Source organism: Bradyrhizobium sp. AZCC 1610, assembly GCF_036924515.1.
Lineage (GTDB): Bacteria > Pseudomonadota > Alphaproteobacteria > Rhizobiales > Xanthobacteraceae > Bradyrhizobium.
Genome location: NZ_JAZHRR010000001.1, coordinates 2009134 through 2066804, shown reverse-complemented (window position 1 = coordinate 2066804; position 57671 = coordinate 2009134). Strand labels below are relative to the sequence as shown.

The window sequence follows — 57671 nt, the reverse complement described above, 5'->3', positions numbered from 1 at the left end:
GCAACTCGCCGATCTCGCGTGCATCCACCACTCGTCCCTGGAACGCGATAGTCGAGTGTCGCGAGATGACCGAAAGCCACCGGTTACGGGCGAGAAGGCGAATAATGTCCTCCGTCAACCCGTAGCTGAAGTAGTCGTTCTCGGGGTCATCAGACATGTTTCCAAACGGCATCACGGCGATGGACGATCGCGTGACGGCCTCCGCCTTTACAGATTCCGAGACGACATCATCAAGGCGGGACACTTCGGCAGAAACCGAGACGCGGCCTGGGACGCTGCCCGGCGCGTCGGGAACAAGTCGAGCGGCCTCCGCATCCGTTTTCGGCGCGTCAATGGCCTGAACATCGCCGACGAAGCGGAAGCCACGCTTGTGCAACGTCCGAATGAGGGCCTGGTCGTTTCCATTGTCGCCAAGCGCGCGCCGGGCGCCATTAATGCGGCTGGAGAGCGCCGCCTCGGAGATGATCCGGCCGTTCCAGATCGTCTCGATAAGCTCATCCTTGCTGACAATGCGGTCGTGGTTGCGCACCAGATGCACGATGAGATCGAATACCTGGGGCTCAATATGTACCGCTTCCCCAAGCCGGCGCAGTTCCTGCTGGCTGAGGTCGATCTCGAAGTCGGCAAATCGGTACTTTAATACCACTTCCGCTGATCCGACACGAGGCTCCGCCCTGCCAGGCGGTTCACGCTACAAAACGAAGCAAAAACAGTCGCTTCCGGAGGAAAAACAAAGGTCTTCTCAAGAATTCCGCCAAGCTGGAACGATCATCTCAATCTAACGACGGATCAATCATCGATCAATCGGAGGAGATGACCATGATCGGTCTGTTGCTCAATCCCACCAGCCCGAATGTTTCGCCAGAAGGTTTGTTGCCGCACAAAGGCGGCATTCGACCCGAGTGGATCGAGGCAAGCCGCGTCGCCAGCCCTCTTATCCTGCCCGCGCGCCTGAAGCGCCTTCTCAACGGCTGGATGGCCGCCGCCATCGCCTACCGCGAACGGCAAGCCGCGTGGCTCGCGTTGCACCGGGCTGGAGATCGCGACCTGCACAACAAGCGCATCTATCGCGGCCCGATCGATGACGCCCTCGAAAGAGCCGCGCAGCTGCACAAGCGGAGACGCCTCAAGCGGTCCTGAACAAAGCCATTGCCCAACGTGCAAACCGAGGAGATTAAGATGTCGATTACAATGCAAACCGGACCGAATGCGGCGCCTCCCGCCAGCGCCTCTCTCGCAACGAGGTTGCTCGCGCTTTGCTATGGCGGCCTCGCCTACCTGATTTTCTTCGGCACGTTTCTCTACGCGGTCGGCTTCGTCTCGGGATATGTCGTGCCCAAGACAGTCGATACCGGTTCGACGTCCTCGCTGACGACGGCCTTGCTGATCAACCTGGTGCTGATGTCGATCTTCGCCGTGCAGCACAGCGGCATGGCGCGGCAGGGCTTCAAGAAGCTGTTCACGCGCTTCGCCTCACCGGCGATCGAACGCTCTACCTATGTGTTGCTGGCAAGCCTGACGCTGATACTGCTGTTCTGGCAATGGCAGCCGATGCCAACGGTGGTCTGGAACATCGAAAATCCCGCCCTCGCCGGCGTCGTGACCGCGGGCGGCTTCCTGGGCTGGCTCATCGTGCTCTACAGCACATTCCTGATCAGCCATTTCGAACTGTTCGGATTGACGCAAGTGGTCGCGCATTTTGCCGGGCGCGCGGCTGAACCCGTCAAGTTCAAGACGCCGGGCCTGTATCGCCTGATCCGGCACCCGATCTATCTCGGCTTCATCATTGCCTTCTGGTCGACGCCGACGATGACGCTCGGTCATTTGCTGTTCGCTGCGGTGACGACGGCCTACATCTTCGTCGGCATCTATCTCGAAGAGCGCGATCTGGTGGCGATGTTCGGCGATGAATACCGGCGCTATCGCGAACGGGTGGCGATGCTGGTGCCCCGTCTGTTCTCGCGCCGCTGAAGAAGGCGCAGGCACCGGGCTGAGCCCGAATTCACCGCAAGTTCTGCCGGTCGCGCAAGCAACCGGCAGAATCCAGCCGTCCGGAGATTGCAGCGGTCGGCTACATTCCCATGATGGCGATGTCCTTGACCGTGCCGCTGACGCCGGCGATCTTTGCAGCCTCGGTCGCCTTTCCGGTGGCGAGGTCGATGCTGTAGAGCGTGCCGCCCGCCATCAGCCAGGCTTCGTTCTTGCCGGCGCCGTCGGACAAGATGTCGAATGCGACGCTATCCGCCTTGATGCCGAGTTTGCCGATCGCGCCGAGCACGCCATCATTCGGCGGCGCCTGTTTGATCAATCCACCGATGGTGCCGTCGATATTGAACAGCGCCGTCTCCTTTGCGCCCTTCACCGAATTGGTATAGGCCCCGGCGACGATGTTCGGCTTTTCGCCCTTGTGCATGTCGCCGTCGGCAAATTTGTGGTCGCCGTCCTTGGTCACCTTGCCGTCATCGACGTTCGCACGCAGGTTCATCCCGTCCGCGCCCATCACGCGCAGGCGGTCCGCGACCGGATTGAAATCCACCGTCGCAGCCACGCCCTTGGCAAGCATGGTGTCGAGCTTCGACTTCATCGTGGCCTTGCCGTCCATCGCAATGGTCACAATGCTGCCATCGTCGACCAATCCATAGAGCATGCCGTCGGCCGGACGGACGTCGATGCCGACCAGCGCACCGGAAATGCCGGTGACCTTGACGGACCCGGTCGCCTTCTTCTGCGCGGTATCGACCATTGCAATTGTGTCGCCGCCGATCAGGGCTGCGACCTGCGCGGCATTGGCGGCTGCGGATGACAGCAACAGTGCGGCCGAAGCGGCGAAAATTGAGCGAAAATTCATCGTAAAGCTCCCTGTGTTCCTTGATCCTCTCGGGACCAACACAGCGGGTACCGGCGGCGCGGCGAAACGGATGCAGCACACTGAAAATAATTTTCGGCACATGCATCCAAATGCCGCATCTCAAGGTAGAACAACTATGCAAGGGCATAGACATGACCGGAAATGGGACCATCGCCGCCAGCCTGCAGGCTCCCGCCCTGCTCGATCAGGAGCGCGAGGCGCAGCTTGCCGCGGCCCTGGCGCGTTGCGCGGCCGGCGACCGCACCGCATTGCGCGTGATCTACGACAGCGAGGCGCCACGCATGACCGGCATCGCCCGCCGCATCCTGTTCCGGCAGGACCTTGCGGAAGAGGCCGTGCACGACGCCTTTATCCGGATATGGCGGGGCGCGGCCGGCTTCGATCCGCGCCGCGGCAGCGCGCGCGGCTGGCTTTATGCGGTGGTGCGCAACCGCGCCCTCAGCATCCATCGCGATGAGCACCGCTATGAAGCATCCGATGAAGCCGTCCAGGATGTCGACTGCGAGGCCACCCTGTCGCGGATGCCGGAGAGCAGCGCGCTGCGCCGGTGTCTCGAGCAGATCGACCGCCCCCGCCGCGACGTGGTGGTGCTGGCTTATGTTCACGGCATGAGCCACGGCGAATTGGCGGGGAGGCTCAAGGTTCCGCTCGGCACGGTCAAAAGCTGGGTACGGCGCAGCCTCTTTGCGTTGCAGGAGTGCATGGGATGAACCCGCACGACGCCGATAACGCCATGGCCGCCGACTACGTGATGGGCCTCCTGGACAGTGCCAAACACGCCGCCGCCGAACAGCGCATCGCAACCGACCAATCGTTTGCTCAGGCTGTCAGCGCGTGGCGGGAACGGCTTGCGGACTTCGATCTCACGGCCGAGGAAACCACACCGAGCCCGGCGCTTTGGCAGCGCATCGCGGATGCAACCAAAATCGCGCCGATCGACGCCTTGCCCTCCGCACGCGCCGCGCTGCGTGGCGCCACACTGTGGGACAACATCCGGTTCTGGCGCGGTCTCGGTATCGGCGGCGCCTTCGCCGCGCTGTTTTTTGCGACGATCATGATCGGCGCGCTGGCGACGTCGCGCCAGCTTCGTCACGACATGATCGCCCTCGCCCAGCGCAAGCCGATTTACGTCGCCGTGCTGGTGAACGACACGACGAAAGAGGCCGGGGCCATCGTCAACGCGTTTTCGAACGGCCGTGTCGAGCTGATACCGCTACGGCCGATCGAGGTGCCTGCCGGCCGCACGCTGCAGGTTTGGACCTTGTGGGATCGCGCGATCGGCCCGAAATCGATCGGCGTCACCGGTCAGTCGCGCACGCTGCAGCTCGACCTGGAGTCGTTGCCGGAGACCGTGCAAGATCAACTATTCGAAATCACGCTGGAGCCGGAAGGCGGCTCGCCCATCGGACGACCGACCGGCCCGATTCTGTTCAAGGGCAACGCGGCACGGGCGTTGTAATGGTCGAGCCGTGCTGCTCGTACGTGACGGCAGCCGGTTTCAATTCTCAGCACCAACCCTTCTTCCAGTGACCGGGCGGGCAGCCACGGCCCCGCCAGCCGACCTTGCGGCCGCGGCTCCAACCAAACGGTCGATAGCCGTGTCCTCGGCCCCAACCATGGCCGTGGCCGCGTCCGCCCTTTACTTCGATCAGATCGGCGCTGACCCGGGCATCGTGCAACAATGGATGAGCCAAAGGCAGCGCTGTTGCTGGAGAAAGCAAGGCGATTGGCATTGTGAGCGCCATTCCCAAAAGTAGTTTACGCATGGACCATCCATCCCGGTTGAGTTGCGCAGATGTCAGAACAGGAAAAAATGGCAAGAGTTCCGCGCTTTTGAGACGGACCTTCAAAGCGCACCGAAATCTTTCGAAAAGCTGAAAACGAAACCAACCGGCCATTCGACGCCTATCGCGCGTGCTTGTTTTATCGTGCCTGCTTGACGAAGATCAGGCCGCTCACGGTCAGCCGCTCCTCACTGGTTTCCCCTTCGGCCACGAGCCCTTCAAGATAGGTTTCGAGTGCCGGCAGCTTGCGGTCGAAATCGGCGCCGAGACCCATGAGCTCGCACGTCTTCCTGATACGCTCAATGGGCTTGTCGAAAATGTCGATTTCGGTATGCATCCCGGCCTCCTGTTCCCGCAACAATCCAACGCGGCCATAGGAGTTCCGTCCTGATCCGGGAGGAGCCTGGAACTCTTCAGGCGGAAGAACCGCCGCCCACCAATGCCCGGAATACCCGCCTCACCTCGCCTTGCGTCTCGCGCACGCGCGCTTCCAGCGTCGAGAAGTCAGGCGTGTCGCCGGCGCGCGCCATCACGCGCAAGAGATTCTCGCCCGAGGTCTCCGGATTGAATTTTCCGGTGACGCAAAGCCGCAAAATCTGCGTCAGGTCGTGATAGAGCCGCGCTGCTGAGCGCAAAATCTCGGCGTCGGACTGCGGCAGCACGCCGAGGCGCGCGGCGTTGTCGAGCACCTGCAGCGTGGAGACGCTGAGGATTTCGGGTTTTTCCGAGGCATGAACGAGTTGCAGATACTGGGCGATGAAATCGATATCAACGAGCCCGCCGGCGGCGAGCTTGAGGTCCCAGATGTCGCCCTCGCCCTTTTCCAGCGCAATCGCCCGGCGCATGTCGGCGACGTCGCCGGCGGTGGAGACTGCGTCGCGCGGCCGCGTCAGCACGCTGCGGATGATATCCTCGATCTTCCGGCGAAACGCCGGTGAAGCCGAAATCGCCCGCGCGCGTGTCAGCGCCATGTGCTCCCAGGTCCAGGCTTCGCGCTCCTGGTAGTCGGCGAATGAATCGATCCGCGATGCCAGCGGCCCCGCACGGCCCGACGGGCGCAGCCGCATGTCGACGTCATAGAGCACGCCGTAATTGGTCCGCGTCGTGAACGCCGAGATCAGCCGCTGGGTCAGACGCGCGAAATATTGCGCGCCGTGCAGCGGTCGTTCGCCGTCGGAATCGGGATTGTCCGCGTCGAAATCGTACAGCAGGATCAGGTCGAGGTCGGAGGATGCCGTCATCTCGCGGCTGCCGAGCCGGCCCATCGCGAGGATCGCGGTCTCCTGCCCCTTGATGCGGCCGTACTGGGTGGCGAACTGATCCCTGACCAGGCCGTGCACAGTGTGCACGATGCCTTCGGCGACGTCGGCAAAGGCGACGCTGGCCTGCTGGGCCGATACCGTGCCGGACAGGATGCGCGTGCCGATCAGAAACAGGCTCTCCTGGCCGAACAGCCGCAGGCGGTCGAGGAAGTCTTCATAGGAGTCCGCGTCCTTTAGCGTCGCCGCCAGCCGCGCCGACAATTCCTTCTGGTCCGGCATCGCGCCGAAGAAACGCGGATCGATCAGGCCGTCCATGATCTGCGGCTGGCGCGCCAGCATGTCGCCGAGCCGCGGCGCCGCGCCGAGGATCAAGGCCACCAGCGCGACCAGCTCGCGGTTCTCTCTCAAGAGTGAAATCAGCCGGCCGCCGCGCTGCAAGGCGCCGAGAAAGCGATCGAACGCGGTCACGGCGTCGTCGGGATCTTCGGCGTGTGCCAGCCCGTCGATCAGGCCGGGGACGAATTCGATGAAGGCGGCCTTGGTCGCTTCGTTGCGGAGCGCGCGATAATTGCCCTGCATCCAGAGTTGCAGGGTGCCAGCCACCGCGACCGGCTTCTTGAAGCCGATCGTCGTCAGATGGTCGAGCAGGCGCGCATCCTCAGGACCTGCGGCGTAGTTGATCTGCGGCAGCTTCACCGTGCCGGTCGGATCGCCCTCGAACAGCTTGCCGTAATGCCCCTGCACGATGTTGAGATGGCCGAGCAGATCTTTCGCAAAGGCTGCCCGGCTCTCATAGCCGAAGAAGTTTGCAAAACGCTCCACGGCCTCGGCATCTTCGGGCAGCGCATGGGTCTGCTCGTCGCAGATCATCTGCAGCCGGTGCTCGACACGGCGCAGGAACTCGTAAGCATCAGTCAATTCGTCACAGGCCTGAAAGGTGATCCAGTTGCTGGTGGCCAAGACCTGCAACGCGTGCAGCGTGGGGCGCACCCGCAATTCTGGATGGCGACCGCCGGCAATGAGCTGTTGCGTCTGCGCGAAAAACTCGATCTCGCGGATGCCGCCGCGGCCGACCTTGACGTTGTGGCCTTCGACCGAAATCTCGCTCTGGCCGCGATAGGTCTGCATCTGCCGCTTCATGTCGTGGACATCGGCGAGCGCGGCAAAATCCAGATGCTTGCGCCAGACGAACGGCGAAAGCTCTGCGATCAACGCCTCGCCGGCCCTGGCGTCGCCAGCGCAAACGCGCGCCTTGATCATCGCGGCGCGTTCCCAGGTCCGCCCTTCCCGCTCGTAATAATGCAGCGCCGCCTCGGTCGAAATCGCCACCTGCGTCGAGGCCGGATCGGGCCGCAGGCGCAGATCGACGCGGAACACGTAGCCGTCGCCGGAGCGCTGCTGTAGCAGGCGGGCCAGCGCCTGCGTCACGCGCACGAAGAACGGCGCCGGCTCGATGTCGGCTACCAGCGACGTCGCGGCGGAATCGAAAAACACGATCAGGTCGATGTCGCTCGAATAATTCAGTTCGCCCGCGCCCATCTTGCCCATGGCGAGCACGATCAGGCCAGAGCCCTCCTCCGGCCGGTCGTGATTGACGGCCGTCATGCGGTCGCGCGTGACCTCCTGGCGCAGCAGGAAACGCAAGCCCGCCTGCACGGAGGTTACCGCAAGATCGGTTAGCGCCGCCGTCACCCGCATCACCGGCCAGACCCCGCCGATGTCGCACAGCGCGATCAACAGCGCGGCCTCCGACTTCATGCGGCGAAGCAGATGCATCACGTCGGCCTCGCCCGTGGCGGCGAGCACGTCGCGCGAGGTTTTCTCGATCAGCGAGGTGAGATGCTGTTCCGGGTCGCACGCCAGGAGGCGGATCAGCCGCGCGGCATCCGTGCGGATCAGGTCGAACAGGTATGGCGAGAACTCGACCATGCCGAGCAGGATGGTCCTGGCGAACGGACGATCGAGCCACGCGCCGATCTCGGCCGATTGCGCCGGCTCCAGTTCGGCGAACCAGTCTCCCAGGCGTTGTTCGGCGTTGCTGCTGGCGGTGATGCGCGGCCCGCTCACGAACCGCGCGGCCAAGGCGGAGGAATTCATGCCACCTTCTGTGGCACATCCGGCGTTTGGGCCGCAAGCCTGTCACCCGCGGCGGATAGCGCCGGGATGACCAGCGTAGCGGTCAGGCCGGGATGCGAATCGCCGAGCCGGAGTTCACCGCCGTGCAAGGTCGCCACCGCGGACGCCAGGCTGAGGCCGAGGCCGGAACCCGGCAGCGTCCGGCTCGCCTCCAGCCGCACGAACCGCTCGACCGCGTGCTTGCGATCGCCTTCGGGAATGCCGGGCCCATGATCGGTGACGCTGAACAGCACGTGGTCGCCCTCGCGCCGCGCCTCGATCAGGATCTCCCGGGTGCGCGCGGCGGCCGCAGGATCCAGCGGCTGCACCACCGGCGACGGCTTGCCGTATTTGATGGCGTTCTCGACCAGGTTGGCGAGCGCCTGGCTGATCAGCTCACGGTTGCCATGCAGCCGCGCGGTAGCAGCCTTGACGCGCAGCGTCATGCCGTCGTCTTCGGCCAGCGGCTCGTACAATTCGTGGATGCCCTTGGCGACGTCGGCCGCATCGAAATCATCCATGTTGCCGCGCGCCTGCCCGGACTCGGCGCGCGCGATCATCAAGAGCGCGTTAAAGGTGCGGATCAGGCCGTCGGATTCCTCGATGGTCCGTTCCAGCGCCGCGCGGTATTCGGCCTCGCTGCCGGAACTCGCCAGCGCCTCCTCGGCGCGGTTGCGCAGGCGCGTCAGCGGCGTTTTCAGGTCGTGGGCGATGTTGTCGGAGACTTCCTTCAGCCCCATCATCAGCGCCTCGATGCGCTCCAGCATGGCGTTGAGGTTTTCCGCGAGGCGATCGAGCTCGTCGCCGCTGCGTCCGACCGGCAGACGCCCGGAAAGGTCGCCGGCCATGATGCGCCTTGTGGTGCCGGTCATGGCGTCGATCCGCTGCAGCACCCGCCGCGCCACGAAGATGCCGCCGCCGATGCCGAGCACGATGACGACCAGCAGCGACCATTGCGCGGCGTTGGCGACGATGCCGAACAGCCGGCGGCGCTCTTCGAGGTCGCGGCCGACCAGCAGGCGGAAACCGTTGGTGAGTTCGGTGACGCGCACCAGCGCGCGATGATGCGCCGTATCCTGCTCGTCGAGCCGGCGATAGGCGGTCTCCGACCAGCCGAGCGAGGCCATCACGCCCGGCGCCAGCGAGCCGACATTGCCGGCGACCGCCACCCCTTCCGGCGTCGTGACGAGATAGAGGTTGGCGCCCGGCCGCAGCGCGCGGTTGGCGACTGTGAGGGCAACGCCGCGCAAACCGCGGCGCGTGTAGATGTCGTTGATCTCGGCGGTTTCGGCGTTCACCGTGGTGGTAATCTGTTCGTTGATCAACCTTCGCGTATTCCAGGCGAAATAGCCGACCAGCGACGCCGCAAACAGCGCAAACAGGAATAGATAGACCAGCGTCAGGCGAAACGCCGTGGTGCGGATCAGTTTACCGAAGGCCGTCACGGATCATGTATCCATTCTGAGCGTTGCGTCTGGTATCACTGACCGTCTCACGCTTTTTATTTCCTTTTATTTTCAGTATGTTACCTGCATGTGCTGTCGTCTTACTTCACTGAAGATCGCCGAACGCCGGCCGATTCTGGCGAAAAACTGGTAAGCTGACGCGGCTCTCCCTTCCAAAGCATCCGTGATGGTCACACATCCAAAGCAGCTCGATTTTGGAACAACTGACCATCACGACCGAGCATCCGTGACGGTAAGTGGTAAGCGGAAGGGGAACGTTAAAGTGGCACTCAATTCGAACCAAGTTAAATCCCTGCAAGCTGGCGTTCATGCGGACGGTGGGGGGCTTTATCTGGTGGTGCGCGAAAGCGGTGATCGGATGTGGGCCTTCCGCTTCACCGACCTCGAGGGCAAGCGGGCGCAGATGGAGTTCGCCAGGGCTGGCGACCGCGACAGCGCAAGCGGCGACGTTCTGACCCTCAGCAGCGCGCGCGAAAAGGCGCGCGACTATAAGGTCGCGTTGAAGCGCGAGAGCATCGATCCGCGCGTCAAGAAGCGGGCCACCGCTCAGGGCAGCAAGACGTTCAAGGAGTTTGCCGAGGAGCAGTACCCCGTTTGGTGCCAAGGGCTGTCCGAAGAGGAGTTGAAGCAGTGGCGGCGCTCCGTCCGGGACGTGCCGAGCCTGCACGACAAGAAGCTCCAGGAGATCACCACCGAGCACGTGTTGGAGGCGCTCAAGGCGATCTGGACCGTGAAGCCGGTTACAGCGTCACGGACGCGCCAGCGGATCGAGCGGCTGATGGACGCGGCCAAAGCATTGAGACTGCGCACGGGCGAGAACCCGGCGGCATGGCGCGGCAACCTCAAACACCTGCTGCCGTCGCCCCGCAAGCTGAATCGTAAGAAGGGGCATCGGTCCGCGCCATACACGAAGATGCCGGGAATGATGACAGGGCTGCGCTATGATCTCGGCAACGCCGCGCGTTGCACAGAGGTCGGCATCCTCACCGTGTCGCGGAGCCAAGAAATCCGGCTGATGGAGTGGACGGAGCTCGACTTCGAAGCAAGGACGTGGATGGTTCCGGCTGAGAAGATGAAGATTAAGGGCGAGCTAGAGCCGAAGCCGCATCTCGTCCCGCTGGCAGATCAGGCCATCGAGATCATCCAATCGATGCCGCGAACGGATAAGTACGTGTTCCCCTCCGACCACGCCGAGCAACATCAGCCGTTCCGGGCGAACGCGCTTGTGGGGGCCATCGAGCGCACTGCCGTCAAATCTACCATGCATGGCTGCCGCACGAGCTTCCGAAATTGGGGCGCTGACAACAAGGAACACAATTTCCGCCGCGAAGTGCTTGAGTTCTGCCTGTCGCACCGCGTCGGCGATGAGGCTGAACTGTCGTATTGGGACAGCGAGATGATCAAGCGACGCCGCGAGGCGCTGCAGGCGTGGGCTGATTTCATTAAGCCGCGCAAGAATGCGTCGGGCGAGCAGCCACCCGAAAGAAAGCGGCAAAAGCTCAAGCTGGTCGCCTAACCAAGCAAGCCGCCCTCCGGGGCGGCTTTTTATTTCCACACTGCAGATTTCGCCCCAGCCCTTCTTCGTTGAACCGCGCGCCAAGTGACCCGTGGCCTGTGCCTCGGTGGTTCTTAGCCCAGTCCAACGTCTCACGAAGATCAACTACAACTCGTGTAACTTCAACGATGGCCTGCCCGTCACCGTCCGGTTTGCGCGGATGGTTGGGATGTCCTCACCATGGGGTCGGCGAAGGGAGAGGAACGGCAGCCGTTCAAGTTTTATGTGTGAACGCGCGTCAGGATCCTGCGAGCGGCGCAGTGCATTGGTAGTTCGTCATGATCCGTTTTGATGAAGGCAAGCGAAGCTGCTCCTCGAATACGATGTCGTTTACCCTCTTCGAAGCGCGCAGTATCAATTTTGTAACTATGGTGTATCCTGAATCTATGCACGTCGATTGTCGACTTGCATCGAGCCAACTTTTGGGATCACGGAGGGCAACATGGCCAAGAAAGCGAAGAAGGCAAAGAAGGCAAAGAAGACAGCCAAGAAGAAAAAGAAGTAGCCGTTCAGCGAAGCCTCTTACTATCCGGATAGCATCTGAGGTCCGTTACGCCCTTTGCGCCACGGACAGGCCGCAGCTTTCGCCGACAGAATATCCGCGCAACGACCAGTCAGGCCGGACCATTATGCAGATGGCTGCTGCATAACGGTCCGGCTTTTCTTTAGGCTTGATCGAGCTGTCGCGTTATTGCTCGCGCCGGATACTGGACGACTGTAGCTCAGGTTTGCTTCGAGCAAACGATTGGCGGCCATAGGCGATGCTCGCCTGTCGGAATGGCGTTGCACGTCAGCTAGGTAATCGATGGGACGGTAGGCGCACCAAGGCTCGAACCTTGGGACCCGATGATTAAGAGGCATCCTATTCGCATTGATATCTCAAGGGAATTTTTCCAACTGAGCCAAAATCCGTTCATTGCAGATCAATGGCTTACAGTGAAGAAGCCAACCGTTAGAGCGCGTAACGGTGGGCGGATCGACGCGTCCGAGTCGCCGGGCTATATCGCGAGACCCACTATCGTAGCACACCTGGGAATGGGAACAGCGCTTTCCAAACGCGCCTAAAAATTCGGCCCCGAACAGCGCCTTCTGTATAACGGACTCAGTGCTTTCAGTCCTGACCGCGGCCGGACGAATCGGGCGTCTGAATGGCGGAATCAAAATCAGTTTGATTATTCAATGATTTCAAGGCGCGTTTGGAAGAAAACCGAAAAATGCGCAGTAGCAATTTCAATAGCTTGGCTGCCGTTTCCAAATGAAAGCAGCCGTTTCAGGCAACTTGAAACGATCGATTCGGCAAAGCGGCTGCTGTCGAAGTTCGTGCCCTATTCAACTATGCTTACGCTGTTGCCAAGCCGATGTAGCGCAGAGGCACAATACCCACGCGCAGCAAAACCTGCTTCTAGAGGTTTTGCGCGGGAGCCGAGCCGCTATCGAATGCTGCGCGAACGAACCAACGAGAGTGGCATGGTTCGATTCGATATCATGCGGGCTCCATCGAAGAAACCGCGGTCGCCTATAGCTGAATGGCTAACTGGGATTCTATAAATCAGGTGTATTTCGAGGGCCGAGATTTCATTGCAGTGCGCCGCCAGGCAAACGCCCTGCAAGAGTGGTTTACCCGCGAAACCGGCTGATTATTCAACGAATTCAACGCGCATTTGGAAAAATGCCAAAAATTCCCTCCAGCAATTTCAATGAAGTAGGGACGCAAGGCATTCCGCGGTAGGCCCTCGGCACCCCTCGTGCCCGCCGTTGACAGCTCGCTGGCGCGTCCGACTCGTGGGAACGCCTGAAGCGATCCTTCGGCTAATCCAGAATGGCTACCTAACCATCGCGCTTCCAATGCGGCGGGGCTTCGCCGAAGCTCCAACCATGCGGGCCGAGTTCGCTTCAGCTATTTCGCGTCGCGCCGCTATCATGAGCGGCTCGGGAAGGCCGAACTGGCCAGATATTTTCGGGATTCCCCCGTGAACACCGCTATCGTCGTCGCCTCCTCTCCGATGGCGTGGCGGCCGGCTGTCGCGAAGCGCTTTTCCGGGGTCACTTCGATGGCCTGGCGAGAGTTGGAGCTATCATTTCGGGCCTCGGTTGCGCGTTTGCCGGCTTCTCCTTGGGCGCGCTGACGGGGGCGCTGTCGTAATCCGCAAATCGCTCCTTCCCGCCGGCGATGGAACAGCAATAGACATGAGGCGATTACTTTGCGCGTCTTGATGGCGACGTCTCGGTTTCATCCGGATATGGGCGGGATCGAGAACCATGTGCAAGAAGTTTCGAAACGCCTCGTCGAGGACGGCGTTAACGTCACGGTCGTGACGACCGATGTGTCGCAGCGCTATCCTGCACGGGAATTCGTCGGCGGCGTCGAAGTTCTGCGCACTCCCGCTCGGCCGCGGAGCAAAGATTGGCTGTTCTCGCCGGAGCTATATCGCATCGTCCCAGATGGACGTTGGGATCTCGTCCATGTCCAAAGTTACCACACCTGCGTTGCTCCGCTTGCGATGCCCGGCGCCCTGACATCCGGGCGCCCCTATATTCTCACATTCCACGGCGGCGGGCACCCTTCGGTCCTGCGGAATAGCCTGCGGTCCTTCCAGTGGCGTGCGTTACGTCCGCTCGTCCGGGAAGCCGAGCGACTGGTGACGCTCGCGAAATTTGAGGTCGAGCTCTATGGTCGGGCTTTCGGTTTGGGCCCAGAGGCTTTCGCGGTCATACTGAACGGTCCAGACTTTCCGGAAGGTCCCAGAGACGACCCCGTCGAAACCGAGCGCGATCTTGTCGTCTCGATAGGTCCGCTTGAGAAGTACAAGGGCCACCATCGAGTTATCGGCGCTCTCCCAGCTCTCCTCTCGGTGCGGCCGCACGCTCGGGTGCTGATTCTGGATTCTGGCCCGAGGCTGACGGTCTGGGGCGGCGACTACCCCACTCCGGACGGCACCGGGATCCGCGACTTCATCCACGTCTCCGACCTCGCCGAGGGCCCTCTGAGCGTGCTGCGACCAGACACGCCCGGGCGTGTTCACGGTCAATCTCGGCACCGGCGAGGGCAGCAGTGTCCTGGAAGTGATCCGGACGTTCGAGGCGGTAAGCGGCAGGACGATCCCCTACGAGATCGGCGAACGGCGCACGGGCGACGTTGCCGTCTGCTACGCCGATCCGACCCTCGCCGAGGAATCCATGGGCTGGAAGGCGACACGGTCGCTGACGCAGATGTGCGCCGATCATTGGCGCTGGCAATCGAAGAATCCCGGCGGCTACCTGGCGCCTGGCGTTCCGCCGCCGCCCATTGCTCGCCCAGCCCCGACCGGAGGTTACGCCAGGGATCATGCCGCGAATGGGTGACGTTGAAATGGAGCCCAACATAGAGGCGAAACCGATACGTCGCCTCAAGGAAGCGAGAAAATCACGGGATGAAGCAGAGCCGCCGATCGTGAAGTTGCGATGAATTCAACCGAGTACGCCTTATCAATCCATATAGAGGGCAATGGCCACCATACTCGACATCAACTGCCGGAACATCACGGCGGACCGGCCGCCGGTTCTGCTTGCGGCTGGCCCCGTCTTGCTCCGCCCGCTCGGGATGGCGGGCATTCCGGCGATCGTTGCTTCAAGTGAGGGCGCCCCGGCATTCGCCTCCCGCTATTGCAGCGGGCGCTGCATCCTTCCGCCCCGGAACGAGCCAGACGCGCTGATCGAGGCGCTTCTCGATACCGGGGACCGGCTTTTCCGCGCGCTGGGCCGCCGGGTTCCCTTGATGTATGGCGAGGACTATTTCCTCGAACTCATCTACATGCATCGCGCCCGCTTCGAGGAGAAGTTTCTGCTGCTCCTGAACGACCCGGAAGTTGCGCTCGATCTGCTGACGAAGGACCGCTTCGAGGCGCTGGCGCGCGCCAAAGATCTTCCGGCGCCGCGCAGCCTCCCATGGGATTTGCTTTCCGAGATCGAGAACCCGGTGCTTGCCAAACCCCGCTCGAAATTCAGCTGGTACCATTCGCAGCTGCAGGTCCAGCTTTTCAGCGACCACAGCAAGGCGCTCATTTTCGAGAACGGCCGCGCAGCAGCTGCCGATCCGCGCGTCGGGCGCTTTCGCGATCATCTCACATTTCAGGAGTACGTTCGGGGAGATGATCGCCAGCTCTGGTCATTCCACGGTGTCGGCGACGAGCATGGAAAGGTCCTCGCCTCGTTCGTCGGCCGGAAGTTGCGCACGTCGCCGCCACTCACCGGCGAGAGTTCGTTCATCGAGTTGATCCACGACGACGCTCTCGCGACGTTCGGGCGCCGGATGGCCGAGCAGGTGCCTCTGAAAGGCGCGTTCAAAATGGACTTCAAGACGGATGTGGAATCCGGCGAGCACTTTCTTCTTGAGGTGAACGCGCGCTTCAATCTCTGGCATTACCTCGGCGCGGCGAATGGCCTCAACCTCATGGAGGTAGCGTATGACTACCTTGTCGTGGGCAAGCGGCCACCGCGGCTGTCCTATCGCACGGACACGCGCTGGCTTTGCATGCCGCTCGATTGGCGCGCCTATCGCCAGCTCGCCGCGCGTCGGCAGCTGAGCCTGATTGGCTGGCTGTCCTCGATCGTCTTTACGCGCACCGTCTACAACATCTTCGCCTGGAGCGATCCGACGCCCCTGGCGATGGACTTCATTCGCAAGTTTCGTAAACTGCTCGGGCTGATGAAGGTATGGTCGCGACGATGGCTCTCTATGGCGTGTTAGGCGATATCCACGGCAACCGCGAAGCTCTTGTCGCGACGCTCGCGGCGCTGGAAGATCACCGCCCCGAACAACTCCTGTGCATCGGCGACATCATCGGCTACAATGCCGATTCTGACGATTGCGCCGCCATTTTGCGGGAGCGCGGCGTCGTCTCCGTTGCGGGAAACCACGACCTTATCGGCATCAGGCGCCTCGGCTTCGAACGCTGCTCGAACAAGGCGATGCATGCGCTCAAACGCACGCGCCGAATGCTCCAGCCCGACACCGTGGAATATCTGCGCTCGCTGCCGAGAACCGTCCTGATCGAGGACAGCGTGGTGCTCGTTCACGGCGGCGTGCGCGATGTGCAACAGTACATGACCACGCCGCTTCATATCGAAGAGAACGTCCGTTATCTGCGCGCAGACTTTCCCGGCCGTCACGTCTGCTTCTATGGTCACGTGCATGAGCAGAAGATCTTTGAGGTCGCAGACGATGGAAGCGTTCGCGACCTTCTCGCGGACGGTGTCGTGAAACTGCGCTCGGATCGGGAATACTTCGTCAATCCGGGATCACTGGACGCTTCGCGCAAGCAAGCGCCAAAATTCGCAGAATTTGCGCTTTTCGATAGCGGTCCAATGACCGTAGAATTCTTCCGCCTGCCATATGACGATATGCTCACTGAAGCGAAGGCGGCTGGCGCCGGTTATCGCATCGGTCCTTGGCGGGACCGCTTCTACGCCCTGCAGCGTAAGGTTCCTGGTTTTCGATGAGCACCGGGGTTCGACAGCGTCTGCGCACGATCGCAGCGGCGGATCGGGCCGTGATCAGGCTCAGCCCGACAGACCTGTAGCCTCGACCCTGGGCGGCGGAACGCACGGCATGCGTCTGCGCTATTCGAGACCGGTTACATCACTGGATACGGCCGAAACCGCCTGCTACTCCCCCGGCATCCGTAACATTGAAGCTTACTTCGAAACTGATTTCGTTCCCGCTTTCGCTATCAGCTGGGCATTGCCGACACAAGAAGCTTGGGATTTACCACCCGGGCCCTTGGGGCCTGTATTGCAGTACTCGGTCGAGCTCAACATGAGAATGAGCCCGGCGAAAAAATCTGTTCGTGAGCCAATAGTGTCCGCAAACCTCATGTCAGTATGCCGACGGTCCTCGTGACCGAGGCCTATTGAGCCGCTCGCGGGAGTCGCGCCTTGCGGGAAGCCATGTAGCAGCTGACGCTCGTCAGGGCGTCTGCGCTTCAGCTGCGCTTCCGGATTATTCGTTTCTAACCTCGACGAATCCGCGGCGGTTCACTTTCTGGGTAGACATCCGCACCGTCATCCTGCGAGATCGCAATGGCCGCGAGTACTGTCCGGTTGCTGATTTCAAGCTTTTGAAAGATGTGATGAAGATGCACTTTGATGGTGCCATTGCTAATCTTCAGGCGTCGGCCGATTTCCTTGTTCGACAGCCCCTCGGACACCAACCGCATGATCTGGCGCTCGCGGTCTGTCAGCACAGCGAGTGCGTTCTCCGTGATCGCGCTTTGCTCCCGAAATGCGGCCTGATCGGCTGTGGGCAGTGGCAGCAGCCGTCGGCCTCCCGCAACCTGGCGTAAGGACTGCACGAGAATCTCGGGCGCCACATCCTTTGAGATGAAGCTGAAACCGTCGACCGTGGCGGACATGACCAGCTCACGTTCCACTTCAGACGAGGTGAAAAAGACGAACCGCGTGGACGGATTCTCGGTATTTGCGATGGAGAGAATCTCCGGCCCGCTCACGCCAGGCATCGAGCCGTCGAGAATAGCTATGTCCGGCGCTAGGTTCCGAATTGCTTCGACGCAGCCCGGACCATCCGTGAAAGATGCAACAATCTTGAAATCGGAGTGTGCCCCAAGCACGTTGCTCAAGCCCTTCAAAACTACGGGATACCGATCCGCAATCACCACCCTGATACTACGCATTGGGCAGTCCTCAGTCCCGAATGTTAACCCCGCCCCCAGCCCTTATTCATCTCCCCCTGCTCGATGCCAGAATATATAATCGACCATGACGGTATGGCTAAACCTCCTCCGAATGAGTGGACACTTGTAGTAGGCTCGGAGAGCCAGGAGGTGTCGAATGGAAGAACGTCCGTCAACGTCAGTTGTTCACGGAGGATTACAAGCGTCAAGCCGTCGAGTCGGCGGTGTCGAGCCGTCGTTCGGTCACGTCGGCGGCCAAGGAACTCGGTCTGCGCGACTCGGTACCGCGGCGCTGGGTGGACAAGTTCCGGCAGGAGCCAACATCGGTGGCGTGGCGCCCCACCACGCAGGCGACGCCGATGTCGGCGGACCAGGCTGGGGAGATCGCCCGGCTGCGCCAGGAGAACGAACGGCTGCGCATGGAGCGCGACATCTTAAAAAAGTCGATCGCGATCTTTGCCGGAACGCGGACATGAGCTTCCGCTTCATTGAGGACTACCGCGACACCTATCTGGTACGGCTGATGTGTGCCGTGCTCGAGGTCTCGCTGACCGGCTATTATGCCTGGCCCGAGCGTCCGGTCAGCACCATGGCAGTCCACGGGTCCATGCCACTCTGCGGACGCAGGGACGTGGCGCCAGCTGCGGCCGGATCGAACGGCTGATGCGTCGATATGGCATTCGGGTGATCATCGCGCCGCCCCGCCGGGTTCGCACCACCGATAGCCGTCACACTCTGCCGATCGCGCCGAACCTGATCGCGCGTGACTTCACCGCCGCCGCTCATAACCAGGTCTGGCTGGCCGATATCACTTACATTCCAACCGCGGAGCCTGGCTGTGTCTGGCTGCCAGCAGCGGCCGGGTGCCGGATTGATCCATCATTCCGATCGCGGCGTGCAGTACGCTTCACATGAATATCGGTCGGTCCTCGCCGCCGCCAACATCACCGCATCGATCTTCGCCTTCATTGAGGGCTTCTACAATCGACCCGACTCCATTCCGCGATCAGATATCTCCCCCGATCGAGATGGAACTAAAAGCCGCTTGAACCTGTCCACTTTTTCGGGGGAAGACTAATGCCGAGGGCTTATACCCAAAGGTATATTTGGATAGCGGGAATTCGAATCTAACATTCACAAACGCTTACCAATTTTGAGGCATCCAACCCGACGTTGTGAAAGGAGAATCGTTCCACCCCGACAGGCTGCCACACTCTAGAAAGACGAAGGCGAAGAAGACTCAATCGATCGGAAAAGCGCTAATTCAAGGCCGAAAAATTACGGTGTCTTCGGAATTGTCGAAATTGTCAGATTGCATAATGGCTGGGAGGGTGAAATGCGGAGACGGCGATCTTTTGCAACGTTTATCGTCGGGAAAAGCGTTCTAATCAGAGAGGGAATTGCTAGAATTCTAAGCGCGGCAAATTTTCGCACCCTTGCGTCGGTGTCATGCGCTGATGATTTGTCGCCGAATAAACTCCAATCGCACCCATCGCTGATTCTCATGGTCCATGCGGGCGATGATTTCGAATCCGCAGTTGAACATATCGAGCTCTTGCGGGAGCGGCATCCGAAAGCACGCCTTGCGGTCGTGGCCGATCACTACCGGCTAGACGAGATGGTTTCGGCCTTTCGGGCGGGCGCCAGCGGCTATTTCATCGACGTCATGACGTGTGATGTATTCGTCAAATCCATTGAACTGGTGATGATGGGCGAAATAATCTTCCCGCCGGCATTCATGTCATCCATTCTTCAGCCTGAAAGCGACCACTTCGCCAGGCCGGAGCCGCGCAACGATAATGCTCGGGCGGTCGCCTTCACCGCGGAGCGCGGCATGACGCAACAACTGTCCCCCCGGGAACAATCAATCATGCAATGCCTGATCGCGGGCGATTCCAACAAGTCCATAGCGCGCAAGATCGATATCGCGGAGGCGACCGTTAAGGTCCACGTCAAGGCGATCCTTCGCAAGATCCGGGTCCAGAACCGGACCCAAGCGGCAATTTGGGGGATGAACAATGGTTCAGTGGTGCGACCGATAATAGACGGCTCGAGTACAAGCGAGCAATTTCCGGACTCGCTCCCGATTGTTCCCGATCTCAAGCAGATCGAGGGATTAGTAGTACGACCAGAGTTGATCAATCAACACACAAATCGTGTGAAGACTCCGAATGTTGGCCGCCTGATACGCAACGGAACAGCGCGGCTCGGAAAATAGGCCGGGCAACTGTCGGGACTCTCGCGTCCCCTGCTTTTTGAGCGAAATTACAGCGACGTTGTCGATCGGGCCTGAGCCAGTCGTACGCGATCTTGTGTAGGACAGGATCGAGGCCGGCCGGCTTCAGCATGACTGCGCAAGTACCGAACAGAAAGCTCCGACATGATCTTACTGACCGGAGGCGCTGGCTACATCGGGTCCCATGTCGCTGTCGCGTTACTTGGCGCTGGGCTCGATCTCGTCGCAGTCGACAACCTCTCCAACAGCAACGAAGCGTCTCTCGAACGTGTGCAAACCATTTGCGGACGATCGCTCGTCTTTCGGCATGCCGACATCTGTAATGAAGAGGCGATCTACGAGATATTGCGCGCTTACGAAGTGACCGCCGTCATTCACCTCGCGGGGTTCAAGGCGGTAGGCGATTCCAGCGTTCGGCCCATGAGCTATTACGAGAACAACGTCTTGGGAACGATGCGGCTAGTGTCAGCCATGACGAGAGCGAGCGTGAAGACGCTCGTTTTTAGTTCGTCCGCAACCGTTTATGGAACTCCCACGTATCTGCCGCTGGACGAGAAGCATCCCGTCGGACCGACAAATCCGTACGGCCGTACAAAGCTTTTCATCGAAGAAATACTAAAGGATCTTTATAGGTCCGACGAAAGTTGGCGGATTGGCATTCTACGCTACTTCAATCCGGTTGGTGCGCATGAAAGCGGGCTCATCGGTGAAGACCCCTTGGGCGTTCCGAGCAACCTGTTGCCGTTTGTGGCGCAAGTGGCAATCGGAACGCGTGAGAAGCTACACATCTGGGGAAACGACTACGATACTTCGGATGGCACGGGAATCCGCGACTTCATTCATGTCGTAGATCTTGCATCCGGGCATCTAAGTGCTCTGAGCCACCTGAAACAGCCCGGCGTACTGACCGTCAATCTCGGAACAGGAAGCGGGAGCAGCGTCTTGGAGGTGGTTCGGACATTCGAGGTCGTGAGCGGCAGGCCAATTCCCTATGTGATCGACGAACGCAGGGTCGGTGATGTTGCAATCTCTTATGCTGATCCGACGCTCGCGAACAGACTATTGGGTTGGACATCCAGGCGATCATTAACGCAGATGTGCGCCGACCATTGGCGTTGGCAGATCAAAAACCCAAACGGCTATCGTGGCACCCAGCTCGTGAAGGTTCGCGAACAGTCGCAGCCCATTCATTGAAGTCGTCCACGTATTGCGCGGCTGGACCAGCCACCGCGTGTTGAGCTTCCGCAAGGTGTCGCGCTTGGTCCGAGGACGCCTGAGTTTCCCAACGCCCATGTCATCGCGAGCATCACTGCGCCTATCCACCTAGGCGAGGATCGTCCCAGCGCGCGCAAGCGCCTCATTGTCTTCTGAAAGAAGTCCCCGTCCGAATTGTTTCGCGACGCGCCCCCGATACCGCGGGCAGCATTCATTTGCTTGTTGAGAATGACCGCGCGACCCATCTGCAATCACCTCTCGCGCGACCCTAAACTGCTTGGCTGCCTGACCGCGGGACATGCCGCCCTCAATCCCTGCCACAACACGCTTGCGAAAATCCAGAGAGTAAGCTGCCCCATCCATGCTGGCCTCATCCGAGCGAGCAAACTCCTGCCCGCTGGCCCGTTTCTCAAACATTGCCGACAGGAGCGATGCGAGAGGAGATCGCATTTTCAGCGACATTGACGTCGATGATACGGATCCCATGGCGGCTCTCCCTCTCGATCAGGCCGCAATCGCAGAACCTCATCACCGCGTGGCTCAACGTGTCGCAGTTGATCACGAGATAGTTGGCGATGTCGGTATACCTAGCGATGTTGGTGCACGACATCGGAAGTTCGACCGATACGCAGCGCGCGTCCGAGTGCAAAGCGCGAGGCTCAGGATGAACGAGGCGGCGTGCTGCTCCGTCTCGATACGACCGATCAGGAACTGGTGAATGTTGGCGCGAGCTAGTAGGCTAAGGGGCGTTGAATTCAGGCCATTAAGTAACGCGCAGTCAAGTCCATCTGCTGAAGCCGGGAAATCCTCGCCGACAAACTGCGGCAGAAGACTTATTTCGCACGATTTACGTTCCGAAGTCGTAGCAGCCTCGTCACCTCCTCCCGACACGCAGTGAATTGTCCGCGGTCGCTTCGGTCCGCCCTATCGCTGACGGGATATTTGAACCGCTCAGCTTTCCGTGAGGCGCGTCGGGACCGTCCTGGTACCGCAGGGTGACCTCGACGGCGTCTCCTGGATACAACTCGGTATCTTCGTTCGCGATAACTCGTTCCTGCCCCTTCTCGCCTTTCCTGGTGATCGCAATCTCCGGCTTACTGCCGGCTCCTCGTACGAGTTGTGATCGAACCATAGCAGTGTACTGAAGCTTCTCGCCGACGCTCTGCAGCTTTTCGCGAATTTGATTGAGCTTTACGCTGGTGTCCTGCAGCTCGCGGAGCAGGTCGAGCCGTCGCTGGTCGTCGAGCTTTACCAGCCTTCTGGCGACCTCGTCCTGGTGCTGCTTGATCAGCAATAGTTGCGCAGAGGTCTGCAGCTTCCGAGTCGATGACAGCAGCACCGCGCGCCGGGCATCCGTAACGCGAGGGCTGGTCAAGGAACCCTTGCCGTAGAGATCGGACGCTTTCTGCAGTTCTTCGAGGTCTGACTGAAATCCCTCTTCCTCTTTCTTCTGCTGCTCCGAGAGCACGTGGACCTGATGCTCTCCCTGTCGGACGCTGCGCTGAAGGAACTCCTTTTCCCGCTGATAATCACTCTGCTTCGTCTTCAGATATTCCGTTTCTGCATTGACGATTTCAGAAATCGCCGATCGAGCCACGGGCACGTCCGCCAGAGCGCTTGGACTGATCCGGGGCCCTTCTCCGAGTTCGGTCTTGATGCGCCACATACGCGCCTGTTCCTTGGCAAACTCTGTCCAAAGCGATCCATACTCGCTCCTCAAGTCTGCTGACTCGAGATAGGGGTTGCTCATTCTGATGCGCATGATCTCGTAGCCACCTGCCACGGCGACGAGCTGGCCTGCGGTGATAGACGGACGATAAGGGTACTCACCCGGCTTCGACACGTCTCCATTTACGTAAATCGGCCTGTATTCCGCGACGGTCGTCGAGACCTCATCTGCGGCTATCACGATGACGACCTCGCGGCCATCCGTAGTCCTCTGGCGAAATACCCTGCTGGCCAGCGTGGCCCCGATTCGGGCTCGGATCTGCGGTAAGGGCAGTCCGGCTACTGTAAGCGTTCCAACCAGCGGCAACGAAATGTTTCCGTCAATTTGGACAACAGCACGATACCGTAGCTCCGGTACGCCCGCCACGGCAACCTCCAGCGTATCTCCAATGTTTACTCGATATTCGGCCTTCGCGTGAGTGACGGACATCGTCAAGCCAACAGCCACCAAGCCCCACTTGATGCAGCGACCCCGGTTACTGCCAAAGAATTCGACATCGAAAAAATGGCAGAGGCTGGAGTTCGGCATGGCGGCAACTCCCTGTACGGACGTGGTCACCGGGTGAAATCCTTCATACCTATCCGCGGAAGGCAGTGCATCGACATCGCTACGGATCGAGCAATCATCACAACAGGGATCCGCAAAGCCAATGTTTCCTCTTTAGCGCGGGCCGCTCACTGCCTCTTCGCTATGTTCGATTGATCTGTCCTCTATCGTTGTCGACAATCTAATCCGGCAGGGCCCTGGCTCAACCGGCCATCGTGGTTACTCCTCTCTACCCATTTATAGCCAATTTCCGCCCAATGACCCGAATGCTACTGATGTGGCTGAGAGGCGGAATGACTGGGAATGAGTGGGCGGGAGTGGCCAGTGAGTTATGCGTCCTTCACCAATTCGCCGGCCTCTACCCAGTTTCCGGCCCGTTCGAAGGCTGGCAGCAGGGCGGTCCCAGCGGGCAAGAGGGGCCGATTGGCTGCCCTGTTGGTATTGGCAGCAAGCACCGAATTCCTGCTGGTAGCCGTCGCGGCCTATACCGCCGCCGTCCTCTATCATCGGCTGATCCTGCTGGACTCGCCGAACGTCGCGTACATCCAGGAATCCCTTCTGATTGCCACATTGCAGCTGCTCGCTTCCATAGGGCTCCAGCAATATTCCCGGATCCAGACACAGCCCCGGCACGTGTTCCTATGGAGCGGCGCCAGCAGCGTCTTCTTCGTATTCTCCTTCTTCATATCGACGATATTTCTTCTGAAAATCTCGGAAGGTTACTCGCGCGCGACTGTCATCGCACAGGCTGTGAGTGTCCTCTTTACGGTGCTCTGCACACGGGCAATATGGTTCTCAATACTTCAGCCTGCCATTGCATCAGGGTTGATCGAGGCCAGGCGCATCATACTCATAGGGAACCCGAGTCACTGCCTCCAATTTTCCGCTCGAGCACTCGCCACCGGAATTAGGACGATCCGCTCGTTCGACTTTCCGACGGCTCGCACCGACATCTCAGTAGCGCCCCGACCCGGCGCGACCCAAGCGCTACCTGATACCCGGCAACTAGTCGCAAATTGCCGGCCTCTCCGCGCGGATGACATTGTCATCTTGACTTCGGAGTCGGACGTTCCGTCTGCACTCACGCTTGCCGGCGCCCTATCAGATCTGCCCGTCGACGTTCACGTCGTCCCTGTTGGATCCATGGATCTCATGGCCGTGTCGCGGATCACTCAGTTCGGCAACATGGTGACAATGCGGATCTTCCAATGTCCCCTCACTCCTTTCAACAGAGCAATCAAGCGAATGTTCGACATTGCCGCTGCAATCGCTGCCCTTATTATGGTTAGTCCGCTTTTCGTCATCATTCCGCTTGCAATCAAGCTCGAGTCCCGAGGGCCCGTGCTATTCCGCCAGACGCGGCACGGCTACAATAACGAGCCCATTCGCGTCCTGAAATTCCGAACGATGACAGTGATGGAGGATGGCGACGATTTCAGACCTGTCGTCAGACACGATCCACGAGTGACTCGTCTGGGATCCTTATTGCGTCATACGAACATCGATGAGCTTCCGCAGTTGTTCAATGTCCTGGCGGGCACCATGTCGCTCGTCGGTCCACGTCCACACGCGACCTCGCAAAACGAGGTGTTCGCTGAGGTGATTTCGTCATTTTCCCGTCGCCACAATGTCAAGCCTGGCATTACCGGCTGGGCTCAAGTCAACGGCTACCGTGGCGACACCGACACCCTCGAGAAGATGCAGCGGCGTGTAGAGCACGATCTCTACTATATCGACAACTGGTCGCTCTTGTTCGATCTCAAAATCATGCTCATGACCCTCTTTTCCAGAAAGGTGTATTGGAATGCTTATTGACGCGACTCCGCCTGTAGCACGTTCAGACCTTTCCTTGGCAAATCGCCGAGCGCATTGGAGTTGCGCATCCCTCGCGTCCGGCACGGCGCTTCGTTTCATCTCATGTGCGAAGCCTTGGAGGTGCCACTTCTAGCGCTGGTAACAGACAATGCTGCAGAATGCCTACAGAAGAGATGGTTCGATAAATCAGGACGCTATGTCGCCTGATCTTCGTCTTCCGGTCGTGTCTTTAACAGATATGGTGGACTTCCTACGGCGGAGTCTCTCGATCATATCGTTGAAGTGTTTGATAACGCTGGGCATTGCTTTCCTCTACCTCATTAACGCGGTGCCGACGTTTACCGCCGACGCGCAAATCGTCGTAGATTCGAAAGCCGCTCCGGGAGACCCTGCCTCCGTGTCGACGATCGTGGAAAGCCAGATCGAAATCATAAAGTCCGAGACCATCGCTCGCGCCGTGATTGGGAAACTAGGTCTGGCAGAGGAGAATCCGGAATCTGCCCGGCGAGATGGCGTCGTGCGCGGCATGATCAAGTCGGTATCCGGCCTGCTCGGCTGGAGAAGACCAGCAACGGAATTTAACGCGACGCAACGTGCCCTGGAATCGTTCCAGCGCAAGCTTTCGGCCAAGCGCGTTGGCCTTACATACATTATCAAGATTACCTTCGAATCCACCGATCCTGGGCGCGCGGCGCAGATTTTGAACACTGTTACTGAAACATATATTGCGGCTCAATTGGACGCAAAATACAACTGGTCTTTGCGAAGTGAGAAATGGGTCAAGGATCGGACAAGCGAGTTAAGCAGCCGAGCGTCAGCTGCCCAAAACGCACTTGCGAATTATCGTAAGGGCAGGAACAGCGTCGCCGATTCCGCAGAGCCCGTCGATCCAGGAGCACCCCCATCGCAATTGACGACGAAAACACAAGGTGAGCTCCGCGAGCTCGAAGCGGCCGCGGAGTCTACCGCAAGGACTTATGATAATTTTCTTCGTGTGCTGCGCTACATGGAGGCGCAACAGCAATCCTCGCCAGCGTTAGAAGCGCGCGTGCTCGCTGAAGCGACCCCTCCCTTGCGGGCCAGTTCGCCGAAAGTCGGAATCGTGCTCGGAATATCGACCGTTGGGGGTGTGCTTCTTGGCGTCGCTATCGCGATGCTGCGCGATCTGTCGGCTCGAGGCTTCCGCACCGGCGGGCAGGTCTGGCGCGAGCTTCAAATGGCCTGCATCGCAGTTGTTCCAAGGGTCAAGTCCGGCGGCGTTTGGAGAAATTTGACCAAGGTTTTCTTTGGCCCTACCGAAAAGATGGCGACGAACTTGGCGAGCGTCGAGAGCCCGGCCGCTTCAATGCGAAATAGGCCCGCGTCCATTGCCATGCCATCGACAGATGGCGACCGCTTATCGAAGCGCGCTTTGTCCAATTCCGCGTCAAGATCGCGAAGCATCGTACGTGCCAAGAGTCCAATCTGGACCATTACAAATGCACCACAGTCCCGATTTGCCGAGTCGTTTCTTGAGATCAAGCTAGCCATAGATTCGATGAACCGTAACGGCAAGCGTAACCAGGCTATTGGAATTACCTCAACGCAACCCCGTGAGGGAAAGTCCACCGTTGCAGCGGCGCTGGCGTTACTCATAGCGCATACTGGGGCTCGAGTTGTTCTGGTAGACTGCAATTTGCGGAATCAATCACTCTCAGCCGAATTGGCTCCGGGCGCCGCATTTGGCATTTTGGATATCATGACAGGGACGGCTTCGGTGTCTGAAACGACGTGGATTGAATCAGTATCGCAATTGGCCTTTCTACCAGTTGGCAACAACTCTCGACCAATTTATGCGAGCAATCTTCTGGCATCGGACAAGCTCGCTAAATTGTTTCAGACTCTTCGCGAGGCCTACGAATACGTCATTGTCGATCTGCCAACCGTGGCGCCATTTGTGGATGCTCGCGCCATGGCGCGCTCGTTGGATTCCTTCATCCTTGTTGTCGAATGGGGGCGCACTGACATCGATGTCGCCGAGCGTTCGCTTAAAGTCTGTAGCGGCATAGACGAAATTGTGCTCGGGGTCATCTTGAACAAGGCAGACAGGAAATCGATGAAGAGGTACGAGCAACGATCTTGATGCATGCTGCGCAACCATAATGCGCGAGGTGCTTATTGCGAATAAGCGAGCACCAGCCTCTTACTCGATCACGGTCCGCGGATGCGGGCAGTGCAGGTTGGGAGCGCGTTAGGGAGCTTCACCTCCGCGAGAAGGCATTCCAGGGATCGGGCTAGTCGCCTCAATGATTGAATGATTATGTGCGTTGCACTGATACGAGGCCATGGACAGATCGGGACGGCGTTGGCCGGCTTCCTTTCCTTGTCGACGATCAACGTGTCTTGCTACGCTGTTGTACAGTGCCTGTTCGGCTCAGTGCACATTATGAGCGTTGCGGCCAAACCAATCGCATTGGTGGAGATCACTGCAGGTCTGACCTATCTTCTGCTTAAGCCTATCGACCCCTGTACCTTAGCATCTATCGTCGTTGCAGTATTTGCTTTCTCGGCTCTTTTCGCCGGATCGACATGGTTTCTGCTAACGACGGACTATGATCGCGAGAACATTTCGTTGGTATTCGCCCCCAACCCGCCGATCGAGGGGAGCTGCGAGTGAGGGTGGCTCTCGTATCGTTCCATTACGCGGAGTATGCGTCGCGCCTCGCCTTGGCGCTTGATAGATACCACGAGGTGTTGCTGATCCTGGACTCTTCCAATGCCCAGTATGATCTTTCCAAGTCTTTGCGGAATGCGCTGGTCAGACGCGGGAATGCTCTGTGGTTTGGACAGCAAAGACGTCGCAGTGCGCTGTTCCACGTGATCAGGCTGACGCATGAGATGCGACGATTTCGGCCCGACGTAATTCACGTTCAGGAGGTGGCGAGTCGCGTTCCAACGTGGGCGAACGACGTTCTGAGATATTCAATTCCGCTCGTCGTCACCGTGCACGATCCAGTCCCGCACAGCGGAGCTGATCGGCGCTGGGCCGAGAAGTCTGAGGGTTATCGGGCACGTTTGCGCACCCGCGCAGATCGTTTGATAGTACATGGTGAAAGAGTGCGAGAGGAATGGCGAGGGAGAGAGCCGGAGCTGACTTTTCGGCTTGCTTCAGTTCCACACGGTGTGCTTGGTGATGATCAAGGCTGGGTGGAAACGATTCCCGAGAAGCCGCCGGTGTTTTTGTTTTTTGGGCGAATCGAGGTCTACAAGGGCCTCGAATACGCATTGCAGGCTGCAGAATTGTTGGCTTTGAGAGGCTTACAATTTCGTTTGGTAGTTGCGGGGACGGGAACCGAACTAGATCGGCATCGCGCCAAAATCGACCAAATGCCTTGGGTCGAGTTGATGGATCGTCGTTTTCTCGCTGACGAAATTCCGCAGCTATTCCGCCGAGCGAGTGCCGTTGTGCTTCCGTATACGGATGCCACCCAGAGCGGGGTCGCCGCGATGGCCTTCGGGTTTGGGCGGCCCGTCATCGCAACCTGCGTCGGGGGGCTGCCTGACGTAGTCACGAATGAGCACAATGGTTTGTTGGTTGCGCCGAAAAGCGTGGGTGCACTGGCTGATGCAATGGGGCGTTTTATTCTGAGCGAGAAGCTGGATGAGAGACTGCGGCGTGGGGCAACGGAGCGTGCTCGCGGAGAATTGAGCTGGGAGGTCATCGCGCGAGAAACTTCAGCGGTCTACGAAGATGCTATACGATTTCATGGTTAGGCCAGGGCGATCACGCGGTGGCTTTGCCAAAGCTGACGCGACAGCACGATCGGCAGCACCTGCACCACGCGGCTTCGCCGATGCCAGAACGCTTCCAGCAAGTACCGCAGCGTCGCGTCGGATGAGCGCCGCGCTAACCTACGCCGCTCGTTGCTGCATAGGACTGCCGCTCGTTGCCAGGGCTCACCTTGCGAGCGTACATCCGCACCATATCCTTCACATTAAGGTAAATGTAGTATTTTTCCAGATCGAGCCGAATCGCGAGAGCCGCAAGCCGATCCTGGACTTTGCTATTTTTCGCCATGACGCCAACGTTGAACAACAGCCGAGCAAGCGACATTGTCCGTCCTACCAGCTGCGTTTTAACGATTTCGAACCCATGCTGCTGCAACAAGGCGGAAAGAGTCTCTTGAGTGTAAAAGAAAATGTGTCCGTCGCAGCTGAGACTGCGTTCTCGCCGCCCAAGAATCTTGAAGGTCCAGGAATCGTAAGTCGGCGTCTCGACTACAAAAATTCCGCCGGTCTTGAGAGCGCGATGCACTTGAACGACCGCGCGCGCTGGGTCATCCAAATGTTCGATCACATGCAGCATGATCGCCGCATCGATGGACTCGGGATTAAGCGAAGCGGTGTCCAACGTGCCGTGATGGACATCAAGTCCGAAAACGCGCCGGGCGTACGCCACAGCACGGCCGTCGGGCTCGATCCCTGAAACTGTCCAGCCGCGCGAACGCAAGTAATTCAAAAGCACTCCCGAGTAGATACCGATCTCGCAGAGCACGCCTTTTCGAGGCAGAAACTCCTCGAGGCGGCCTGCCATACGTCGATAATCCGGCATCTTGTCCGCGGTGTGTTTGACCGTATCGCTCTGATCCGTCAGGGTCGCCGGCGAGTTGTTGAGATATTCCGACAAATTGCTTCTTTTCAAAGGGAACGCGTACATCAACCCACAATTTACACATTTGACGATTTGATTGACCTGCGCTCTTCCGGCCTCAAAAACGATGCCGTATTCTAGCGATCCGCAATTGTTGCACTTGGCCACCGGTACAGCGTCGATGGTCTGTCGCGCTTTGGTTAGCATGGCAAGCGAGCTCCAAAGTAGATGTTGGATGCGCCGACGACATTTTCGAGCAAGGCGCCGTTAGGGTCAAATCGATGCAGGCCTGCGCTCGAGTTGCCGACTTTGCCATGATCCTGTGTGCGCCCGTGCGAAGTATAGTTGTACGCGGCCCCGCAGGATGAGTTGCCAAAACGACGTGTCGCGACAACGACCACCCACATTCCAAGGACAAACATCAAGCCCATAACTGCTGTTGGCCCATACGGCCTCGTATGTGGAGAGAACTAATCCAAAACTCGCGCTCCGTGCAGGCTCTTTGGGATTACCCACATCGGCTTCCCTGCTTCTCGCAGGGCGGACGTCGGCCGCGCTCGAGGCAATTGGCGGCCCCGAAGCTCCTCGTTCCTGACAAGACCAAGGTGGCGGTGATCAAGGCCTGCCACTTCGATCCTGTGGTCAATCGCTAGAGGTGGCGGCCCATTCCGACATGGCGGTTCTCCCGCGAAATGCCGTACCGCCGCGCCGTCGCTGCGACCTGGCGCGGCGCCTGTAAGCTCTCCAGTACGATCTTGAGCTTCTCGTCCTCGGACCAGCGTTGCCGCCGACTGATAGCAACCCTTGACGCAGCCAAGTGCTTTGCGGATTGCGCCTGGGGAGGAGGAGATCACGCGCTACGCGGCGCCTCCGTAACGTTTGCCAGCGTCGCTGGCGAGCTGCTTGGAGCGAGAACACAAGATATCATTTACGACGGTGAGCACATACATTGGTATTATCGGTCGAATTTCTTTCGCTTCTCCCAACAGCAGCGACACCGAATTCAGCAGCAACGGCAGGCACATGCCGTAGGTGCCACAGGTGGGCCGTGCGGTTCGCATTATCGCCATGTTAGCTTATTTTTTTCGCCATACTCACTGATTAACCAACCGGCTCAGCAGTCGGGGGGCCAATCCCACTGCATTGGAATGTGCTCGCAGCCAGAGCCTGCGATGCATTGGAATGTGCTCGCGGTCTGAGACTGCGGTGCATTGGAATCTGCTCGCAGCCAGAGATGCGAAGCATTGGAATCCGTTTGCGGCGCGATGCGCTGTGAGCGTGTGGTATGCCGCGCGCCTTCACGATGCGCGGTAGCGGAATTCCCTTGTCAAAGACAAACAACTCTGTAATTCGATGGAGGCCTGAATTGAATACGACCGGCACGATCACGAACTTTGCGCCTACGGCAACCGGCGAGGGTTCCGTTACAATTGGCGGCGACCGCTACTGGGTGGAGACGTCGGGCGAGAGCTATGCCCTGACCAATCCTGACCCACAAACCCTGCGGTTCGAACTTCAACCGGGTGATCATGCCTGGTTCGACTCCTCTGGATCTGTTGATCGCTCCCAAATTGACGGTTCCGCCGGTGGAAAGATTCCGGTCGGTACTCCTACCAACATAAACTATCAGTTTATGTTGGAACCCAATGGGCCCAATGGCTCATTTACAAACACGGCATCATGGTTTGTCACCGGAGAAATGCAAAGCACCGCGTACGGGGCATCGCCTCCATTCGCGATCGAGCTTCATGGCGACCATCTGGCGGTTGTCGCTCGCTATGTCCTGCCCGGTGGAAATCCCAGCAACGGGTCCAGCGATCTTAAAATGCTCACGCTCTGGACCGACCCCAATCCAATTCAAACCGGCCAGTATCATAATATTCAAATACAGACCAATGTGTCGAACAATAGCAGCGGGTATCTGCAGGTTTCGGTCGATGGTACTCAAGTTGTGAACTATCAAGGCCCCTTAGGATATGGGGCCCCCACCTATTGGATGTACGGACTCTATCGGTCGCCGACATCCGAGACTGTTGAGGCCAATTTTCGAAACTTGACGCTAACGACCGGGTCGGCAGCGACGGCACCCGACCCGACGACGCCAACCACGCCCACGACGCCAACGACCCCGCCAAACCTGGCGCCGACCGTGACGCAAGCGTCCGCTTCACCGGGGACGGGAATCGCAGATAACGGCGATACCATCACAATGACGCTCGGCTTCAGCGAGGCCGTGACCGTCACCGGCACGCCTACCCTGGCGCTCAACAATGGCGACACCGCCACTTATGTCGGTGGCTCGGGCACGAGCTCGCTCACCTTTAAAACGACCGTCGCACCGACTGACAAGGACACCTCGGCGGTCGCGATCACCGGAGTCAATCTTCCGAGCGGAGCCAGCATCAAGGATCTTTCCGGTCTTGCGGCGAACCTCTCGGGTGCGGTGAAGACGTTCACCGGTCTGCAGATCGATGCGACGCCGACCTCGCCAACGACGCCAACCAGCCCAACCACGCCAACGACGCCAACCACGCCAACCACCCCTACGTCATCCGTCACGAGGCCAGTCCTCACCGTCGCGGATAACACGCTCTCGGTGCGCGGCAGAGGCGGTACAGTCGACCTGGGAACCAACGTGACAACGACCGATCCCAACGATGTCGTGACCGTGAACATCACGGGCCTGTCGAGGTACGATACGATCACCGACAAGCTCGATGGTCAGACGTTCAGGGGAAATAACATCACCCTGACGGCTGCGCAGGTCGCCAGCGGACTGGAGCTGCACTCGTACTACCGTCGCGGGGGTCATCCTGAAGCTACGCTCACGCTGACCGCAAATGCGAAGGACCCGGTCACCGGCGCGGTGACGTCAGCCGCGCCGCAGACCATCACCGTGACGGATACGCGATCTGCGACTACGACGCCCACGACGTCGCTGCAGACTCCCACCGTGACGGATACGCCATCTGCGACTACGACGCCGACGACGTCGCCGCAGACCCCCACCGTGACGAATCCTCCGGCTTCGACCTCGACGGGTTCAGGCCTCCTGGGCCGGGACTCTGCGCGGCAGCAGGTGGACCCCGTCACCGGCACCGCGGCGCCGACCGCGCCGCAGCCGGTCACCGTGACGGATCGGCTTGCGACCGCCGCAGGCGCAGGGTTCCTGGCGAACCAGGGCTTTACGCTGCTGCAGCAGCAGATGGAGCCAGCCACCAGCACGCTGGCGACCACGACGCCGCAGGCGACCGTGACGGATTCTCAGGTCGCGACAGGTACGACCACGTCGTCCGTGGCAAGCCAGAGCTTCGCGCTGCTGAACCAGTATCTGGCCGGTAACCTCGGCCGGGCCGATTCCGGACAGATCGTGGCGGCCGTGTCGCAACCGGCCGGTCTTGGGCAGGAAGCTATCCTGGCCAGACCGCAACATTGATCAGCTACCGCACCCAGGCGCATCAGCACCTGGGTGCGGCACCATCAAAGTTTGGGAATGCGGAGAAGGAACATCAAACGCGGCCGGTAGCCGCGAAGGGTTGAGTTAAAACATTATGGCGATCCAGAATGGGAATGCCCACGCCGCAGACCACGGGCTTCGAGCCTTGGCTCTGTTTCTGCGCCTTCATGGCGTCCAAGCCGAGCCGGACCAGCTCCGCGAAAGCTGTGGAAGCAGTACAATAGGTATCCGCGCCCTGCTTCGTTGCGCGCGGCGGTTCGGAGTCGAGGTCCGTTCGCGAACAACGCATTGGACGCGACTTGCGAGTCTCCAGCTGCCTGGAATCGCATCGCTGCGTGATGGCGGATTTCTGCTTCTCGGCAAGGTCGACGACAACGGGGCACTCGTGCTGCATCCGACCGCGTCGCGCCCAGAGCTGATGACGCGCACGGAATTCGAGGAGATCTGGGACGGCCGTTTGATCCTCACTGGATCGCAAAACGTCGCCAATCGGGTTCTTCGTGCCGTTGCCGACGTGACTGTCCTCGGACGTGAGCTGGTTGGACACGCCAGCGAAACCTTGATGCACGTCCGCGATACCATGATGCGTGCCCGCGATACATTGATGGGTGCGCGCTTCGGCGAACGAAACAATACGGCGGCCCAGCCGGCCATATCCGACTCCGAGATTGTGAGCACCGAACCTGAGAGCGGCGACGAGTCCGGGCTCGTGGCGGTGGCGATTCTGTTGCGCTGCCATGGCATTGCCGCCGACCCGGGCCAGATCCGACATCGCATGGGCGCGGCGCGGGTCGGTGTTACCGAGATCCTGCGCGTTGCCAAGGAATTCGGGCTCAAGGCGCGGGCACAGAAGACAAGTTGGAGCAGACTTGCAGTTACTCCGCTGCCGGGAATCGCCCTGCTGCGCGACGGCGGCTTCCTGATCCTGGGCAAGGTCGTCGACGACAAGCTTCTGGTTCAGCGTCCATTGTCTCCCCAGCCCGAAGCAATGACGCGGGCCGAGCTCGAGGCGATCTGGGACGGCGACATCATCCTGATGGCGCGACGCGCGTCCCTGACCGATCTCTCCCGCCGGTTCGATATCGGCTGGTTTGTCGGCGCGGTCCACAAGTATCGCCGTCTTCTCGGCGAGGTTCTGGTCGCGTCGTTCTTCCTGCAGATCTTCGCCCTCATCTCACCGCTGTTTTTCCAGGTGGTCATCGACAAGGTGCTTGTGCATCGAAGCATGAGTACGCTCGACGTCCTGATCATAGGTCTTGTAGCGCTGACGGTGTTTGAGGCCGTTCTCGAAACGCTCCGGGTCTATCTGTTTGCGCACACCACGAACCGCATCGACGTCGAGCTCGGCGCCCGGCTGTTTCGTCACCTGATGGCGTTGCCGATCGCATATTTCCAGGCTCGCCGGGTCGGCGATTCGGTCGCACGCGTCCGCGAGCTGGAGAATATCCGTCAGTTCCTGACGAGCTCGGCGCTTACGCTCGTCATCGATCTGTTGTTCACCGTCGTCTTCCTTGTGGTGATGTTCTACTACTCGACGACGTTGACGCTGATCGTTCTGGCCTCATTCCCGTTCTACATCGGCATTTCCGTGGGCGCTGCGCCGTTGTTTCGCCGGCGCCTCGACGAGAAATTCAACCGGGGATCCGAGAACCAGGCGTTCCTGGTCGAGAGCGTCACCGGCGTTGAGACGCTGAAGGCCATGGCGGTCGAACCGCAGATGCAGCGCCGGTGGGAGGAGCAACTCGCCGGCTATGTGGCCGCGAGCTTCCGCGTGCTCAGCCTGAACAATACGGCGAGCCAGGCGGTCCAGATGATCAACAAGTTGGTCGTCGCAGCAACGCTTTACTTCGGCGCCAGACTTGTGATCGGTGGCGATCTCACCGTCGGCGAGCTCGTCGCGTTCAACATGCTGGCCGGACGCGTGAGCATGCCGGTGCTCCGTCTCGCCCAGATGTGGCAGGACTTCCATCAGGCCCGTCTGTCGATCGCTCGCCTCGGTGACATCCTCAACACCATGCCGGAGCCGAGCTTTAGTCCGGGCCGTGCCGCACTGCCGCCGATCCGCGGGCAGGTCACGTTCGAGCATGCGACGTTCCGCTATCGCATCGACGGTCCGGAGGTGCTCCACAACGTATCATTCACCGTCCAACCCGGCCAGATCATCGGCATCGTTGGCTCGTCGGGCTCGGGCAAGAGCACGATCACCAAGCTGGTCCAGCGTCTCTATGTGCCGGGGAGCGGACGGGTGCTGATCGACGGCGTCGATCTCGCGATGGTCGATCTGAGCTGGCTGCGGCGCCAGATCGGCGTCGTCCTGCAGGAGAACGTGCTGTTCAACCGTTCGATCCGCGAGAACATCGCGCTGGCCGACCCGGCCATGCCGATGGAGCGCGTTATCGAAGCGGCATCGCTCGCCGGCGCTCACGACTTCATCCTGGAACTGCCCGAGGGTTACGACACCATCGTCGGCGAACGCGGCAGCAGCCTGTCCGGCGGGCAACGCCAGCGTGTTGCGATTGCGCGCGCACTCATTACCGACCCGCGCATCCTCATCCTCGATGAAGCGACTAGCGCGCTCGACTACGAAAGCGAGCGTGCCATCCAGCAGAACATGAAGCGAATTGCTGCCGGGCGAACCGTGTTCGTGATCGCCCATCGGCTCTCGACCGTGCGCAATGCGAACCGGATCATCACCATCGAGCATGGCCGCATTGTCGAGGACGGCAGCCATGATGAGCTGATCCGCACGAACGGGCGTTACGCAAACCTCCACTATCTGCAGGCCGGTATCCATGACGTCCGCTAGCCGAAATATCGTCCCGTTTCCGAAAGCCCCGGTCCCGGCCCGCCGTCGCGAGCAGGAAATCGCGTTCCTGCCGGCAGCGCTCGAGATCACTGAAACGCCGCCGTCGCCGATTGGACGGGCGATCGGCGCGAGCATCATCGCGATCTTCTGCATCGCACTACTGTGGGCGTCGCTCGGCAGCGTCGATATCGTCGCCTCCGCAACCGGCAAGATCGTGCCGGGCGGGCGCACCAAGCTGATCCAGCCGTTCGAGACGGGTGTCGTCCGCGCCATCCACGTCCGCGACGGGCAGACCGTAAAAGCCGGCGACGTTCTTATCGAACTCGATCCGACGATGACGGAAGCCGACAACGAACGCCAGAAGAGCGATCTCATCGCGGCCGAGCTCGATGTGGCCCGACTGCGCGCCGGGCTTGCGGAGGATCCGCTTGCCGCGTTCCGGCCGCCGCAGAGCGCCAGCGCCGCGGAGGTCGAGATGCATCGCCAGTTCCTGATCAGCCAGCGCGCCGAGCAGAACGCCAAGCTCGCCGAGATCGAACGCCAACAGGGTCAGAAGGAGGCGGAACGGGCAACCACTTCGGCGAGCGTCGCGAAGCTGCAGGCGACGATACCGGTGCTGCAGGAGCGCGTGGACATCCGCAAGAATCTGGTCGACAAGGCGCTGGCTTCAAAGGTCCTCTACCTCTCCGAATATCAGGAACTAGTCGGCCTTCAGCAGGACCTCGTCCTGCAACACAGCCGGCTACGCGAAGCCGATGCAGCCTTTGCATTGCTGAAGGAAACCAGGGAAAGGACCGCCGCGGAGTATCGGCGCCTGACCTATGACGCTCTAGCCAAAGCGGAACAGAAGGCTGCGAGCGCCGCGCAGGAGGTGATCAAGGCAGAGCGGCGCACGAAACTCCAGCGTTTGAGCGCGCCCGTCGATGGCGTCGTGCAGCAGCTCGCCGTTCATACCGTCGGAGGCGTGGTGACGCCCGCTCAGGCGCTCGCCGTGCTGGTTCCGAGCGAAAGCCAGCTCGAGATCGAGGCCATGCTTTCCAACCGCGACATCGGATTCGTGCATCCGGGACAAAAAGCGGAGATCAAGGTCGATACGTTCAACTTCACGCGCTATGGGCTTCTTCATGGTGAAGTGCTCAGCGTTTCCTCCGACGCTATCACCCGCGACAGGCAACAGGGCGCTTCGAATGACCGGGCTATGGGCGCGGCGACGAGCAGCAGCGAGCCGAAAGGTCAGGAGCTGGAGTATGCCGCTCGCGTTTCGCTCGACCGCGCAGCCATGCAGGTAGATGAGAAGCTCGTCAAGCTTGGGCCGGGAATGGCCGTGACGGTCGAAATCAAGACGGGCTCGCGAACCATCATCAGCTACCTCCTCTCGCCGCTGGCACGATACAAGCAGGAGTCCTTGCGGGAGCGGTAGACGAAGCTCAACGCCAGCGACGAGCATTGCAGTCAACCGGAGACGGACCGTGGCGAGTGAGTTGGTGTGCGCGGGATACGCCATCCCACCACGGCCGTGCCAGATGTCGGGACTTACGATCGGGATCAAGCGAGACCACAAGTCGTATCGCGGGATCGGCATCGTCTGATCCGGCTTGCCCTCAGCCAGCCGACTGCTGGACGGCGTTTGACTCGAGCGGTCAAATCCGGATTATTTTGCCAACGCCTCGAATCGCAAGTCATGGACTTTTGCACGGCATGCATCGGACCGGTCTCACGGCGGTACTCCGTCGGCTATTTGCCGGACGAGCTATCAGCCCCCGTTGTTAGGGTCATATTTCGAAATTTAGCGGCAACAGTCTCGGATGTCGGCGACCGATAGAGTCCGTACATCCAATAGGTGGGGGCCCCATATCCTAAGGGGCCTTGATAGCTCACAACTCGAGTACCATTGACCGAAACCTGCAGATACCCGCTGCTATTGTTCGACACATTGGTCTGTATTTGAATATTATGATACTGGCCGGTTTGAATTGGATTGGGGTCGGTCCAAAGCGTGAGCATTTTAAGATCGCTGGACCCGTTGCTGGGATTCCCACCGGGCCGGACATAGCGAGCGACAACCTGCAGATGGTCGCCCTTAAGCTCGATCGCGAATGGAGGCGATGCCCCGTACGCGGTGCTTTGCATTTCTCCGGTGACAAACCATCGTGCCGTGTTTGTAAATGAGCCATTGGGCCCATTGGGCTCCAACATAAACTGATAGTTTATGTTGACAGGAGTACCGACCGGCATGTGTCCACCGGCGGAACCGTCGATTTGGGAGCGATCACAGGCTGCTCCGTTTGCGTAATCGTACGAGGCTTTATCACCCGCTTGAATTTCGAACCGCAGAGTTTGTGGGTCAGGATTGGTCAGGCTATAGCTCTTGCCCGCCGTCTCCACCCAGTAACGGTCGCCGCCAATATCAACCAGCCCGGCGCCGTCCGCTGTAGGCGAAAACGACATGACCGACGGGACCACTGTTCGATTTACAGATCGCGATGCTGCCCTCGTATTGTATGCCATATCCGGGCCAGCAAAGCTGCGAGTACCGCCGGCTAAGCGTGCATCCAAAAAATTCCAGGAACCACCTGCATCCACTGTCGTTGTAGCGCTCCTTAATCCATCATAGATATTCACTATGCTGGCAGCCACGGCAACGATGAACGCAAAGCCTGGTACGATTATCATTTGTATTCCTCATTCGCGCGACCGCCGGAGCCGACATTCAAATTGTATCTCGGCGCGGGAAGATCGAGTTTCGAGAAAAAGTCGAGTTTCTCGGAGTGATGTTGCTTCGAATGGATGATGAAGCAGTCGCACTTCCGGGTTTGGCATTCGCGAATGACCGGCGCCATTTGAGTATTTCCGGGCGACGAAAATGGCTATTTTTATCATCTATCCTCCATGAGCCACCTGAGGAGGTCTCCGGTAGACTGCCCTAGAAACTTGGCTTCCAGATTTTCGATCTGTTCGCTCGCCCGGGGCCCGCAACAATTCAACGCATGGATCACCGTGCAGTAGTGGACGCCGGACCGCATTCTCGACTAACCATGCCCCGAGACGATGAGACCATCGGCAGTGAACAGCAAACGTCCTTACGGGTCTCGGCGAAGGCCCTAGTCTGTTGCGCCGCATCCGAACTCATACCGGAAAAGCATAGTCTTAGAACCGGTCCCCGGCTTGGACCCTTTCGGGTTACGACGGAAGGAGTAGGTCAGACCTGCCGGTTGGGGAATGGTATCGACGGCCTTACAGTGATTTCCTAAAGGACATGTATGACTCCCACGTTGTCAAACAAAGAGAAGGCTTGTGAAAGCGAAACGAAATCCAATGAGCCGGATCGTCCGCATCAAGCTGTCAATTTTGCCAGCGGGCCCAGGCGTTAAGTGGGTCGATCATATCGATGGATGGTTCGCGCGCCGTGATACAAATCGATCGCTTCGCGTAGCCGGTGGGGGCGCTTTCAGCGATTAGCCGTCAAACCGGATGATATCTATGAATGCGCTGCTGCATTGGGTCGCCCATTGCTACAGATTTGAGACGGCGTCCAGAAATGAGAAGCGGTTTACATCGGACGCGGTTAGACATTGAACTTTGCGCTGAACGCCTTGTTGCGACTTCGACTGAATCAGTCCACGCGGGAGAGCGTTGAAATGCGTATATTGCACCTTACCGACCATCTAGGCCCGGGAGGGAAAGAACGACAAATCGTCGAACTGTTGAGGGGGCTTTGCGCTCACCGTGACATAAAGTCATTCGTCGCGGTTACGGACGAGGAGGAGGTTCGTTACGAAATTGACCGTGACCACGCGCAGGTCATCCAGCTCGTTCGGAGAGGTAAACGAGATTTGCGCCTTTTCAAGAGTTTGTACGAGCTGGTCTCCAAACTGAAAATAGATGTCGTTCACTCTTGGAGCTTGATGTGCTCCATTTATGCAGCCCCGGTTGCAAGACTGTGCGGCACAGGCTTCGTTAATGGCTTTGTGCGAGACGCGCCGCCGCATATGGCGCTGTGGAACAAACAGTACTTCGGGGGCAAGCTGACTATCCCATTTTCAGACATTGTTGTCGCCAATTCGCGCGCGGGCCTAGCTGCTTACCGTATTCCCGAGCGCAAAGGTCTATGTATCTACAATGGGTTCAATCCTGAGAGAGCCTCTAACTTGACGGATGAGGCAGAGCTTCGCAGCATTCTGGGAGTCACGACACCCCACATCGTCGGGATGGTTGCGAACTTCACGCCCAGAAAAGATTACGCAACCTTTGTCGAAATGGCATGCCGCATTTGCCGTTTTAGGCACGATGTTACGTTTCTGGCTGTCGGCGCCGGCGAAACGTTGCAGCGAGTGCGCGATAGCGTCCCACCAGAACATTCGCAGCGCATAAAGTTTCTGGGTCAGCGGAAAGATGTAGAAAGTATCGCTAATCTCTTCACTGTGGGAGTTCTCGTTACCAACAGCCGCCTACACGGTGAGGGTATTTCCAACGCAATCACCGAATGCATGGCGTTGGGTAAGCCAATCGTAGCAACAAACGAAGGGGGCACTCCTGAATTGGTCCTGGAAGGACAGACGGGATTTCTTGTGCCGAGTTACGACGCCAGAGTTTTGACCGATCGTGTGCTTAAACTCCTCAATAACGCTGAGCTTGCTAATCAATTAGGTATGGAAGGGCGCCGGCGTATCGAAGCAGCATTCTCGCTCGACACGATGACTAACGCGTATCTCTGCCTTTATCGGCAGGTGGCGGATAGGAGGGCGCGCTCGATTCGAGTGAAGGAGCTCTGACGAGAGCTGCAAATGCTGGCATGGAAGTCGGAGCGGAATATGAAATGATGGCGGCGACGACCAGCAGAAGGGCTGGCGCACTTGAGATGCATCGTTCAGTTGAGATGCGAGGCCGGCGCCCAGCTCGCTTACTCACAGGCTCGACTAGCCGGTGAACACCTCCGCCGCACTCATCGCCGCCAGACGGTCACGGTCGTCATGGCGGCTCCTGCCGCGGAACCGGCCGGCCGCGTGATCTCGACCCGGCCCCTCCTGTCATCCATTCGACGCACACTCAAAGAGATGCCCGATGACAAATAGCCCGCCCGGAACTAATTGCTTCTCCCAAAACCGCACCCGTCGGCCAATTCCGAGGTGGGGGTGACGCTCGGCGCACGTCAAACGGATCGCTGCCCTCACCGTCGAGGGACCGTTCTCCGTACTCGCCGCTCAGATTTCGCGGCGCTTCACCGAGCTGCATCGTTCCTGACCTGCGTCGAAACTGGAAGGATATTCCAACTATGGAAGCAAGCCGGACCACAAGGGATGCTCCCTATTATTCCTTCCTGAAAGGAGCGCCGCTCAACGCTTCGTCAATCGCCTACGCGAAATTCATAAGTTTCGTCGCAGGCATCGTGATCGCGCGAATGATCGGGGCAACTCAGTATGGTATGTTCAACGTTGCGCGTAGTGTTCTGGAAAGCTGTAGCGTTGTTAGTCCGCTCGGACTGGATCTGGCGCTGCAACGCCATTTGGGATCCGCACCGGAACGGCTTTCTGTTCGACTGAGACAGCTGACGTTCTTCCGGCTCCTCACATTCGGCCTTGCAATGATTCCCCCGGCGCTGGCGGCAGCCGGACTGGGCAGCTATGTCGAGCAGTCGATCTACCGCTATCCAGATTTCGCGAATGTCCTTCTCGTGACGCTCATAGCGCTCCCTTTTGCAACGGATATCGCGGTGTTGGGCGGGGTCTATCGGGGAGTGTTGAATCCCGCACCTTTCATGCTGGCGAACTACGTGGTGCAGCCCACCATCCGCCTTATAATCATGGGCTTGCTGCTTGTGCTTGGATTTCGGTTGTGGGCGATCGTCGTCGCGACATGCGCCTCTTACATTATTTCCTGGGCGGTGCTGGCCTTGGTGGCGCGCAAGGACCTGGCTGGTAGCGGCCCCCCTCAGCGAAGGGATTGGGCCGACGTCGGATCGGTTTTTCTATATTCCCCGAGCTTGTGCGCTTCGGTGGTCTTCGTGGTCTGGATCCGGAGCGCCGACTCGCTCTTTCTTGGCTATTTTGGGAGCGCGAGGGACGTCGGCCAATATGCGGCCATCCTGATGATTGCGCAGCTGATCGGTCTCATTGGGGAGGCTCTGGGGCAAACCCTAGGTCCTCGCGTCGCGCTGTGCTATCGGAACAACAATCTTGCCGCAATGGAAGATATTCTGGCCGAGAACATTCGTCGAATGACACTGGTTTCGGCGCCCATATTTGCCGCCATTCTTTTTTGGGGCGATCGCATAGATCTGGTGCTCGGGCCTTCCTTCGCGGTCGATGCGAGCGTAGTTGCGCTCGTCGCCGCAAGAATATTCCTGCAGACCATATTCGGCTACAGCGGATTTGCACTTTCCATGACTGGATGGCACGTCCGGGAGACCATTCTTCTGGGCTGCGGATTCTTGCTATCGGTGATTGCTTGCGGGGTGCTGGTGCCGATCTTTGGACAATTTGGCGCTGCACTGGCGAGCTTCGCTTCAATGGCAACGATAAGTCTCGTCCGCTTCGCCGTCGTGATCAGCATGTTTCGTATTCGGATTGTCGGAATGCCTGTCGCGACTGCGACTGCGGTAGCAGTTACAACCGCAGGCATAGTGTGGCTTTTATTGAAGCCGATTGATGACCGGACCTTGTTGTTCACGGTATTTGAAGCGGCCGTGTTTCTCGCGCTTTTTGCTGGCGCGGCATGGCTTTTTCTCTTTACCGATCGAGACCGTGAGATTATTTCGACTCTCTTCAGTCCACTTCGTCGATCGATCGGGAGAGGAGCATGAGAGTTGCAAAGCTCCAGCTCGAGCTGATCCAGCACGGCTCCGCGATGGTGGTGCCGGCGTCGGCGATGCGACGCGGCGATGCAGGAGGCGGTTGTCGCGGCGCTGGTTGATGGACAGCGGCGATGTCCCCGTACCTTGGCATCTACCATCTTTGCAGTATTCGTGACCGCGTATCGCATTGATGATTTAGGTTCGCTGACGCACCCTCGGCTATCAGACGCGCAAACGCGACTTCCAGTACATCCCCAACGTCACCAGAAGATCGCGAGCACGAAGCACGTTTACTCGGCTCCTTTCTCCGGATCGACATGGTTTCTGCTCCCGCCTAAGCCAGCGCGGCAGTCATGTCCTGTACGAAATCACTGTGAGGGCGTCTATACCACTCCGCGACCGGCTGGTCTGGACTCCTCCCATGATCGAGAATGGGTAATCCGAAAGGGTCGAGCCGCGGACCGGTTCAAAGACTATGCTCATGGGCTATGAGTTTGGAACCATGCGGCCCTCAGCGAGCGAACTGAGATCGAAACTCTGACAGCCACGTTTCTAGAGCAGCAGTTTACCGGATCTCCTCAGATGGTCGTGCTCAATCCGCTCATGGAGGATAGATGAAAATCGCCATTCTCGTTGGGACTCGCCCGGAAATCATCAAGATGGCGCCGGTCATTCGCGAATGCCAGACGCGAAAGCTCAACCACTTCATCATCCATTCGAAGCAACATTACTCCGAGAAACTCGATGCCATCTTTTTCTCGGAACTCGATCTTCCCGCCCCGAAATACAATTTGAATGTCGGCTCCGGCGGTCACGCTAACCAAACTGGCCGCATATTGATCGAGCTTGAGCCGATCTTAGTGTCGGAGAACCCTGACGTATTGCTCGTTCAGGGAGATACAAACACAGTGGTGGCCGGCGCACTCGCGGCGCACAAGCTCCATATCAAGGTCGGACACATCGAGGCGGGGTTGCGCTCATTTGACCAAACGATGCCCGAAGAAAGCAACCGAATCATCGCCGATCATATTTCGGACTATTTGTTTGCGGTCACCGAGCTGCAGGTCGATCACCTCACAAAAGAAGGTCTGCCAGAGTCAAAGATCTTCAAGGTCGGTAACACGATCGTCGACGCTTTACTTTCCCACCGAATTAAAGCGGAGAAAAGCAGCCAGATTCTATCTGAACTGAGATTGCAGAAAAAGAAATACTACCTTCTCACGTCCCACCGGGCCGCGAACGTCGATGATCCGGACGCGCTGAAGGAACTCATTCAACTAATCACGAAGATCCCTGGCAACGTATGCTGGCCGATCCACTATCGCACACAGAAGGTTCTTAAGGAAAGCAAGATAGATTTGCCTGCAAATCTGACTTGGACAGAGCCCGTCGGCTATTCAGATTTCGTGAACTTGCTTTCGAATTGCACGGCCGTCATTACGGACTCTGGCGGTGTGCAGGAAGAAGCTTGTATCCTCGGCGTACCTTGCGTAACGATACGCGATAGCACCGAACGGCCCGAAACCGTCGATCTCGGGGCGAATGTGTTGGTCCACCGGAACGCGGACGCGATGGTCGCGGCTCTCAAGCGCCCTATCAAACCTTGGACCAATCCCTTTGGTGATGGCCGCACCGCCGAGAGAATTCTCGACGTCATTATGGGCAAACATGTGAAGCCGGTTCTGCAAACGCACGATACCGTTTGCGTTGTAGGCCTTGGTTACATGGGGCTTCCGACGTCCCTGTTATTTGCTAACGCGGGCCTAAAGGTCACAGGCGTTGATCTCAGCGAGAAGAAAGTGACTGAGATCAACAGCGGCCGCTGCTCGTTTGAAGAGAAAGGTATTGCGGAATTGTTAACGGACGCTTTGAAGACTGGGAACTTCAAAGCTCATACGAAGCCTGGGCCGGCGGACGTTTTCGTTGTGGCCGTACCGACTCCACACAAAAACAAGAAGTGCGATTTGTCCTTCGTCCTTTCCGCTGTGAACAGCCTGCTTTCTGTCATGAAAGATGGAAATCTCCTCATCATCGAATCGACAATCAAACCGAAAACTTGTGAAGACATCGTACTTCCCATTCTGCAATCGAAACATTTGAAAGTCGAAGTCGCGCATTGCCCGGAGCGCGCAATTCCCGGCAACACGTTACATGAGATCGTGCACAACGACCGCATCATTGGCGCCACATCGCCGGAAGCAGCACAAAGAGCAGCGCGTCTCTATTCGAGCTTCACGAAGGGCGCGATTCACCGGACGACTCTCGTGACCGCTGAGTGCGTAAAGCTCATGGAAAACACGTTCCGCGACGTCAACATTGCGCTCGCGAACGAATTCTCGCTGATTGCCGATAAATTCAGGTTCGACATCTCGGCTGCGATCAAGCTTGCGAACAAGCATCCGCGCGTCAACATTCTGCAGCCGGGAATCGGAGTCGGAGGTCATTGCATCGCCATCGATCCGTGGTTTTTGACCGAAGACGTCGGCGACGGCCCGAATCTCATTAGAACGGCGCGCGAACTGAACGACGGGATGCCGAAGCGCACCGCCGAGCGAATTCAAAACAAGATCGCCCCGTCCACCAAGAAGATTGGAATTTTGGGAGTGAGTTATAAGCCGGACGTCGACGATGCTCGCGAAACTCCGGCTTTGGAGGTCGCAAGGCTTCTCTCGAGAAGATACGAAATCCGCTGCCACGATCCCTTCGTGAAGAATTGGGACCTCGAGCTCTTTCCCATCGAAGAAGTCGATGGCTGGGCGGACGTGTTGGTTATTCTCTCGAATCATAAGTTCTACACGCCCAGGAAGTTCGTATCCCCGCTGCTTTCGTTTGAAAAGTTGATCAACGCCGACGCCGAGGTGACCCAAAGCCGGACGGTGGCTATTCGGGCTAGGAGAACCCGTATCGGAGCTCAATCGCGGCGCACAAATGATGGACGATCTCGCTCGCAGCCAGGCGTTCGACAAGTTTCATAGGCAATCTGCGTCGTCGCTCAATGTCGTGGCGGTCGCGCCCACTGGCGAAGGAGGACGAGGCGGGATCGATCGCATGATGGATGCCATCCGGCACGAGCTTCGCGAGCATCCGCGCGTTGATCTTCAGTTTCTGATTAGTCGGGCAGCGAATGTATACCTGTCACCGGTCAAATCCTGAGGTCGCGGCGGAAGCTGCCGCCGACGGAGAGATTCGGGTTTGAAAGTTCGGGATTTTGCGAGCCGTCAAGCCTCGGGCTATTGTTAGATTGCCGCCATCAGCGAAAGAGGACTGGTTCACGCAGTTGTAACTATCGCCCCTGGCTTCGTATGGGTCCGCAAATGGATTCAAAAGCAAGAGCCGGCTATTTTCATGTTGCAATCTTAAATGTGCGCAAGAAGAGTTCGAGATTCAGCAATGACCAAAGCATTTTTTCGTGGTTCTGTTGACCGTCAAGGTGCTCTGTAACAAGCCGCCGAAGCTTAGGGGCGTTTATTATTTGTGCTAGGTTAGAAGTTTCGCTCACCAGCATGTCCTGGATGAAATCACGATAAGGGCCTCTAAACCATTCTCCGATTGGCACTCGGAATCCGACTTTCTTCCGCCGCACGATTTCCGCTGGAAGGATCTTGTCCATTGCCGCGCGCAGCACAGTCTTACCGCCCTTGCCTCCCGTCAGAAATTCGTCCGGGAAGCGCGCGACGACGCCGGCCAGCATCGTATCCATAAAGGGCATCCGGCCCTCGATCGACCCCGCCATCATCATCCGATCGCCTCGTTCCAATAGATCATCTGGTAGCCAGGATGTTTGGTCGAAGAATAATGTACGCCGCAGACTAGATTTGATCCCAGACGAGTATGGATAGACGTCCGGCGGCGTTGCCGACAAGGGCCGGCCTAGTATCGCCTCAGCTTCAGCAACCGAAGTGCCGCCGAACCACGCGCGCATGCGGTTCACAAGGTCGCGCTCGCCCGCGGCCAACGCAAGAACCTTTGCGCGCCTCATCCCGTAAGGCAAGGACCGCACCAGCGGATAGATCAGCCGCTCGTGCAAGAGGCGTGGCATCAGCCATTGGTACAAACCTATCCATTGCTCAGCCCGATGCTTCGGATATCCCCCCATCAGCTCGTCGGACCCTTCTCCGGTGAGTACCATCTTCACGCTGCTAGAGGCCATCTCAGAAAGCAGAAAGATCGGGATGTCAGATGTTTCGCTGACTGGGGCACCACGCCGCAAGACGGCGGTTGGCCAATGCTTCATGAAGCTGCTAGGCTCGACGAACAGCTCATTGTGAATTGTGCCAAACTGATCAGAAATCACACGCGCATGATCGAGCTCCGAGTATACCGATTCCCGAAAGCCTACTGAGAAGGTTCGTACAGGAGCCGCGCTGTGCTTGACCATGGTTGCCACGACCGCCGACGAGTCAATGCCACCCGAAAGATAGGCGCCGAATGGCGCGTCGCTGCGCATGCGGATTCGAACGGCCTCGTCGAATGTCCCTTGGAACAAGCGAATTGCATCATCGAAGGACTTAACGTCCGGCGCTGTCGTCGCAAACGGCGGCGAAAAATAGCGTGTCGTTCTCAGCGCTCCACTTTGCCATACAGCATAGTGACCAGGCTGCAGCTTCTTCACCGCGCGGAAGAACGTGGAAGGCCCCGGAACATAGCGATTAAGAAGATAATGACCGAGTGCTTCGCGATCGAAAGCTCGGTTAAAGCCCGGAAACTGAACGAGCGGCTCAATCTCTGAGCCGAAGAGAAGAACACCCTGCAGCTCGGCAAGAAACAGTGGCTTTTTGCCAAAGGCATCCCGGGCAAGTATCAGCCGCTGATCTTCTTCATCCCACAGCGCAAAGCCGAACATGCCGCGAAATCTAGGTACTGCGTTGAGTTGCCAGGCGCGATATGCTTCAATGAGCACCTCGGTATCCGAGTTCGTGCGAAACCGGTGGCCAAGGGCAACGAGCTCCTGTCGCAGTTCAATGTAATTGTAGATCTCGCCGTTGAAGATTAGCGTGAATCGGCCATCCTCACTCGACATTGGTTGGGCGCCGCCACCGATGTCAATGATCGAAAGCCGGCGGTGTCCGAAGCCGATTTGAAACTGCTCATCAAGCGTCTTGTGAAGCCAGTAGCCGGAGCCGTCCGGCCCCCGATGAAACATCAAATCCGTAAGGCTGATAAGAGTCTCGCGATCCTCGTCCTTCGCGGCCCCAAGAACCCATCCAAATATCCCACACATCGCTAAATGCCTTATCCGGACAAAGTTAGACGATCGTCCGCGAATCCTCGTTCTGGTGACCGTCGCGATTAAGCTATCAATCAAACTGAACAACGCCAGAAGGCTGAAAAACAGTATCCCAGGTAAGATCGCTCGCATTAGCGCTGGCTATCGTGTCGAAACAGCTTGATCGCTTCCAGATGGCACCTAACAGAATGAGAAAATGCTTCTGCAAGCCTCACCCCCCTACCCGGCTCGTTCCGGGCGCCAGCCCGCTGTTCGCTCGCGGTGCCATGCCCAGGCTTTTGCGTACGGTCACACGCGACTTGACTGGCAGCCCGAGCGCCCGCGCGCCCCACACGATGCCCATGCCATCAATGCTGATCACATCGCTATCAGCGACATCGGCCGCAAGCACCGGATCAAAGCGCATGTTGGCGAACTTGGCGACATTGAGCGCAACGAGCTGCAAACGCTGTTGGTTACGCATCGCCACTCCCCGGCCGCGTCATGTCGACGATGCCAAGTCCAAACACCGCAATATTTCTTCTACAATAGCCTTGGGGCGTGCTGAACGAGTGCAGGCAAAGGGGTTGTTTATGTGGGGCTGAGTGGCTACCCAATTGTGAGTAACTCGGTGATGAACCGATTTTCGATCGCTGCCGTCCACGTAAGTCCGCACCCGTTAACGCGGAGCCCGAACACATCCGCAATCGCTGCGGAAGGCCGCAAGCTTCCACCCGGCTGCTAGCTGGTGGCGCGAACGTCGCGCGATCAATACTCGCTCACCATTGGCGTCGAGGAAGCCCGACATTGCAAATTTCGACGAGGCGACTAGGATGGTCAGTGGCGCGACTATCGGAGCGAACGTCGTCTCAGTACCGCGAACGTCCGGGCGGACCGCTGGAAGGCTGCGCAATCGTGTTCTGTCGGACTGTCGCTATAAGGCAGGCCGCGCGTCTGTCCTCCCCACGTAGTCCAGTCAAGCAGGCTTAGGCGGGAATTGCCGAGGATGGCTCCGGCTCAGCGTGATGACGGATTTCGGTGTATTTGATGAGTACGACCCAGAATACCCTTCGCTTGATCGTAGCTACACCCTACGGCCCGCACGGGCGAGGAGGAATTGATCGCGTTACGGATCTCATTATCGATACAATCGACCAACGCGGAGACCTTGGCGTCAAGGCCGAGCGCCTGATAACCAGGGGACAGAAGAACATCTATTGGGCAGTGGTGCTCTTTGCCCAGGCGCTAGTCCAATTCGTTGTTGCTGCAAGGCGTGGCGAGGTTGACCTAATCCACATTCACCTCGCATTTCGCGGAAGCGCGTACCGCAAGCTGATTATCGCGGCTATAGCGCGCTTTCTTGGTATTCCCTATGTCGTTCATCTTCACGCCGGCCAGTTTGATGATTTCTGGGCAAGAGCCGGGACATATCTGCGCCAAAGCCTCAACCGATTGTTCGTGGATAGTGCAGCGATTATTGTGCTAGGCGACTATGGTGCGCGCGTCATTCTCGATCGGCTTCCCAGCCTTCGAGATAAGATCACGATCCTTCCGAACGCTAGCATGTCCCCGAGTCAACCAAATCGGGGCCGGTCGGAATCCGAACGAATTTGTATTACCTTCCTCGGTTTCCTTGTTCCAGAAAAGGGTGTCCCACAACTCGTCGAAGCACTCGGAAAACTAGCGTGCCGCACCGACTGGATTGCGACCATAGCTGGAAGCGGAGAAATACAGCAAACCCGAGAGCAGGCGCAACAGCTCGGGATCGCCGACCGCGTGAAGTTTCCGGGCTGGCTTGATCCTTCAGAAACCGCCGCGCTACTGCAGCGGACCGACATTCTTGCGCTGCCATCCTTTGTCGAAAGTCTCCCAATGGCAGTCATCGAGGCCTTCGCTTACGGTGTAGCTGTGGTCGCAACTCCTGTTGGTGCCGTTCCCGAAGTCATTGCTCACGAGCGCAACGGGCTCCTCGTGCCTGTTGGGCACGTCGAAGCGCTTGCCAATGCGCTTAATCGATTGCTCGATGATGGAGCGTTGAGGCGTCGCCTGGGCGACGCCGCCCGCCGCGACCATGCGGAACGATATGAAATCAACAACTACGTAAAGCGCCTGGTCTCGATCTGGCGAAAGGCGGCACGCTGTCGAAAGCGGGAGACACTCGCGTAGACACCGACGCCCTATTTGGTCGCCCGTGAAGAATCCTGATCTCAGGTTTGATTGATCGACGGCTCCGGGAAGAGTGCCGTCAGGATTTGGCGCAACAAGAGTGTGAGCCAGCGGATCAGACGGCGGAAGTTGTAGCCGACGGCGGCGAGGACGGCGTTGGCAGCGTCGCCGCGGCGGAACCAGAGATAGTTGCGACCCATGCGGTGCTCGGCCTTGAGATGGCCGATGACGGGCTCGACGGCGGACCTGCGGCGCAATTCGCGCTTGATCTTGGGCGTCACCCCACGCTTCTGGCCAGAGATGAAGACTCTGAACCTGTAGTCGGGCGGCGCATTGTGGCCGCGGTATCCCTTGTCCGCGAGGATGCGCGCGATGGTGCTGCCGACGAGCGCCTCCATGTCCGGGATCACGCTTGCCAGGGTGTGACCGTCGTAAGGGTTGCCGGGCAGCGCTTTCACATGGGCGACGAACTGGCCGCCCTTGCAGTGCTTGAGGGTGGTGGCGACGCTCACCTTGACGCCGAACTCGTAAGGCCGATGCGCCTTGCCTTTGCCGATGCATTCGACTTCCGGCGCGTGCAGGGAATAGATCTTCGGCCCGCGCTGATGCTGTTTCTGCTCGCGCACCCGCCGAGCCAGCGCCAGCAGCTTTGTAAACGCCGTTTCGAGCCCGCCGTCGCCCTCGATCTTGCGGGCGATGTCACGGATGACGCGGCCGAGATAGGTGCGCAGTTTCTTGAGCACCCGGTTGGCGCGCTTGAACTGCTTGGCGTGGGCATAGCGCTGATGCTGGATCAGCGCGAGCTTGCCCACCCGCGCATAGGATTGGCGCAAATCCACCCCGCGCAGCTTCGCCAGCCGCACCAATTTCTCGCGCGCCCGGTTCAGAAGCTTCGCATCGGTGGGGAACGTCACGTTCTTGGGCTGAACCGTGGTATCGACGATCACCCGTGACAGTTCGGATGGCTTGATCGCCTTGGTCCTGGTGGCAACCGACAGGCTTTCCTGGATCAGCGCAGCCAGCCGCTCCTCGCCCATGCGGCTTCGCCAGCGCGTCAGCGACGAGCGGTCGAACACCAGCCGGTGCTGGAAGAATTCCTCGCCGCAGAAGTATTGGTAATAGGGGTTCTCGACCCAACGCTCGCACAGCACCTCATCGGAGAGGTCATAGCTGTGCTTGAGGATCGCCAGCCCCGCCATCAATCGCGTCGGCAGCGGCGGCTGGCCGGGGCCGTCCGTGTAGACCTCGCCGAGGCGCCCTTCCAGGAACCCCCAATCCACCGTGCGCCCCAGCGTCACCAGCGGATGCTTCATGTCGATGATCTGATCGAGCCGGGACCGGAACAGATCCTGCTCACCCGTTTCTCGCCGTTCCCGTGGCCGCATTGCGCCCCCGCCAAATCATTCCCAGGCGAGAGAATCACGAATCAAGTTTGCAAGGAATCCCCTTCCGCACGCCAGGTTTCCGGCAAATTCGACTGCCCAAACGTCGCGTTTTCAGATTCCATATCAGTCACTTGGGAATTCTTCACCGACGACTATTTGGCTTCTTGGCACTGTTGGCATCCGCGAGTCGTAGCTTCACGCAGATTATATCCGCCACTGCTGTGTCTGCAGCGGCGATCGCCTTAGCGGTGACGGCCGCAGTTGACGGGCGCCCCTCCGGAGACTTGCGGTGGTCTCAGCCCACTGTCGGCCGAGTCAGGCGCAAAGAACCTTCCAACCCCTCCCGATGTGATCGTCGCGAAAGTAGCGTTTGCGCCGCCAACTGCACCCCATTCATTCGAGCAGCGAAGGAAACTTCTGAATCAAACGCACTGCTCACCCCAATGCGGGGAAGCGCGAATCGGTCGATACGATCGCCGCTTAGCTGGCCGTGCCGTGTTGTTACGGCGCTCACATATCCCACCTCATTGGCGAGATGCTCTTCTCGCAGACCGCATGCGCCGTACGGATAAGCGAGGTGCCGAACGGGCAATTGAACTAAATTCTCAAGATAGTTACGATTGTCCGCCAACTCGGTCCGCGCTGAGGCCGCGTCTAAGTTTACGAGCGCTTGATGTGAGGTTGTGTGCCCGCCAATTGATGCGAGAGGGTGACGCGCCAGACTTTGGAGCGCGCGCGCATCCAGGAAGTATCGGTCGTTCAGCGCCGACATGGAAATACCAGCGTTCTCGAATGTCGTCGTAAGCGCTGCGGCGCGCCTATAATCCTGGTGGACCCACTGGTCCACTTCTCTCAGGGCGACTTCCTTGCACCGCAAGTTGGGACAACGAAATCGAACGCCCATTGCGTCGATCGTTATCGCTTCTCTTGAGCGAAATAGTTCGCGTAATCCTAGCCACCAGGACTGCATGGTTCGCGTCAACGCGGTGGTCGGCACGTACATCATGAATGGAGCGTTGTTGCGCTCGAGGATTGGAAGCGCCACCGAGACATTGTCCCGGTACCCGTCGTCGAAAGTGAGCACCGCGTAGCGGCGCGACCAGTCCTTCCTAGCCAACCGCTCAAGGCACTCCTCGAGGCTGACAATTGCCCACCCTTCCCGCTTCAGCCAACTCAGCGAATGTTCAAAAAGTTCAACCGAAGTGCCGGTCTTCAATTCCGACCGACAGTCCCGCTGAATTTCGTGGAACATCACGATCACCGCCCTACCAGCGAAGACCCTGCGAAAAACTGGAAAGAGTCCAGCGCTTCCGATCGCATAAGACAGGGCATCTTTAAACAGCTGCTTCAATTGAGGCGACCTCGCAGCAGTAATGCGTTCAGCCAGGGCTCTAACCATGCTGCAGGAGCAGCGTGCCACTTCCCGCTTCGACGCAAGTGTAAGCAAGAGAGGGTTGAGAATAAAAGCACTTCGATCGAGCTCAACTGGAGCGCATTCTGGCTACCCAATTATGAGTATTGAGCCCCGCAGTTTCGCCAACTCCACCCTGTTCGACGTCAAGATAGAACGGTTCATCACAAAACGCGTGCATGTTTCGATCAAGTGCATGTCGAACCATTTCACCATGAAAACGCGACGGCGTCGCGATGAACAAGCGGTCCAGCTCCTCAGTATCTCATACGCCTTAACGCCAGTACATTTTTTCATTAGCATCAGGATGAAATTAGCACCGTCGCACACCGCAACCAATCTTACATCGGGGTGAGCCGTGATAATGGCTTGATGAGAGATTCCCACATTGCCGAGCCCAATGAGGCCGCTTAGATCATCATCCAGCCTTTCAGTCAGTGGCGGCAGCCTAGCTCGAGAATCAGCGAGTACAGCTGGGTGTAGGCAACTTTGCCCTTATGGAGCAATTCCAAGTTCGGACCCCGCTCGGCGGCGTTGTCAAGGATCCTCAGCGCTGTTTCCGCGTCGAGGTCTGGCCGATGCTGCATACATCCACTCCGCAGCAAGTAACGATCAACATCGAGCAGCTCCGATCGATAGATCGAGACCGTTGGGATACCGAGCACCGCCATCTCCCGGGTCATCGTCCCACCAGCACCAATAAATAGATCGCAATCTGGAGCTATTTCTGCCAGATCAAGCGCGGTATCGATCACGCGTATGCCTTTGAATTTTTCATCTCTGTAATGGATACCCTGCGCACGCCCTCTTGGAAGGACGGTCAAAGCGACATGATCGCGAAGCCCAAGCAAAAGACTATCCAAGAAGTTGATTTCACTCTTGTAGTACTGAGCGATCCAGGGCTCCGGCCTCACGTAGACCGTTCTGCGCTGGTCTCGCGCCGTCCTATCAGTGCGTCGCGACGTGAATTGATCGGCAAAATACCATAGATACATGCCTTCTTTTATTCCCGGAAAGTGGCGCACCTTAGCCGCGCGAGCGCCCTGCCAGCGAATGTTCCGGGGGTCAAGGAATTCTGGCAGCATGATCACATCGGCGAACAGGAATGCTGGCACGTTTCCAAGAGCGTGCTCATTGTCGTTCAGATAAATTGACCGGGCGCCCAGAAGTCGCGCGACGACCGGAGAATGGAAGGAGCTTTGCGAGACCGCGAGGTCAATTGAATGGTCCTTGAGAAAACGGTACAAGTCGCGCACTCGGACGGGATACCCTAGAATTTTTCTAGCGATGTTCGCCCCGTAGTGTTTACCGACGACCTCGTAATTGAGCTGATGTAGCTCCAACAGATCAATCGTGTTCGCAAGTGGTCGGGCCGTTATAACTACTTCATGTTCCCCTTGAAGCTCCCCAATAAGCTTTCGAAACATGTTAATGTGGGGCGAGTTATGGAGATCAAACCAAATGTTCATCATTCGTCCAAACTTGCTTCAGCGGGTAATCCCAGGTGAACCAGGCAAGCTCCTTGAAGGAATGCGGCCAGACATGGGCGGGAGGCTCCGAGGAAATCTCCACACAGAACATTAGGCCGCTCTACGACGCTTACGCATCGCCTACTTGGAATTAATAGATCAAAGAAATATCGCCCGTGCCTGAAGTTCGCCTCGCCTTCCACTGACGGCCAACTCACCCCGAACATTCCTCGTGCTTGCTCTCTCTCAGCTAGCGGAATCGATCGCTGGCGGCGCCCGTTTGATGTGTGATGTGTCTGATCTGGCGTTTCGTACGCGCTGTCTGAGCTGCACATCGACTTCAATTGCGTCATCCGGGCGGCTGTGATTGAGAGCTTGGTAAGAAGCCGTGCGGAGCCTACGCGACACTATACTCCTCGATGAGGCGTTTCGTGTTCAGAATATTGCTCTTGCTTGAAGCTCCGAACACAATTGATTTGATGTCTTTCTGACGGCAGACGTACTCGATAGCCTCACGCGGGTTGATCGCTCCCGAAGCCAAGACGGACATCGCCACCGGCCTGAACTTGCGGGATGCAATGGCTTTCTCGTAAAGCTCGATACCGCCGCACATCCGAAAGCCCAGTTTATTTATATTCGCGCATACGATTGGGTTCTCTATGCCAACCTCCTCTAGAACGTCGAGAAGACGCGGCATATTCATCGTTATAAACCCCGGCTCAGCGTTGAAGCGCTCCTGCACATGGTCGGCAAAAATGCGAAATGCCTCTTTGATCCCCATCCCGAGCAATAGGTCAGTCACCACATTCTGAAGAAAGATGACTGGTGTTCTCAGCCCGCTGAACATTTTCATCTCAGCGTCGATCAGGAGCCGCGCCATACCCTCCACATCGCGCCTGGCCACAGATACACCACCTCTGACCAACGCAGAAAAGGCGCCCTCCGCGGGCAAGAATCGCTTCAATGCCTCGATCATTCCGTGCTCTGTTACGGCATTTGCATATTTGTGGGCGTATGGCATGCAGGGATAGAATTCCAGCTTCGAATATCGCTCCGGGTGCGAACGGACGTGCGCACAGATCTCGAAGATTCGATCGTGCGTCGTGCACATGAAGACGTGGATTCCGCTGTCATAGGCGGCATCCAGCAGATCAATGATTTCCTGGATATCCGCAAAGCGGATGGCCTGCGCACGCGCCTTTTCCTCGGACATGTGATTGATGCCGAAGAACTGATTATCGCCGAACAATATTCGATCCACTGGCCCCTCCTCCCTTGCTGGGAGATCTATCTCAGCGTCCCATGACCGCGGACAAGAAGCCTCCAGATCCGTTTCGGCTCAGAGTTGGACTCCTGGGTCCGGACTCCACTCGCCGCCACGCTTCTCCCGCATTCTGCAACATCGCAGCCACGACACAATCAGTCTGAACCGCCGACTCGAAGGACGAGATATTCTCCCGGCGACCTTCCACGATGCATTGAAAGAAGTAGTCGAGCTGCGCAGAATATTCCTCGCCCCGGAGGTAGTACCAGACATCGCGATGAAAGTCGGTTGTATGACGAATGTCCCAACCCTCTTTCGCCGCAACAGCGCTGCCCGCCGCGGCTCGAATGAATGTCTTCACTTCCTGACGGTCGACGACCATACGTCCATTCGTGCCCCAGAGCGTGACCTGCGTCGACATTCTGCGAAAACTGTCGTCGCTCCAGTTGGCGGCGATCATCCCCGTCGTGCCATCGGCAAAATGCATCGTCGCGTAGACCTCATCGTCCACGTCGCGGGAAAAGATCCTGTTGAGCACCGTACCGGACACAGCGTCGGGCTTGCCAACGAGATAATTCACGATATCGATTGCATGGCATGCGTAATCATAGAGGCAACCGCCGCCCTCACTGCCCTTCGACCGCCATGTCGCCCCTTTGGGTCGCAACACCACCGGCCCATAGGCTTCAACCCTGACGTGATGAAGCCGGCCAAGCGCGTGCGCATCGAGTAGACGTTTGGCCTCGTTGAACGATCCAACGAATCGGTGGTGATACCCCACTTGATTGACAACACCTTTCCTTTCAGCCAGCTCCGCCAGATCGAGACCGTCGGATACATCGAGGCAAAATGGCTTTTCGCAAAACACGTGCAGGCCTCTATTGAGAGCCTCGCGGACCATCTCACCATGAAATCGCGAAGGCGTCGCCATGATGACCGCATCCAGCGATTTCTGATCGAGCAGTTCCCGATAATTAGAGAAGGCCTCGATGCCCGTATATTTGTGGAGGATGGCGCACAAATAACTCGCGCTATCGCAAATTCCAACCAGCTTGGCCGCAGGATGCGCGTTGACAATCGCAAGATGGGAGAGTCCCATCTTGCCAAGCCCGATCAAACCAACATTGACCATCGCGGTCTCCCTAACATGAGGAACGCTTCTAGTTGCCAGAAATTCGTACCCGCGTGAGAAGCGACTCCGGCGCAAAGCTCGAGAACTCCGTCGGCAACATGTCCGTCCGTCATGGCTCTGGCGATCGCAAAATCCAGCTCGTCATAAACGTCAGCTGGGCGACCAGTATCGTCAAACCAATTCGGTCCCAGCGCGCCACATCGCGGACGGCATGGAAGCGATGGCCGGCGACCTCTTCGGCGTAGGTGGAATGAACGCTTACAAATGCAGCATCCAATCCATTGAATGCCGATTGCAGCCGCCGCATTTGAATCCAGTGCACACCTCTAGAAGCCACGACGAGAACTTTGTTGGACACGACGGCACTCCAGGCGAGCCATAACGCCGCTCGATCGCTGCCGACCTATCCGCAAGCCACTAAGGGCGGCCGGTACGCCGTCAGCTGAAGGCGCACCCTCAACTATCCTCCGCTGATGCAATCTCCGAGACATCGCGAGGTGAACAATCGAAGGCCCCGCTACGATATAGCAAAGCTCCCCACACGGGCCTGCCAAGGAGGGTTACCCAAACCGTGACACGGGTGTTCGTAGACATAGCTGGCGGCTGGATTGGTCAGATTGGCAGGCCGTCCTTTGCTTTTTGACAACCTAATCCCACACTGCCGCGGCTCAATGGACCATTATAGCTACCCTGAC

General features: G+C 58.6%; 41 protein-coding genes and 4 pseudogenes (1 of these 45 running past the window's edge). 22 read left to right on the top strand and 23 right to left on the bottom strand.

Annotation, left to right across the window (positions count from 1 at the left end; genetic code table 11):
- Nucleotides 1–646, bottom strand: the 5' end (the start) of a protein-coding gene (locus V1279_RS09810) for a winged helix-turn-helix domain-containing tetratricopeptide repeat protein (RefSeq protein ID WP_334434763.1). The gene continues 1004 nt to the left of window position 1, outside the view; 646 of the gene's 1650 nt are visible here — the first part of the coding sequence; its start codon is at nucleotides 644–646; its stop codon lies beyond the left edge, outside the window.
- Between the two features lie 173 nt (nucleotides 647–819).
- Between V1279_RS09810 and V1279_RS09805 the strand changes: the two genes are divergently transcribed.
- Both V1279_RS09805 and mddA read left to right on the top strand, forming a co-directional pair.
- The gene (locus V1279_RS09805; protein ID WP_334434760.1) at nucleotides 820–1140 is read left to right on the top strand and encodes a hypothetical protein; all 321 of its coding nucleotides are present in this window, start codon (nucleotides 820–822) and stop codon (nucleotides 1138–1140) included.
- 39 nt (nucleotides 1141–1179) lie between these two features.
- The gene (gene mddA / locus V1279_RS09800) at nucleotides 1180–1971 is read left to right on the top strand and encodes a methanethiol S-methyltransferase (RefSeq protein ID WP_442894748.1); all 792 of its coding nucleotides are present in this window, start codon (nucleotides 1180–1182) and stop codon (nucleotides 1969–1971) included.
- A 100-nt stretch (nucleotides 1972–2071) separates the two neighbouring features.
- On the opposite strand, the gene V1279_RS09795 is transcribed toward mddA, so the two are convergent.
- A complete protein-coding gene (locus tag V1279_RS09795; RefSeq protein WP_334434758.1) occupies nucleotides 2072–2848 on the bottom strand; it encodes a DUF4394 domain-containing protein in 777 nt (258 codons plus the stop codon).
- Between the two features lie 110 nt (nucleotides 2849–2958).
- Between V1279_RS09795 and V1279_RS09790 the strand changes: the two genes are divergently transcribed.
- Together V1279_RS09790 and V1279_RS09785 are read left to right on the top strand one after the other, a co-directional pair.
- A complete protein-coding gene (locus V1279_RS09790) occupies nucleotides 2959–3579 on the top strand; it encodes a sigma-70 family RNA polymerase sigma factor (protein ID WP_442894747.1) in 621 nt (206 codons plus the stop codon).
- Entirely contained in the window at nucleotides 3576–4328 is a 753-nt protein-coding gene (locus V1279_RS09785; protein ID WP_334434755.1) for an anti-sigma factor, read from the top strand. The genes V1279_RS09790 and V1279_RS09785 overlap by 4 nt, the downstream gene beginning before the upstream one ends.
- A gap of 46 nt (nucleotides 4329–4374) precedes the next feature.
- On the opposite strand, the gene V1279_RS09780 is transcribed toward V1279_RS09785, so the two are convergent.
- From V1279_RS09780 to V1279_RS09765, 4 genes are all read right to left on the bottom strand, one after another.
- A complete protein-coding gene (locus tag V1279_RS09780; RefSeq protein ID WP_334434752.1) occupies nucleotides 4375–4767 on the bottom strand; it encodes a hypothetical protein in 393 nt (130 codons plus the stop codon).
- A gap of 25 nt (nucleotides 4768–4792) precedes the next feature.
- Nucleotides 4793–4990, bottom strand: a complete 198-nt coding sequence (locus tag V1279_RS09775) for a hypothetical protein (RefSeq protein WP_334434750.1) — start codon at nucleotides 4988–4990, stop codon at nucleotides 4793–4795.
- A gap of 76 nt (nucleotides 4991–5066) precedes the next feature.
- A complete protein-coding gene (locus tag V1279_RS09770; RefSeq protein WP_334434747.1) occupies nucleotides 5067–8012 on the bottom strand; it encodes a bifunctional [glutamine synthetase] adenylyltransferase/[glutamine synthetase]-adenylyl-L-tyrosine phosphorylase in 2946 nt (981 codons plus the stop codon).
- Nucleotides 8009–9475: a sensor histidine kinase gene (locus tag V1279_RS09765; RefSeq protein WP_334434744.1), complete on the bottom strand. Its 1467-nt coding sequence runs from the start codon at nucleotides 9473–9475 to the stop codon at nucleotides 8009–8011. Before V1279_RS09765 ends, V1279_RS09770 begins: the two co-directional genes overlap by 4 nt.
- A 283-nt stretch (nucleotides 9476–9758) precedes the next feature.
- Between V1279_RS09765 and V1279_RS09760 the strand changes: the two genes are divergently transcribed.
- Nucleotides 9759–11012 (top strand): tyrosine-type recombinase/integrase, encoded by a 1254-nt coding sequence (locus tag V1279_RS09760; protein ID WP_334434742.1) that lies wholly within the window; start codon nucleotides 9759–9761, stop codon nucleotides 11010–11012.
- Nucleotides 11013–13264: 2252 nt separating this feature from the next.
- Nucleotides 13265–13720: pseudogene (locus V1279_RS37800) on the top strand (glycosyltransferase); the annotation flags it as partial.
- On the opposite strand, the gene V1279_RS09755 reads toward V1279_RS37800, so the two are convergent.
- Entirely contained in the window at nucleotides 13658–13870 is a 213-nt protein-coding gene (locus V1279_RS09755; RefSeq protein WP_334446766.1) for a hypothetical protein, read from the bottom strand. The pseudogene V1279_RS37800 and the gene V1279_RS09755 sit on opposite strands and share 63 nt — an antisense overlap.
- Before the next feature lie 75 nt (nucleotides 13871–13945).
- On the opposite strand from V1279_RS09755, the pseudogene V1279_RS09750 reads away from it, so the two are divergent.
- The 3 genes and pseudogenes from V1279_RS09750 to V1279_RS09740 all read left to right on the top strand — a co-directional run.
- Nucleotides 13946–14393 (top strand): annotated as a pseudogene (locus V1279_RS09750) (hypothetical protein); the annotation flags it as partial.
- A 220-nt stretch (nucleotides 14394–14613) separates the two neighbouring features.
- Nucleotides 14614–15777 carry a carboxylate--amine ligase gene (locus tag V1279_RS09745; protein ID WP_334434740.1) on the top strand — a complete coding sequence of 388 codons (1164 nt, stop codon included), beginning with the start codon at nucleotides 14614–14616 and terminating at the stop codon, nucleotides 15775–15777.
- Nucleotides 15744–16529 (top strand): metallophosphoesterase family protein, encoded by a 786-nt coding sequence (locus tag V1279_RS09740; protein ID WP_334434737.1) that lies wholly within the window; start codon nucleotides 15744–15746, stop codon nucleotides 16527–16529. The genes V1279_RS09745 and V1279_RS09740 overlap by 34 nt, the downstream gene beginning before the upstream one ends.
- Nucleotides 16530–17038: 509 nt before the next feature.
- Here V1279_RS09740 and V1279_RS09735 read toward each other — a convergent pair.
- On the bottom strand, nucleotides 17039–17719 hold the full coding sequence (locus tag V1279_RS09735) for a response regulator transcription factor (protein WP_334434734.1): 681 nt from the start codon (nucleotides 17717–17719) through the stop codon (nucleotides 17039–17041).
- A gap of 116 nt (nucleotides 17720–17835) precedes the next feature.
- On the opposite strand from V1279_RS09735, the pseudogene V1279_RS09730 reads away from it, so the two are divergent.
- From V1279_RS09730 to galE, 3 genes and pseudogenes are all read left to right on the top strand, one after another.
- A pseudogene (locus V1279_RS09730) lies at nucleotides 17836–18757 on the top strand (transposase).
- 466 nt (nucleotides 18758–19223) lie between these two features.
- A complete protein-coding gene (locus V1279_RS09725) occupies nucleotides 19224–19937 on the top strand; it encodes a response regulator transcription factor (RefSeq protein ID WP_334434731.1) in 714 nt (237 codons plus the stop codon).
- 162 nt (nucleotides 19938–20099) lie between these two features.
- Nucleotides 20100–21149, top strand: a complete 1050-nt coding sequence (gene galE / locus V1279_RS09720) for a UDP-glucose 4-epimerase GalE (RefSeq protein WP_334434729.1) — start codon at nucleotides 20100–20102, stop codon at nucleotides 21147–21149.
- Nucleotides 21150–21579: 430 nt separating this feature from the next.
- Here the strand turns inward: galE and V1279_RS09715 are convergent, their stop codons facing one another.
- Together V1279_RS09715 and V1279_RS09710 are read right to left on the bottom strand one after the other, a co-directional pair.
- Nucleotides 21580–21780: a hypothetical protein gene (locus V1279_RS09715; protein WP_334434726.1), complete on the bottom strand. Its 201-nt coding sequence runs from the start codon at nucleotides 21778–21780 to the stop codon at nucleotides 21580–21582.
- A gap of 264 nt (nucleotides 21781–22044) precedes the next feature.
- Nucleotides 22045–23427: a polysaccharide biosynthesis/export family protein gene (locus V1279_RS09710; RefSeq protein ID WP_334434725.1), complete on the bottom strand. Its 1383-nt coding sequence runs from the start codon at nucleotides 23425–23427 to the stop codon at nucleotides 22045–22047.
- 441 nt (nucleotides 23428–23868) lie between these two features.
- On the opposite strand from V1279_RS09710, the gene V1279_RS09705 reads away from it, so the two are divergent.
- From V1279_RS09705 to V1279_RS09695, 3 genes are all read left to right on the top strand, one after another.
- The gene (locus tag V1279_RS09705; RefSeq protein WP_334434723.1) at nucleotides 23869–25260 is read left to right on the top strand and encodes an undecaprenyl-phosphate glucose phosphotransferase; all 1392 of its coding nucleotides are present in this window, start codon (nucleotides 23869–23871) and stop codon (nucleotides 25258–25260) included.
- A gap of 148 nt (nucleotides 25261–25408) precedes the next feature.
- Nucleotides 25409–27382 (top strand): Wzz/FepE/Etk N-terminal domain-containing protein, encoded by a 1974-nt coding sequence (locus V1279_RS09700; RefSeq protein WP_334434720.1) that lies wholly within the window; start codon nucleotides 25409–25411, stop codon nucleotides 27380–27382.
- 530 nt (nucleotides 27383–27912) lie between these two features.
- Nucleotides 27913–29013, top strand: a complete 1101-nt coding sequence (locus V1279_RS09695; protein ID WP_334434718.1) for a glycosyltransferase family 4 protein — start codon at nucleotides 27913–27915, stop codon at nucleotides 29011–29013.
- A 133-nt stretch (nucleotides 29014–29146) separates the two neighbouring features.
- Here V1279_RS09695 and V1279_RS09690 read toward each other — a convergent pair whose 3' ends face one another.
- Both V1279_RS09690 and V1279_RS37795 read right to left on the bottom strand, forming a co-directional pair.
- Nucleotides 29147–30097, bottom strand: coding sequence for a class I SAM-dependent methyltransferase (locus V1279_RS09690; protein WP_334434717.1), 951 nt, complete (start codon nucleotides 30095–30097; stop codon nucleotides 29147–29149).
- Between the two features lie 478 nt (nucleotides 30098–30575).
- Nucleotides 30576–30707, bottom strand: a pseudogene (locus V1279_RS37795) (transposase); the annotation flags it as partial.
- 549 nt (nucleotides 30708–31256) lie between these two features.
- Here V1279_RS37795 and V1279_RS09675 point away from each other — a divergent pair.
- From V1279_RS09675 to V1279_RS09665, 3 genes are all read left to right on the top strand, one after another.
- Nucleotides 31257–33326, top strand: coding sequence for a heparin lyase I family protein (locus V1279_RS09675; RefSeq protein WP_334434716.1), 2070 nt, complete (start codon nucleotides 31257–31259; stop codon nucleotides 33324–33326).
- Between the two features lie 115 nt (nucleotides 33327–33441).
- Entirely contained in the window at nucleotides 33442–36153 is a 2712-nt protein-coding gene (locus V1279_RS09670; RefSeq protein ID WP_334434715.1) for a type I secretion system permease/ATPase, read from the top strand.
- Complete coding sequence (locus V1279_RS09665) at nucleotides 36140–37573, top strand: HlyD family type I secretion periplasmic adaptor subunit (protein WP_334434710.1); 1434 nt, start codon at nucleotides 36140–36142, stop codon at nucleotides 37571–37573. The genes V1279_RS09670 and V1279_RS09665 overlap by 14 nt, the downstream gene beginning before the upstream one ends.
- A 314-nt stretch (nucleotides 37574–37887) precedes the next feature.
- On the opposite strand, the gene V1279_RS09660 is transcribed toward V1279_RS09665, so the two are convergent.
- Both V1279_RS09660 and V1279_RS09655 read right to left on the bottom strand, forming a co-directional pair.
- The gene (locus V1279_RS09660) at nucleotides 37888–38826 is read right to left on the bottom strand and encodes a heparin lyase I family protein (RefSeq protein WP_334434708.1); all 939 of its coding nucleotides are present in this window, start codon (nucleotides 38824–38826) and stop codon (nucleotides 37888–37890) included.
- Nucleotides 38823–38993, bottom strand: a complete 171-nt coding sequence (locus V1279_RS09655; RefSeq protein WP_334434706.1) for a hypothetical protein — start codon at nucleotides 38991–38993, stop codon at nucleotides 38823–38825. The genes V1279_RS09660 and V1279_RS09655 overlap by 4 nt, the downstream gene beginning before the upstream one ends.
- Before the next feature lie 798 nt (nucleotides 38994–39791).
- Between V1279_RS09655 and V1279_RS09650 the strand changes: the two genes are divergently transcribed.
- From V1279_RS09650 to wecB, 3 genes are all read left to right on the top strand, one after another.
- On the top strand, nucleotides 39792–40925 hold the full coding sequence (locus V1279_RS09650) for a glycosyltransferase (RefSeq protein ID WP_334434704.1): 1134 nt from the start codon (nucleotides 39792–39794) through the stop codon (nucleotides 40923–40925).
- A 500-nt stretch (nucleotides 40926–41425) separates the two neighbouring features.
- Complete coding sequence (locus tag V1279_RS09645; RefSeq protein ID WP_334434702.1) at nucleotides 41426–42952, top strand: lipopolysaccharide biosynthesis protein; 1527 nt, start codon at nucleotides 41426–41428, stop codon at nucleotides 42950–42952.
- 605 nt (nucleotides 42953–43557) lie between these two features.
- On the top strand, nucleotides 43558–45918 hold the full coding sequence (gene wecB, locus V1279_RS09640) for a non-hydrolyzing UDP-N-acetylglucosamine 2-epimerase (RefSeq protein ID WP_334434700.1): 2361 nt from the start codon (nucleotides 43558–43560) through the stop codon (nucleotides 45916–45918).
- Between the two features lie 368 nt (nucleotides 45919–46286).
- Here the strand turns inward: wecB and asnB are convergent, their stop codons facing one another.
- Together asnB and V1279_RS09630 are read right to left on the bottom strand one after the other, a co-directional pair.
- The gene (gene asnB, locus V1279_RS09635) at nucleotides 46287–48302 is read right to left on the bottom strand and encodes an asparagine synthase (glutamine-hydrolyzing) (protein ID WP_334434698.1); all 2016 of its coding nucleotides are present in this window, start codon (nucleotides 48300–48302) and stop codon (nucleotides 46287–46289) included.
- A gap of 79 nt (nucleotides 48303–48381) precedes the next feature.
- A complete protein-coding gene (locus tag V1279_RS09630; RefSeq protein WP_334434696.1) occupies nucleotides 48382–48633 on the bottom strand; it encodes a hypothetical protein in 252 nt (83 codons plus the stop codon).
- Nucleotides 48634–49196: 563 nt separating this feature from the next.
- Here V1279_RS09630 and V1279_RS09625 point away from each other — a divergent pair.
- Nucleotides 49197–50315: a glycosyltransferase family 4 protein gene (locus V1279_RS09625; RefSeq protein ID WP_334434694.1), complete on the top strand. Its 1119-nt coding sequence runs from the start codon at nucleotides 49197–49199 to the stop codon at nucleotides 50313–50315.
- A gap of 41 nt (nucleotides 50316–50356) precedes the next feature.
- Here V1279_RS09625 and V1279_RS09620 read toward each other — a convergent pair whose 3' ends face one another.
- The 7 genes from V1279_RS09620 to V1279_RS09595 all read right to left on the bottom strand — a co-directional run bounded on the left by V1279_RS09620 (nucleotide 50357) and on the right by V1279_RS09595 (nucleotide 57334).
- Nucleotides 50357–51700, bottom strand: a complete 1344-nt coding sequence (locus V1279_RS09620) for an IS5 family transposase (RefSeq protein ID WP_334434692.1) — start codon at nucleotides 51698–51700, stop codon at nucleotides 50357–50359.
- A 295-nt stretch (nucleotides 51701–51995) separates the two neighbouring features.
- Complete coding sequence (locus V1279_RS09615; RefSeq protein ID WP_334434690.1) at nucleotides 51996–53051, bottom strand: polysaccharide deacetylase family protein; 1056 nt, start codon at nucleotides 53049–53051, stop codon at nucleotides 51996–51998.
- Between the two features lie 130 nt (nucleotides 53052–53181).
- On the bottom strand, nucleotides 53182–53364 hold the full coding sequence (locus tag V1279_RS37790) for a Gfo/Idh/MocA family oxidoreductase (RefSeq protein WP_442894882.1): 183 nt from the start codon (nucleotides 53362–53364) through the stop codon (nucleotides 53182–53184).
- A 181-nt stretch (nucleotides 53365–53545) separates the two neighbouring features.
- Nucleotides 53546–54580, bottom strand: a complete 1035-nt coding sequence (locus V1279_RS09610; protein ID WP_334434688.1) for a DUF354 domain-containing protein — start codon at nucleotides 54578–54580, stop codon at nucleotides 53546–53548.
- A gap of 397 nt (nucleotides 54581–54977) precedes the next feature.
- Nucleotides 54978–55841, bottom strand: coding sequence for a hypothetical protein (locus V1279_RS09605; protein WP_334434682.1), 864 nt, complete (start codon nucleotides 55839–55841; stop codon nucleotides 54978–54980).
- Nucleotides 55842–55872: 31 nt separating this feature from the next.
- Entirely contained in the window at nucleotides 55873–56976 is a 1104-nt protein-coding gene (locus V1279_RS09600) for a Gfo/Idh/MocA family protein (protein WP_334434680.1), read from the bottom strand.
- A 109-nt stretch (nucleotides 56977–57085) separates the two neighbouring features.
- Entirely contained in the window at nucleotides 57086–57334 is a 249-nt protein-coding gene (locus tag V1279_RS09595; protein WP_334434678.1) for a hypothetical protein, read from the bottom strand.
- Nucleotides 57335–57671: the final 337 nt, after the last annotated feature.

Bases quoted from the DNA above. Each gene is read 5' to 3' on its own strand.
- V1279_RS09805 (WP_334434760.1), top strand. From the start codon at position 820: ATGATCGGTCTGTTGCTCAATCCCACCAGCCCGAATGTTTCGCCAGAA.
- mddA (WP_442894748.1), top strand. From the start codon at position 1,180: ATGTCGATTACAATGCAAACCGGACCGAATGCGGCGCCTCCCGCCAGC.
- V1279_RS09795 (WP_334434758.1), bottom strand. From the start codon at position 2,848: ATGAATTTTCGCTCAATTTTCGCCGCTTCGGCCGCACTGTTGCTGTCA.
- V1279_RS09790 (WP_442894747.1), top strand. From the start codon at position 2,959: ATGCCGCATCTCAAGGTAGAACAACTATGCAAGGGCATAGACATGACC.
- V1279_RS09785 (WP_334434755.1), top strand. From the start codon at position 3,576: ATGAACCCGCACGACGCCGATAACGCCATGGCCGCCGACTACGTGATG.
- V1279_RS09780 (WP_334434752.1), bottom strand. From the start codon at position 4,767: ATGGCCGGTTGGTTTCGTTTTCAGCTTTTCGAAAGATTTCGGTGCGCT.
- V1279_RS09775 (WP_334434750.1), bottom strand. From the start codon at position 4,990: ATGCATACCGAAATCGACATTTTCGACAAGCCCATTGAGCGTATCAGG.
- V1279_RS09770 (WP_334434747.1), bottom strand. From the start codon at position 8,012: ATGAATTCCTCCGCCTTGGCCGCGCGGTTCGTGAGCGGGCCGCGCATC.
- V1279_RS09755 (WP_334446766.1), bottom strand. From the start codon at position 13,870: ATGGTGGCCCTTGTACTTCTCAAGCGGACCTATCGAGACGACAAGATC.
- V1279_RS09740 (WP_334434737.1), top strand. From the start codon at position 15,744: ATGGTCGCGACGATGGCTCTCTATGGCGTGTTAGGCGATATCCACGGC.
- V1279_RS09735 (WP_334434734.1), bottom strand. From the start codon at position 17,719: ATGCGTAGTATCAGGGTGGTGATTGCGGATCGGTATCCCGTAGTTTTG.
- V1279_RS09725 (WP_334434731.1), top strand. From the start codon at position 19,224: ATGGTCCATGCGGGCGATGATTTCGAATCCGCAGTTGAACATATCGAG.
- galE (WP_334434729.1), top strand. From the start codon at position 20,100: ATGATCTTACTGACCGGAGGCGCTGGCTACATCGGGTCCCATGTCGCT.
- V1279_RS09715 (WP_334434726.1), bottom strand. From the start codon at position 21,780: ATGTCGTGCACCAACATCGCTAGGTATACCGACATCGCCAACTATCTC.
- V1279_RS09710 (WP_334434725.1), bottom strand. From the start codon at position 23,427: ATGCCGAACTCCAGCCTCTGCCATTTTTTCGATGTCGAATTCTTTGGC.
- V1279_RS09700 (WP_334434720.1), top strand. From the start codon at position 25,409: ATGCTGCAGAATGCCTACAGAAGAGATGGTTCGATAAATCAGGACGCT.
- V1279_RS09690 (WP_334434717.1), bottom strand. From the start codon at position 30,097: ATGCTAACCAAAGCGCGACAGACCATCGACGCTGTACCGGTGGCCAAG.
- V1279_RS09670 (WP_334434715.1), top strand. From the start codon at position 33,442: ATGGCGATCCAGAATGGGAATGCCCACGCCGCAGACCACGGGCTTCGA.
- V1279_RS09665 (WP_334434710.1), top strand. From the start codon at position 36,140: ATGACGTCCGCTAGCCGAAATATCGTCCCGTTTCCGAAAGCCCCGGTC.
- V1279_RS09660 (WP_334434708.1), bottom strand. From the start codon at position 38,826: ATGATAATCGTACCAGGCTTTGCGTTCATCGTTGCCGTGGCTGCCAGC.
- V1279_RS09655 (WP_334434706.1), bottom strand. From the start codon at position 38,993: ATGGCGCCGGTCATTCGCGAATGCCAAACCCGGAAGTGCGACTGCTTC.
- V1279_RS09650 (WP_334434704.1), top strand. From the start codon at position 39,792: ATGCGTATATTGCACCTTACCGACCATCTAGGCCCGGGAGGGAAAGAA.
- V1279_RS09645 (WP_334434702.1), top strand. From the start codon at position 41,426: ATGGAAGCAAGCCGGACCACAAGGGATGCTCCCTATTATTCCTTCCTG.
- wecB (WP_334434700.1), top strand. From the start codon at position 43,558: ATGAAAATCGCCATTCTCGTTGGGACTCGCCCGGAAATCATCAAGATG.
- asnB (WP_334434698.1), bottom strand. From the start codon at position 48,302: ATGCGAGCGATCTTACCTGGGATACTGTTTTTCAGCCTTCTGGCGTTG.
- V1279_RS09630 (WP_334434696.1), bottom strand. From the start codon at position 48,633: ATGCGTAACCAACAGCGTTTGCAGCTCGTTGCGCTCAATGTCGCCAAG.
- V1279_RS09625 (WP_334434694.1), top strand. From the start codon at position 49,197: ATGAGTACGACCCAGAATACCCTTCGCTTGATCGTAGCTACACCCTAC.
- V1279_RS09620 (WP_334434692.1), bottom strand. From the start codon at position 51,700: ATGCGGCCACGGGAACGGCGAGAAACGGGTGAGCAGGATCTGTTCCGG.
- V1279_RS09610 (WP_334434688.1), bottom strand. From the start codon at position 54,580: ATGAACATTTGGTTTGATCTCCATAACTCGCCCCACATTAACATGTTT.
- V1279_RS09600 (WP_334434680.1), bottom strand. From the start codon at position 56,976: ATGGTCAATGTTGGTTTGATCGGGCTTGGCAAGATGGGACTCTCCCAT.